Source organism: Chitinophaga sp. 05T412, assembly GCF_056396465.1.
On record NZ_JBFTLN010000002.1, the window covers coordinates 749,729 to 807,399 of the forward strand.

The 57,671-nt window shown below is 46.8% G+C and carries 39 protein-coding genes (2 of these 39 running past the window's edge); 12 read left to right on the forward strand and 27 right to left on the reverse strand.

The window, feature by feature from the left end; genetic code table 11:
• From AC1DFM_RS06745 to AC1DFM_RS06760, 4 genes are all read right to left on the reverse strand, one after another.
• Window positions 1-790 carry the 5' portion of a sulfatase family protein gene (locus tag AC1DFM_RS06745; RefSeq protein WP_477075933.1) on the reverse strand. It extends 668 nt beyond the left edge of the window, so 790 of the gene's 1,458 nt are visible here — the first part of the coding sequence; its start codon is at window positions 788-790; its stop codon lies off the left edge, out of view.
• A 207-nt stretch (window positions 791-997) separates the two neighbouring features.
• Entirely contained in the window at window positions 998-2,341 is a 1,344-nt protein-coding gene (locus AC1DFM_RS06750) for an alpha-L-fucosidase (RefSeq protein ID WP_477075934.1), read from the reverse strand.
• Between the two features lie 36 nt (window positions 2,342-2,377).
• Complete coding sequence (locus AC1DFM_RS06755) at window positions 2,378-4,537, reverse strand: alpha-galactosidase (RefSeq protein ID WP_477075935.1); 2,160 nt, start codon at window positions 4,535-4,537, stop codon at window positions 2,378-2,380.
• Between the two features lie 21 nt (window positions 4,538-4,558).
• Window positions 4,559-6,352 (reverse strand): alpha-L-fucosidase, encoded by a 1,794-nt coding sequence (locus AC1DFM_RS06760; RefSeq protein ID WP_477075936.1) that lies wholly within the window; start codon window positions 6,350-6,352, stop codon window positions 4,559-4,561.
• A gap of 696 nt (window positions 6,353-7,048) precedes the next feature.
• Between AC1DFM_RS06760 and AC1DFM_RS06765 the strand changes: the two genes are divergently transcribed.
• The 7 genes from AC1DFM_RS06765 to AC1DFM_RS06795 all read left to right on the forward strand — a co-directional run bounded on the left by AC1DFM_RS06765 (window position 7,049) and on the right by AC1DFM_RS06795 (window position 16,156).
• Complete coding sequence (locus tag AC1DFM_RS06765) at window positions 7,049-7,621, forward strand: TetR/AcrR family transcriptional regulator (RefSeq protein ID WP_477075937.1); 573 nt, start codon at window positions 7,049-7,051, stop codon at window positions 7,619-7,621.
• A gap of 40 nt (window positions 7,622-7,661) precedes the next feature.
• Window positions 7,662-8,099, forward strand: coding sequence for a universal stress protein (locus AC1DFM_RS06770; RefSeq protein ID WP_477075938.1), 438 nt, complete (start codon window positions 7,662-7,664; stop codon window positions 8,097-8,099).
• A gap of 243 nt (window positions 8,100-8,342) precedes the next feature.
• On the forward strand, window positions 8,343-10,019 hold the full coding sequence (locus AC1DFM_RS06775) for a hypothetical protein (RefSeq protein WP_477075939.1): 1,677 nt from the start codon (window positions 8,343-8,345) through the stop codon (window positions 10,017-10,019).
• A gap of 32 nt (window positions 10,020-10,051) precedes the next feature.
• Window positions 10,052-10,987, forward strand: a complete 936-nt coding sequence (locus AC1DFM_RS06780) for a hypothetical protein (RefSeq protein ID WP_477075940.1) — start codon at window positions 10,052-10,054, stop codon at window positions 10,985-10,987.
• 79 nt (window positions 10,988-11,066) lie between these two features.
• The gene (locus AC1DFM_RS06785) at window positions 11,067-12,638 is read left to right on the forward strand and encodes a T9SS type A sorting domain-containing protein (RefSeq protein WP_477075941.1); all 1,572 of its coding nucleotides are present in this window, start codon (window positions 11,067-11,069) and stop codon (window positions 12,636-12,638) included.
• 120 nt (window positions 12,639-12,758) lie between these two features.
• Complete coding sequence (locus AC1DFM_RS06790; RefSeq protein WP_477075942.1) at window positions 12,759-15,338, forward strand: phosphatidylglycerol lysyltransferase domain-containing protein; 2,580 nt, start codon at window positions 12,759-12,761, stop codon at window positions 15,336-15,338.
• 122 nt (window positions 15,339-15,460) lie between these two features.
• Window positions 15,461-16,156, forward strand: a complete 696-nt coding sequence (locus tag AC1DFM_RS06795; RefSeq protein WP_477075943.1) for an AcvB/VirJ family lysyl-phosphatidylglycerol hydrolase — start codon at window positions 15,461-15,463, stop codon at window positions 16,154-16,156.
• 9 nt (window positions 16,157-16,165) lie between these two features.
• Here the strand turns inward: AC1DFM_RS06795 and AC1DFM_RS06800 are convergent, their stop codons facing one another.
• The 5 genes from AC1DFM_RS06800 to AC1DFM_RS06820 all read right to left on the reverse strand — a co-directional run bounded on the left by AC1DFM_RS06800 (window position 16,166) and on the right by AC1DFM_RS06820 (window position 24,361).
• Window positions 16,166-16,855: a LytR/AlgR family response regulator transcription factor gene (locus tag AC1DFM_RS06800; RefSeq protein ID WP_477075944.1), complete on the reverse strand. Its 690-nt coding sequence runs from the start codon at window positions 16,853-16,855 to the stop codon at window positions 16,166-16,168.
• A 451-nt stretch (window positions 16,856-17,306) separates the two neighbouring features.
• Window positions 17,307-17,582: a hypothetical protein gene (locus tag AC1DFM_RS06805; protein WP_477075945.1), complete on the reverse strand. Its 276-nt coding sequence runs from the start codon at window positions 17,580-17,582 to the stop codon at window positions 17,307-17,309.
• A gap of 222 nt (window positions 17,583-17,804) precedes the next feature.
• Complete coding sequence (locus AC1DFM_RS06810; RefSeq protein WP_477075946.1) at window positions 17,805-19,172, reverse strand: peroxiredoxin family protein; 1,368 nt, start codon at window positions 19,170-19,172, stop codon at window positions 17,805-17,807.
• A gap of 195 nt (window positions 19,173-19,367) precedes the next feature.
• On the reverse strand, window positions 19,368-21,551 hold the full coding sequence (locus AC1DFM_RS06815; RefSeq protein ID WP_477075947.1) for a DUF5916 domain-containing protein: 2,184 nt from the start codon (window positions 21,549-21,551) through the stop codon (window positions 19,368-19,370).
• A 191-nt stretch (window positions 21,552-21,742) separates the two neighbouring features.
• Window positions 21,743-24,361, reverse strand: coding sequence for a family 20 glycosylhydrolase (locus tag AC1DFM_RS06820; protein ID WP_477075948.1), 2,619 nt, complete (start codon window positions 24,359-24,361; stop codon window positions 21,743-21,745).
• A gap of 249 nt (window positions 24,362-24,610) precedes the next feature.
• Between AC1DFM_RS06820 and AC1DFM_RS06825 the strand changes: the two genes are divergently transcribed.
• Window positions 24,611-26,191: an FMN-binding glutamate synthase family protein gene (locus tag AC1DFM_RS06825; RefSeq protein WP_477075949.1), complete on the forward strand. Its 1,581-nt coding sequence runs from the start codon at window positions 24,611-24,613 to the stop codon at window positions 26,189-26,191.
• 89 nt (window positions 26,192-26,280) lie between these two features.
• Here AC1DFM_RS06825 and AC1DFM_RS06830 read toward each other — a convergent pair whose 3' ends face one another.
• The 6 genes from AC1DFM_RS06830 to AC1DFM_RS06855 form a co-directional block, all read right to left on the reverse strand.
• On the reverse strand, window positions 26,281-27,039 hold the full coding sequence (locus AC1DFM_RS06830) for an amidohydrolase family protein (protein ID WP_477075950.1): 759 nt from the start codon (window positions 27,037-27,039) through the stop codon (window positions 26,281-26,283).
• Window positions 27,040-27,223: 184 nt separating this feature from the next.
• Window positions 27,224-27,949, reverse strand: coding sequence for a 6-phosphogluconolactonase (pgl, locus tag AC1DFM_RS06835; protein WP_477075951.1), 726 nt, complete (start codon window positions 27,947-27,949; stop codon window positions 27,224-27,226).
• A 123-nt stretch (window positions 27,950-28,072) separates the two neighbouring features.
• The gene (gene zwf, locus AC1DFM_RS06840; RefSeq protein WP_477075952.1) at window positions 28,073-29,578 is read right to left on the reverse strand and encodes a glucose-6-phosphate dehydrogenase; all 1,506 of its coding nucleotides are present in this window, start codon (window positions 29,576-29,578) and stop codon (window positions 28,073-28,075) included.
• Between the two features lie 25 nt (window positions 29,579-29,603).
• Complete coding sequence (gene gndA / locus AC1DFM_RS06845) at window positions 29,604-31,022, reverse strand: NADP-dependent phosphogluconate dehydrogenase (RefSeq protein ID WP_477075953.1); 1,419 nt, start codon at window positions 31,020-31,022, stop codon at window positions 29,604-29,606.
• Between the two features lie 178 nt (window positions 31,023-31,200).
• Window positions 31,201-33,780 (reverse strand): phosphoenolpyruvate carboxylase, encoded by a 2,580-nt coding sequence (locus AC1DFM_RS06850; RefSeq protein ID WP_477075954.1) that lies wholly within the window; start codon window positions 33,778-33,780, stop codon window positions 31,201-31,203.
• Between the two features lie 285 nt (window positions 33,781-34,065).
• Complete coding sequence (locus AC1DFM_RS06855) at window positions 34,066-34,905, reverse strand: energy transducer TonB (protein WP_477075955.1); 840 nt, start codon at window positions 34,903-34,905, stop codon at window positions 34,066-34,068.
• Between the two features lie 1,056 nt (window positions 34,906-35,961).
• On the opposite strand from AC1DFM_RS06855, the gene AC1DFM_RS06860 reads away from it, so the two are divergent.
• Window positions 35,962-36,792, forward strand: coding sequence for a YitT family protein (locus AC1DFM_RS06860; RefSeq protein WP_477075956.1), 831 nt, complete (start codon window positions 35,962-35,964; stop codon window positions 36,790-36,792).
• A 45-nt stretch (window positions 36,793-36,837) separates the two neighbouring features.
• On the opposite strand, the gene AC1DFM_RS06865 is transcribed toward AC1DFM_RS06860, so the two are convergent.
• Window positions 36,838-37,890: a cellulase family glycosylhydrolase gene (locus tag AC1DFM_RS06865; RefSeq protein ID WP_477075957.1), complete on the reverse strand. Its 1,053-nt coding sequence runs from the start codon at window positions 37,888-37,890 to the stop codon at window positions 36,838-36,840.
• A gap of 184 nt (window positions 37,891-38,074) precedes the next feature.
• On the opposite strand from AC1DFM_RS06865, the gene AC1DFM_RS06870 reads away from it, so the two are divergent.
• Window positions 38,075-39,196 carry an acyltransferase family protein gene (locus AC1DFM_RS06870; protein ID WP_477075958.1) on the forward strand — a complete coding sequence of 374 codons (1,122 nt, stop codon included), beginning with the start codon at window positions 38,075-38,077 and terminating at the stop codon, window positions 39,194-39,196.
• Between the two features lie 155 nt (window positions 39,197-39,351).
• Complete coding sequence (locus AC1DFM_RS06875) at window positions 39,352-40,137, forward strand: SDR family oxidoreductase (protein WP_477075959.1); 786 nt, start codon at window positions 39,352-39,354, stop codon at window positions 40,135-40,137.
• Between the two features lie 77 nt (window positions 40,138-40,214).
• Here AC1DFM_RS06875 and AC1DFM_RS06880 read toward each other — a convergent pair whose 3' ends face one another.
• The 7 genes from AC1DFM_RS06880 to AC1DFM_RS06910 all read right to left on the reverse strand — a co-directional run bounded on the left by AC1DFM_RS06880 (window position 40,215) and on the right by AC1DFM_RS06910 (window position 50,169).
• Complete coding sequence (locus AC1DFM_RS06880; RefSeq protein ID WP_477075960.1) at window positions 40,215-41,339, reverse strand: redoxin domain-containing protein; 1,125 nt, start codon at window positions 41,337-41,339, stop codon at window positions 40,215-40,217.
• 3 nt (window positions 41,340-41,342) lie between these two features.
• The gene (locus AC1DFM_RS06885; protein WP_477075961.1) at window positions 41,343-42,482 is read right to left on the reverse strand and encodes a redoxin family protein; all 1,140 of its coding nucleotides are present in this window, start codon (window positions 42,480-42,482) and stop codon (window positions 41,343-41,345) included.
• A gap of 18 nt (window positions 42,483-42,500) precedes the next feature.
• Window positions 42,501-43,952: a RagB/SusD family nutrient uptake outer membrane protein gene (locus AC1DFM_RS06890; RefSeq protein ID WP_477075962.1), complete on the reverse strand. Its 1,452-nt coding sequence runs from the start codon at window positions 43,950-43,952 to the stop codon at window positions 42,501-42,503.
• A gap of 18 nt (window positions 43,953-43,970) precedes the next feature.
• On the reverse strand, window positions 43,971-47,543 hold the full coding sequence (locus AC1DFM_RS06895) for a SusC/RagA family TonB-linked outer membrane protein (RefSeq protein WP_477075963.1): 3,573 nt from the start codon (window positions 47,541-47,543) through the stop codon (window positions 43,971-43,973).
• A 143-nt stretch (window positions 47,544-47,686) separates the two neighbouring features.
• Entirely contained in the window at window positions 47,687-48,727 is a 1,041-nt protein-coding gene (locus AC1DFM_RS06900) for a FecR family protein (RefSeq protein ID WP_477075964.1), read from the reverse strand.
• Between the two features lie 70 nt (window positions 48,728-48,797).
• Window positions 48,798-49,421, reverse strand: a complete 624-nt coding sequence (locus tag AC1DFM_RS06905; protein WP_477075965.1) for an RNA polymerase sigma factor — start codon at window positions 49,419-49,421, stop codon at window positions 48,798-48,800.
• Between the two features lie 121 nt (window positions 49,422-49,542).
• Window positions 49,543-50,169 (reverse strand): hypothetical protein, encoded by a 627-nt coding sequence (locus AC1DFM_RS06910; protein ID WP_477075966.1) that lies wholly within the window; start codon window positions 50,167-50,169, stop codon window positions 49,543-49,545.
• Window positions 50,170-50,349: 180 nt separating this feature from the next.
• Here AC1DFM_RS06910 and AC1DFM_RS06915 point away from each other — a divergent pair, with 180 nt between their 5' ends.
• The gene (locus AC1DFM_RS06915) at window positions 50,350-51,582 is read left to right on the forward strand and encodes a glycoside hydrolase family 88/105 protein (RefSeq protein WP_477075967.1); all 1,233 of its coding nucleotides are present in this window, start codon (window positions 50,350-50,352) and stop codon (window positions 51,580-51,582) included.
• Between the two features lie 111 nt (window positions 51,583-51,693).
• Here AC1DFM_RS06915 and AC1DFM_RS06920 read toward each other — a convergent pair whose 3' ends face one another.
• The 4 genes from AC1DFM_RS06920 to AC1DFM_RS06935 form a co-directional block, all read right to left on the reverse strand.
• Entirely contained in the window at window positions 51,694-53,130 is a 1,437-nt protein-coding gene (locus AC1DFM_RS06920; RefSeq protein WP_477075968.1) for a SusD/RagB family nutrient-binding outer membrane lipoprotein, read from the reverse strand.
• A gap of 13 nt (window positions 53,131-53,143) precedes the next feature.
• Entirely contained in the window at window positions 53,144-56,329 is a 3,186-nt protein-coding gene (locus AC1DFM_RS06925; RefSeq protein WP_477075969.1) for a SusC/RagA family TonB-linked outer membrane protein, read from the reverse strand.
• A gap of 326 nt (window positions 56,330-56,655) precedes the next feature.
• A complete protein-coding gene (locus AC1DFM_RS06930; RefSeq protein WP_477075970.1) occupies window positions 56,656-57,042 on the reverse strand; it encodes a hypothetical protein in 387 nt (128 codons plus the stop codon).
• A gap of 179 nt (window positions 57,043-57,221) precedes the next feature.
• A protein-coding gene (locus tag AC1DFM_RS06935) for an N-acetylmuramoyl-L-alanine amidase (protein WP_477075971.1) crosses the window boundary here: on the reverse strand, window positions 57,222-57,671 show its 3' portion. The gene runs 384 nt beyond the window's last position; only the last 450 of its 834 coding nucleotides appear in the window; the start codon falls outside the window, past its right edge; the stop codon is at window positions 57,222-57,224.

Below are 57,671 nucleotides of genomic sequence, written 5' to 3' on the forward strand. Positions count from 1 at the left end.
GCCCTACCGACCAGTCAATTTCTTCTATCACATCTCCAAATAATCCGTCTTTGCTTTTTCCTTTATGCTTATCCGATACGGCAATAGGCACATGTGGCATACTGTGCGCCAGGTAAAGAAAAAACGGCTGCTGCTTATGCTGTCTGATAAACCGGCAAGCCCGGTCCGTATAGAGTGTAGTGAGTTGCGCCTGATCGTCCAGCGTTCTGATATATTTCACCGGCTTATTCCCCTCTATCAGCGGCAAAGGAGGATATTTCCGGCGGGGGTTCGTGGAAGTATCCGCATAGGGCTTACCATCATAATGCACCGGCCACATATCATTGGAGTACGGTAATCCCAGGTACTCATCAAATCCATGCTGTAAAGGCAACCACGGTTCTTTAGATCCCAGGTGCCACTTACCCACCATGCCGGTACTGTATCCCTGCTTCTTTAACACGGTGGCAATGGTTTGTTCCGCCGTATCCAACGCAATCGGCGCCGTAGGCCACAACGCCCCGTTAATGCCTACACGGTTGGGATAACAACCCGTGAGCAAACCCGCCCGCGAAGCAGAACAGACTGCCTGCGCAGCATAAAAATAAGTGAATCGCATCCCCTGCGCCGCCAGACGGTTTAAGTTGGGCGTGTGCCAGGGCGTGCCAGCAAAGCACTCCAGGTCACCATACCCCATATCATCCATAAAGATGATCACCACATTAGGGGGCTTAACTTCCGGCAAAGGCTTGATAAAACTGAATGATATGGCCGCCAGACACATAGTCAGGCTAAAATAAACTCTCTTCATCCGGGATGTTTGACAATAAAAAATGGTACCCATAAAATTATACATCTTCCTGACATTTTTTTAAAAAAATGCCAAAAGCAAAAAGCAGAACGCAAAAAGCCATTGAGGCGAATGATTAAAGCGATATTAAATTCGCTCTGATCATTCGCCTCAATGGCTTTTTACTTTCTGCTTTCTTTACAGATGCTTCAGCATTTCTGCTTTTGGTTACTCCAGCACCAGCTCAATCACCGGAATCTCTACGTCCGGTTTACGCACCGGCAGGTCCAGCGCCAGGTCACCTTTATCGGTACCATGCATTTTTATTTCAGAACCATCATTCAGTAACTGGGCATACTTCACTTTACCTTTCATACCAGGCAACTCAAAACGTTGCAGCGGGTAGTCCAGTAAGTGTACATATAAACGTTTGGTAGTTGGATTGTAAGTCAGCAGGCTGTTTTCCGGACGTTTAAACTCCGCCGGCGCTTCGGTACAACCATAAATAGAACGACCATTTACTTCCATCCAGGCGCCCATACCTTTCAGTCTGTCCTGTGCACGGCTATCGATAGTACCACGGGAAGTAGGTCCTACGTTCAGTAACAGGTTACCACCTTTGCTCACGGATTCTATCAATAATACCAGTAATTGTTTGTTGTCTTTCCAGGAGGTTTCATCTCTGTAATAGCCCCAGGAGCCGGAGAAAGTCTGGCAGGTTTCCCAGTGAATACGCTTACCATTACGGGTAGGCCACTCTGATACTTTGTATTGCTCAGGTGTTGCAAAATCGCCCCCATCTTCATATTCACCCAAATCCAGGCGATCATTTACAATAATGCCGGGCTGTAATTTGCGGATCATTTTAATCAGGTCCAGCGAATTCCAGTCGTTATGATCTTTACCATGTTCTCCCGGGAAAGAAAAGTCGGTCCACAGGATATCGATTTTACCATAATTGGTCATCAATTCCTTCAACTGATTTTTCAGGTAAGCACGATACTTTTCCATATCCCGGCCTTTGTTCAGCTGCTCGTAATCCTTGGGATCATTGGGCCGCTGCGGGTGTACGCGATCAATGGTATAATCAGGATGATGCCAGTCGATCAGGGAGTAATAGAATCCCACTTTCAATCCTTCTGCACGGAAAGCGTCCACCCATTCTTTGATCAGGTCTTTCTTCGCTGCCGTGTTAGTGGCTTTATAATCGGTATACTTTGAATCAAACAAACAAAAACCTTCGTGGTGTTTGGTGGTGATTACGGCATACTTCATCCCTGCCGCTTTGGCCTGACGCGCCCACTCTTTGGGATTGTACAGGTCAGGGTTGTACAGGTCGAAGTATTTCTGATAGTCAGCATTGGTAAGATGCTCATTACTTTTTACCCATTCGTGGCGGGAAGGCATAGAGTAAAGGCCCCAGTGAATAAACATACCAAAACGGTCATTTACCCACCACGCCAATCGTTGCTCTTTTTGCTCAGGCGTTTCATTGAAAATTTTCTTGTCCTGTGCATGTATCTGCAACAGGAACAGGAGAAAAGCAACGGCACAGAGTGATAATTTTTTCATAACTGATAAATTATGCTGATTTGGTTTAATACTTATTTATTCCGCCACCAGCCAGGTATAGCCGGCTGCCGGGATGGTTACTTTTACATGCGCCTGATAGTTACGGTCAAGGGTATACGCTTTTGCAACACCTTCTTTTTCCCGTACACGGATACTTTGTGTGGCACCGGTATAATACATTGGTAACACAAATTCTTTGGTGATAGGTTGTGTCGTTGGATTGTACAGCATCACCAGCGCTTTTTGCGGCAACGTTGGACTAACGTGCATTACGCCATCCCAATCACGGCCATCGGCGCGGCGCAGATGTATCATATCGGCATTCAGAATCTGGCGGTATTTTTTATACCAACTGATCATGTTAGTCACTACAGCTTTGGTGGCATCAGTATCGTATAAACGAGGACCACGGTAGCAGGCCTGTATACCGGCGCCATAGTATTGCGCCATCAGCTGATCATAGGAATCGAGATGGTCTTTCAGCGGCTCCAGTGTGGCCGCAGCGCCACCACCCTGGTATTCGCTGAGCGGCACAAAGCCCCAGCCCATGGGAGGCGTTTTCTCCCAGGTGCCGTCAAAAATATTTTGTCTGTTCAGGATCAGTTGTTCTGCTCTTGGCAATGAGAAATTCACTTCGCGGTAGCCCAATGCTATTTTATTGGTACCATCCAGGAAATACCAGTCGGGCGCATTTACATACACCCCTCTTTCATTACACCAGTGATACAGGTCTTTCTGCAGCTGCATCTGCTTCCACTGGGAATCATCTACCCCAGTATGTCCGGGATGCGTGGTGGAAGCGCATACATCGCCAGGATAAGGACCATCATTTTCGAAAATATCGAAGCCGGTAGCCGCAATAAAATGTTTTATCTTTTGCAGATAACCCAATCCCCATTTGCTACCCAGGCAGGGAGCATTGCCGAAGAAAGCATTGCCTGTTTTGCCGGTAACAGGACTGATCACATCATCTTCCTCACTGATACGCCTGCTCGAAAACAGGGAGTAGCCACCGAGCAATATCTTTTTGCTGTGGGCATAATCCGTCAGCGCTTTAAATTTGGCGATATTGGTGACGCTGGTATCTTCCATATTCAAACCACTACCAAAACTCAGGATCACACCTTCATAGCCGGTAGCCGCACATTGGTCGATGATGGCTTTTACCTTTTCCGGATCTGTGCTCACCAGGTGCATGAAAATAGGATTCTCTGTAGTCCACGGTGCAATGGTGCGATAGAATTTTCGTTTAGCCAGGCCGTTACGCTCCCGGTCATAACTATCAAACAGCAGTTCGTAGGTGCGGATAGATTCAAAATGTTCCCCGGCAGCCATGGTAATACCTACGGGCACTTTAGGATGTACTTCCAGCAGACAGGGCGTTTGAAAGTCGTAGTTCACCTGTGAAGTATAAGTGCTGTCGGTTTTCCAGTGAGTAGTTTGATCACTGAGATTGGCTTTCATGGCGTTGTTGAAAGCATAGTTACTTTCTATGTAGATGCCATGGGGCACCTGCATTTTATCCACGGCACCTACTACGGCAGATTCTTCCTCGGGAGTAGCGAGTATTTCATTCACTACCTGGTTCAGTTTCACGGGTTGCCCGGTTTGGTTGGTAATTTCCAGCCATTTGGATAACAACGGAATACCGTCAAATATTTCGTAATGTACTTTTATCTGCAATCCTTTCAGCTCCGGCGCCTGTGCTTCGTAGGAGAAAACAAGCGCTTTCCCGGTGGCTTGTTTAGGGTTGCTGCACCAGCCATGGGCGGTCCATTTCAGGTAAGGTTGTATAGCGGTTACCTGGTGACCTTTATACATAAAATCCGATTTGCCTGCCTGCAGCTGATCCAGCCAGGCGGGTAACAGATAGGCTTGCTGTGTTTGTCCTTTGGCGCCGCCAATCATGTAATCGTGACCGTTGACGATGATCCGGGCTTCCGGTTTTACGGCACGCAGCAGTTGTTCACCGCTTACCAGGTTACGGTAGTCGGTACATATCACGTTGGGGGTTACACGAAAACTCCGGCTCAATAAGCCATTACTCAATGTGATGTCTTTGCCTTTTTCTGTGATAGTGGCCGTATACGACTGTGGTTGAATTAACCAGTCGTTAGCGGGCAACTTCACCTGCGCTGACGAGGTACCGGCATACAAACAAGCCAGCATTCCTGCCAGGAGATTCGTTTTTTTCATGTTCTTACTTTTCTGATACAATTATTTCACGGGCTGCAGGATCACCTTACGCAACCAACATAGCTCATTTTTATTACCGGATACCGGTTTAACAGTCAGGTTTTGTTTACCTGCTTTATCAATATGTACAATACCCACAGCATGTTGAATAAACTGCATCGGCAGATGGCTGCTATAGGTACCTGTAGTTAGTGTAAGGAAAGGCAGCTGCTGTCCGCCAACGGTGACGAGCCCCTGCTGGGAAGCGCTGGCCGGCTCGCAGGCATAGTCGAGTATTACTTTATAATCACCTGCATCCTGTATGTCCAGCGGGAAGATGATGACATCATCCGGTTGCACCATGCCGGTGATGCAGTTGTCGTGTTTCCAGTCGCCGAAATAATGCGAGTAGGTAAACAGTTTACTTTTCGCATTACCATTAAACACCGCCCAAACGGCAGGTATTTCTGCCTGTGGATATTCGCTGCTCACCGTTTGTGTGCGCAGCTGCGACAAGTCCGGCTGCTGACCGCTATACTCCATCACCAACACCGTATTTCGTGTATCCGGCAGCGTTACCGGCAGCTGGATAATGGCTTCTTCCGGTAGTTGTTTAAAGGTAAGGGAAGATGAACTACCGAGTATTTTAACTGATTTAATTTTTGCTGTTACACCGGGTACGCGCAATTGTCTGTTGGCCGGCATTCTCCATACATGCAGGAATAGTTTTCCTGGTTTGCTGGTAGTAACGCCCCAGGGCTGCGCGGGGATAAGGCCCCAGGTGGTACCATAAATACTTTCACCGTAGGTACGCAGCCATTTTCCGGTAGCTTTCAGATAGGCGATGGAATAAGCGGGCCATTGGCCATTTCCATCGGGGCCTACGTTCAACATCAGGTTACCGCCCTTGGAAGCCACGTTGGACAAGAGGTGAATAATTTCTTCCGGTGATTTAAAATTAAGATCGTGTTGGATATATCCCCAGGAGTCGTTGTGTGTATAAATAGATTCCCAGGCGCCGGCGATGGGCACTGGTGGCACTTCAGAGTCGCCAAAGTCGCGGTAATCACCGAGGTCATGCCCTACCCTGCTGCTGAACAAACAGCCGGGTTGCAGCAGCCGCAGGCTATCGATCATAGCTTTTGTCTGGGGTACTGTTAATCCGCCCGGCATGTCAAACCACACGATGCCTAAAGGACCGTAGTTGGTCATTAGTTCTTTTAATTGCGGGATGGATTTAGTGCGATAATATTGCTGGTAGTCTTTCTCTTTATCGTTGAAATCCCAGTTGTTACCGCCTCCGTTGGATTCGTGCCAGTCAAGGAACTGGGAGTAATAAAACCCGAAAGGAATGCCCTGTGTTTTACAGGCGGCAGCCAGGGCTTTCATGGGATCTTTTTTATACGGGGAAGCATCTACGATATCGAAGTCCGTTACTTTAGAATCGAACATGCTGAAGCCTTCGTGATGTTTGGCGGTAATAACGAGGTATTTAATGCCGGCTTCTTTGGCGGTGGCGGCCCATTCATTGGCATCGAAGCCAACGGGATTAAAGGTTTGGGCAACTTTGGCGTACTCGGCGGCTGGTGCTTGAGCGCGTTGCATGATCCACTCCCCGCTGCCGTAGTAGGCGCTATCGTGCCAGCGGCCGGCCAGTTTGGAATATAGTCCCCAGTGTATGAACAGTCCAAATTTCGCTTGCTGGAACCATTTCAGGCCAGGATGTACGGTATTGCCGCTGGCTCCTTTGTTCCACATATCAGGCATTTCCTGTGCGGTGATTTTAGTGTGCAGGAGCAGACATAGCAATAATAAACATGGAATCCTGTGGAACATAGCGCTGAGAAATTTAGTAAACCAACGGTAAAAATTATACATAACCGCTGGTATATGCAAATGCATGGAAAATGGTATCAGGGAAAGGGAAAATGATACAATTAAACGTGCTTTCGCGCCATTAACTAACGGTTAACGAATTTTCCCGGAGGTAATAACTAATTTCGCTTGCAGAATAAGTTATATCTGTCTCTGTATATATATAACTTCACCCGTTTGTTATCAACTTATTTAGCTCATTAACAGGCTATAATGTGTTATAAGCATCTGGTGCAATACCAAGGTGCCATGTGAATGTTTTAAAAGCCTCTGCTGCAGTCATCAGCAGAGGTTTATTTTTTAGGTCCTCTCCGTTTTACTGCTCGTTATTTCAATTCTTGTTTGGGTTCAATTAACGCTCTTTGCCGGGCATACTTTTAATATTGTGCTATCGCTTCATCATCGTTGGGTTTGAAGTGCCACAGTTGTAGATAACTGAAAATGCATACAACTAACAAATATCTGAGCTGTACCTGTTGGCTTCTCCAGGCCGACGGGGTTATTTTTCGATGAATGGGAACCCATAGGTCTAACGGCCCATGGGTTTTTGATTTAATCATCATCTAGCGATAGCGCCTTTGCAGTTTCCACTGCGAAGGTTTTTTTTTAGCTGCCGGGCAATGCTAAAATGAATATTTATTCGCTTATATTTGTATAGTGAAACTCAAAGACGATAAAAAAGTAACCCAGATTTTCCAGGCAGCGCTCAAGCTGGTAGCGAGGAAGGGCMTTGCCGGCGTCACCATGGGCGACATCTCCAAAGAAGCCGGGATTGCCACCGGCACCTTATACGTCTATTTCAAAAGTAAAGATGAGCTGATCAACGCCCTGTTTGCCGCCTGCCGGGAAAATTCGGTACAGGTATCTTTCAAAGGATATCAACCGAGCACACCCTTCAAATTAGGATTCCGGCGAATCTGGCTCAACATCCTACGGTATAAGCTTCAGAATTTTGAAGAAACCATTTTTCAGGAACAATGTTACCACTCTCCTTTTATCACCGCAGATACCCGGGAAAAGGCGCAACAACTGGCCGCTCCCTTCTATGAACTGATGAAAAGAGGACAACAGGAACAACTGATCAAATCTGTGGATACCGGTTTATTAATCACTTGCCTGATCGGCACTATGAATGAACTAATAAAACAAACGCATTACAGTGGCATTCCTCTCAGCAGAAGCCGGATTAATACCGCTTTTGACCTTTGCTGGGATGCGCTGAAAGCATAAATGAAAATGAATAATTATTCACAAATAAATATCACTGCATATGTCAGACATCATGATCGCAGTAGACCTGAGTAGCTTTTCAGAACACCTGATCAGCACAGGCGTAGAACTGGCCAATAAGATGAATGCGTCCGTTACGCTCTTCTCTGTAGTGGAAATCGGAATCGGCTTAGGTTTACCGGAAGGAGGCCCCGTATTTACCGACATCCCGGCACAGATAAAGGAAGTAGAAGAAAGACTGGAAGTTTACAAACAAAATTACCCGAACAACGATCGTATTCAGATACTGGTCGCTGCAGGGAATCCCAAAAATGAAACACTGGAACAGGCACATGCAGGCAACACATCTATGCTGGTGGTAGGCACTCATGGCAGAACCGGACTGGATCATATGCTGTTGGGCAGCAACGCCGAATACATTATCCGGCATTCCAGAATACCCGTACTGGTAGTGCCTTATAACCGGGCCGAACATTAACGGCATACCGATTAACACTCAACAGTTATACAACACAACAGCAACGGCCTTGCCTGTTGCAAGATCCCGGCGAAAACGCCGGGATTTTTTTATGGCTCTGCCGTCTTATTAACGCATGATAAACCTTATATTTATGATGAATAATTAAAGTACGTCTACAGCTTTGTTGCCCCTTTTTCCAGCCCCCAAACTGGTTTCGGAGTTTTACTGCACCTCTCTTCCCTACATTTTTAAAACATTGTTATGAAAAAACACTACTCCTCAAAAGGCCTGCTGCTGGTATTATTGCTGCTGCTGTCTGCTCCTGCAGTTTTTGCACAGTTAAAAATCGGCGACAATCCGGCTACTATCAACAAAGCCTCCATCCTCGAACTGGAAAGCTTACGCCAGGGTTTATTACTGCCCCGCATTGTGGACACTACGCTGGCGCCACTCAACACCGCCCCTGACGGGATGATCATTTATCACACCCAAAGCCAGGCCTTAATGGTAAGACGCGGCGGACACTGGTCAAAACTGGTCGACAGCTTAGACGCTTCCGCTGGTACCTGGTTGCTGAAAGGCAACGCCAACACCAACCCGGCTAACAACTACCTGGGTACATCCGACAACCAGGCACTCTCCATCCGGACCAATGCGACAGAAGCCATTAACATCAGTCCCACTCAAACAGTGGCCCTGAAACAAGTACCCGCCAGCGCTACGCTCATCAGTGTGCTGATGATAGATCCCGCTACTGGTACCATCAACCAACGGAATCTTTCAGCAGCTGCCTTTACAGATGCGATCCACACCCTGAATGGTGTAGCGAAACAGGGCTTTACCATTCGGGCTGATACCCTGAATGCCAACTTCGGTGTTACCACCACCCCCGCAGATAGTACTATTTCCCTCAATATACCCATTGTAGGCACTGCAAGCGCCAGAACGGGTTTACTCACTTATGCCGATTGGCTTTCCTTCAGCACCAAACAAAAAGCCATCACCGTTGGCGCCTTCATTCTTACACCAGGTAGTCCGAATGGTCTCGTATTAGACAGCGCTGCCGGCACCTTATCGTTGGTAGCTGCCACCGCCACCACTCCCGGTGGCGTATCCGCAGTAGCCCAAACTTTCGGCGGCGCCAAAACATTTAATGATAGCGTGAGCGTCGTTACCGGCCTGGGCGTAACCGGACAAGCCACCATTGGTAGTGGCATCAAAGTCACTAACGGCGGCGCCAACATCACCGGCAATGTTACCCTGAATACTGCACCGGCTAACGTAAGCACTGCTACCACTACCGTGCTGTTCAGGAACCCCGTAACCGGCGCCCTTGAAAAAAGAGATGTGGATTCTGCAGCGTTCTCTGTTGGCATCCGTAAAATCAATGGACTCACCGGACCAAATATTTCCATCAAAACCGGCACCACCGGCACCGATGTGGCACTCGACAGTACCAGCGTGGCGAACACCCTCACGCTGAATATTCCCGATGCAAGCGCTACGGCCCGTGGTGTGGTAAATGGTAACACGCAGACTTTCGCTGGTTTCAAAACCATCCGGGACACATTGGCGGTAGCTAAAAATGCTATAGTGGGTGCGAGCACCAACCCCAACTCTACCCTGCAGGTAAGCGGTTCCATGGCGTTGAATATCCGGACCACCAGCAATGCCACCGATGCACTGGCAGAAACAGATAATACCTTGCTGGTAAACGCCACCGGTGCTAATACCACGATTACGTTACCACCAGTCAGCAATATTATAGGCAGGATATATACCATCAAAAAAATATCCGGCACCATTGATAATGCGGTAACCCTGCAGCCCTCCGGCGGCGCGCAGATAGAAGGCGCCAGCTCTTATGTGATCTATAACAATTACACGTATGTAACAATTCAAACAGATGGTACTAACTGGTATGTGATCAGAAAGTAAACCCATTTATTGTTACCTATAAATTGTTATTCATGCTGAAAGCAAGCGTTAAAAGCAGCATATGGCTATGCGTGCTACTGTTGCTGTGTATATTCGTACATGCGCAACAGCTCAAGCTGGGGGACCCTACGTCTTCTGCCATTAAAGCCGCATTGCTGGAACTGAATACCACCAACCAGGGACTCTTACTACCCCGGATTACTGATACCACTGTGTCCCCGCTACCTGCTTCCCCGGATGGCATGATCATTTACTTTAAACCGGCCAGCAGCCTGCTGATCCGGAGAAATGGCGCCTGGTCGAGGTTGGCAGATAGCACTGCCGTGAGTAACAACCAATGGCTGTTAACCGGTAATGCGCTGACAGACAGTACCACCAAATTCATTGGTAGCACCAATGCATTTGCATTGAATATCCGCACCAATAATGTTGCACGGCTCACGGTTTCTTCTACCGGTAATGTAGGCATCGGGAATACTGCGCCTACGTCTTTGCTACAGGTAAAAACAGGCGTGGCCAATACTTCCGGCGTACGACTGGAAAATCTGACCAACACGGCCACCATCACGGTAGGCGCCGGCGCATTGGGAGTAGATGGCAGTGGTAATGTGGTGCGATCGGCTACCGCACCGGTATTTTATAATTCCGGAGGTGTGGTATCACAGAATATAAAAATCTGGGCAGACTCCGTAAGTCAACCCGCCACACCGCTCGCTACCGGACAACTGGCTGTAGATATTTCCAGTGCAGGGTTTACAAAAATTATGTCCATCACCGCTACGGCCAAAGGAGGAACAGACGTGACCAATGCGCCCCTCGTTTCCATACTGGGATATAGCTTAACGAAAATAAATTTCATACTAGTGGAAAGTAAACTCACAKGGGTATTGATTGGAGGCAATGTAGAAGGATTGGAACCCAGCATCTCCAATACCACCAAGATATTTGTCACGGTGGTAGGATACTGATTTTATTTTTCATATAACCGTTACCGTTATAAAACATCGTTACTTCATATTAATACTATTCTTCACCCTGATCGTCCAAATGACAGTCAGCGGGCAATCATCGGCATGGCTGCACCCCAACAGCAAAATGAGCATATTCAGCAGTGATACGGTGGCGGTGTTTGGGGATATGGTCAATGAAGGAAGTATCCTTGCGGTTACCGGCTCTGTTGTTAACTTCTACGGATTACGCTGGCGTAACGGCAGCAATGCCAGTATCCTGGATGAAAGCAGCGATGGCTTTAGCGCTGGCGGAGGACTGTTTCGCTTTATGCAAACAAAGCCGGCGCTGTATCAATACATCAGTGGAGGCTTCAGTGCCGCCACCGGCCAGGGTCCCAGCTTTCCCAATATCAGCGTAGAAAATTCACCGGGTGTTTTCCTGGATGATCTCAGCGACCTCAAGGTGGTGAATGGACTGGATCTGCAAAGAGGTTCCCTTTTCCTCAATGGTTGGAACCTGGTGATGGGGCATCATAATCCCGGCAACATTATGCATTATTCGGCCGAACATTTTATTGTTACCGGCAGCCCTTTTGGCGGCGGCGCAGTGTACCGCAGCCAGGTTTCGGCTACAGATAAAAATGTAGTGTTTCCTATCGGCACCATTCCAGCCAGTTATACGCCGGTAGTACTCGATAATCCGGGTACTACCACCACTATTCGTGCAACCGTATCCGATAGTGTCAGGAAGAATCTGACCACAGGCGATAACCTCGTACTCACCAGTGTGAATAAAACCTGGGAAGTGACACCCACCGCCACAGACGCAGCACTTAATCTGCACCTCGTTTTTGATAAATCAGACGAGGGGCCCGTTTACGAAGCCAATCAAAATACCGCGTACCTGGCCCGGTTTGCGGATACCGGCTGGGATGTAGCCAGTGTAAGGGCGGCGCCAGTCAGACCAGGCCCTTATACTACCGGACCTCCGGACCCGCAAAAAGTGGCCGTGTCCCGCTTGTTTCAACACCTGCGTGGCAGCAACTACTTTACCAGCCTCGTAGCAGAAACGGTGAACAGTCCTAACCGCACCACGCTCGATTTCTTCACCGCCAATCGCAGTAATACGGATGCAGACAGTGTACTGCTTCACTGGATTACCGGCAGAGAATATTTATGCAGCGGCTTCGCTATTGAACGAAAATTTGCACTCAATCAAAACTTCGACTCCATTTCATTTGTTTCCAGCAAATCACCGGGTGGCATCAGCTTCTACCCGGTGGGATACGATGCTACAGATGCACCACATAATGATGGCTTCATCTTTTACCGGCTTAAAGTCATCATGACCGATGGCACCTTCTTCTATGGACCAGTGCGTTTGGTAAAAGGCAAAAATATCAGGGGAGATATTGTGGTATGGCCTAACCCTGTGCAAGGCAGCACGATACATATCTACTATGGCTCCAGTCAACATATAAAGGCCTTATCGCTGATAGATGTGCCAGGGCACCGTTTAATTTATCAGAAATTCCAGCAACCATTGCAACAGCGTAATTATTATGAACTAACGGTACCTGCTAATCTCGCCAGAGGTACTTACTTCCTGCAATTTATCGGGGAAAAAGATGAACTGTTACATACAGAAAAAGTCATCCTGATGGAATAGCATTCCTATCCATCAGTTATTAAAATCCGCTTAAACTCTGCACGGTTACGGGACTGATACGAAAGTTGCCCTAACTTTGCTGTTCATTGCGAACAACGATTTCACGAAACCTACAAACCTTTGGGAAAGAAATTTTTTACTGCAGCATTTCTGCGTAAGCTCCATTTAAAAGAGCTGCTGGCAGTGTTATTTATATTGCTGGCCATCTACTTTTTCCGTTCACAACGTCATGAATTATATGCTTTAGTACCTGCCATCAAACGGGCAGACATCAATTGGGTGATTGCGGGTGTAATCATTACCGTAGCATATATTTTATTGCAGGCGGCCATGTATGTATTCAGCTTCCGCGCAGTGGGAGCGCGACTGGATATCGTAAAAAGCACTGAACTTTTTTTGAAGCGCAACCTGTTATCGGTATTCCTGCCCGCAGGTGGTATTAGTTCCCTGGCTTACCTGCCACAGAGCCTGCGTCGTACCGGTTTGCATAAACAACAAATACATCAGGCTTCCGGTATTTACGGTTTTGTAGGTATCCTGTCTGTTTTCCTGGTGGGTATTCCTGTGGTGGCTTACTCCATGTTTCATGCAGGCTCCATGCGGGACGCCATATGGGGCCTGGTGGCTATTTGTGCGTTGTTACTCGGCGTGGTGCTACTGGTGCGCTCTATGCAAACCAAAGGCAAAGCCTATCAGTTATTAGTGAAATATTTTMCGGGTGCAGCACAACAGGTAGATGAAATTTTTACTTTTCATTTATCGGTGCCTGCGTTTATGAATACGGTATTAGCGTCTGTGTTGATTGAAGTGGCCGGTGTGGCGCATTTATACCTGAGTATGCTGGCGGTAGGCGTTACCCCGTCGCTGGAAGCGGCTTGTGTAGGCTATATTGTGGCTACCATCTTCCTGATTATTTCCCCCTTTTTACGTGGGCTGGGTGCTATTGAATTATCACTGGCATACCTGCTTAGCAACTATGGATTCACCACTTTACAAGCGTTGGAAATCACGCTGTTGTTCCGTTTATTTGAATTCTGGCTACCGCTGATAGCTGGTATGCTTGCCTTTGCATTAAAGGGCAAAGAGTTGGTGCTTCGGTTATTACCACCCATCCTGATTTTCCTGTTGGGCATGGTCAATATCTTTTCTGTGCTCACGCCGCCGCTGGCGAATCGGATGCATTTACTGCGTGCTTATATTCCCGGCACGTCCATACATGCTACTAACTTATTGGTGGTATTCCTTGGGCTGGTATTGCTGGTAACCGCCACTTTCCTGTTCCGCGGTTTACGCAGTGCATGGATTGTAGCACTGGCAGTGTCTATGTTATCGGTGTTTGGGCATATCGGGAAAGCGCTGGATTACGAAGAAGCTTCGCTGGCGCTGATTACCAGCGTTATATTGTTGATCACCTCAAGGCATTACCGGGTAAAAAGTAATCCACAACTGGTGAATATCGGAGTGGTAACGGCTTTGGCCACGTTCCTCCTGGTGCTGGTTTTTGGTACTATTGGATTTTATTTCCTGAATGTGCGTCATTTTGGTATTGACTTTACCTGGCAACAATCTATCCGTCATGCTTTTCACTGTTTTATGTTGTTGGAAGATGATGGATTAAACCCGGTGACCCGCTTTGGGAAAGAGTTCATGTCGGCAATTCGCGTATTGGGTGTGAGCGCCTGGGCATTCCTCTTTTATACCATTATCCGTCCTTACTTGCATGTCACCCAGCAAACCAATACCAGTCTTGAAAAAGCACGGTTTTACCTGAGTCAGTATGGGGATTCTCCGATGGATTACTTTAAGGTAGGACAGGATAAGTTGCTGTTTGTATCTGATCAATACGAAGGATTTATTGCGTACCGGGTGGCTGGCAGTTTTGCCATTGTATTGGAAGAACCGGTATGTAGTGAAAGTAATAAGCTGAATCTATTACTGGAATTTGAACAACAGTGTAAGAAGATGGGATTGCGTCCTGCGTTTTATCGTGTAGATGAGGACAGTACCTATTATTTCAGTCATCTTAAAAAGAAGAAGATGCTGATAGGACAGGAAGCGATCATGGATATACGCAATTTCACCCTGAGTGGGAAAGACAAAAAATCGCTCCGCAACGCGTTGAATAGTTTAGCTAACAAAGGCTATGTGACTACCTTTCATGTAGCGCCGCAAACGCCAGCCATGCTGGAAACGTTGAAGTCCGTGAGTGATGAATGGCTGCAACAATACGAGGTGAAGGAGCTTACTTTTTCACAGGGTCTTTTTGATGCAGATAGCATCCTTGAACAGGATGTAATTACCGTAACAGATAGCGAAGGGCAGGTAGTGGCTTTCCTGAATATGATCCCTGACTACGCGCCGGGAGAGTGTACGTATGATCTGATCCGCAAACGTTCAGATGCCCCGGGAGGTGTGATGGATGCCCTGATCATTGCTTTAATCCAGGATGCACAGCAAAAAGAATTGCAGTTCCTGAACCTGGGTATGGTGCCGATGTCGGGCATTATTCAACCGGAGAATACGGCAGAAAAAATGGTGAAGTATGCCTATGAAAAATTGCGTTTCTTCCGTCATTACCAGGGATTACGGGAATTCAAAGAAAAATATGCCACTGAGTGGACCAACAAATACCTGGTATACGAACATGATTTTGACCTGATACAGCTGCCTTCTGCGTTGAGTAAAGTAATGCAACCATAGCCATTTGCGAACGAACAATTGCAGGATTGATATTGTTTCATCCGCAAGCGTTAATTTAGCAGTAGGGTTTTTCCGGCCCTCATTTACCATCGCAAGCAGAAGGCCATATGATATTATCAGGAATGTTATCAAAGACAGCGAAGCTATTCATCGGGATCGGGGTATTATTATTGGCTACAGCGCAGGCGCCCGCACAAAACATCGGTAATCTGCCGGTGGTGACCAAGCCCCCTGCAGCAGGTACCACGGCTCCGCTGATCCTTTATATTACCGGCGATGGTGGTATGAAGAAGTTTTCCGCCAATGTGATAGAGTCTTTCCATCAGAAAAATTATCCGGTAGTTGCGTTAAATGCCCTGAAGTATTTCTGGAATAAGAAAACGCCTCAGCAGGCTGCCAGAGATGTGGCGGCGTTGATTAAAAATTACCAGTCGCAATGGTCCAGTAACAATGGAGTAGTGTTGATTGGTTATTCGTTGGGCGCAGATGTAATGCCTTTTATCTACACCAGTTTACCGGGGGAAGTGGCTGCTGAGGTAAAACACGTCGTATTGCTTTCTCCGTCTTTAACCACCGATTTGGAAGTGCATGTATCTGATATGCTGGGGAAATCCAACAATAAGGGCATGAGTGTGACTGCGGAAATGAACAAAATTTCCGGAAAACCTTTGTTATTAGTTTTTGGGGCAGAAGAAAAGGAGTTTAATTTTTCTGCGCTGAGTATTCCTTATCAGAAGCTGATACTTCCGGGCGGACATGCTTATGATGAAGATGCTAATGGCGTGGCTGGTAAGATACTGGCCGCTTTACATCCCTGATCGTTCACCTTACATGGGCAATTTATACCGCTTTTCCAGTTCATTCCGCATGCTGGTGGTCAGCGAAATTCTCGCGGCGCCTACCATTACGTGGTCCTGATTTAGTTCGGTAATATGCCGGAGGCTTATTACAAACCAGCGATGTACCCGCATAAATACATTGGCGGGTAGCTGGGAGATGATCCAATCCAGTGTTTCTGTAGTCACCAGCTTTTGATCTTCCAGGTGCAGGGTGATATTGTCATCCATGACTTCTATGTACTGCAGGTCTTTGTAAAACACTTTTTCGAGGCGGTGTGCTGTTTTCAGTACAAAATACTCGGCAGCATACTTTGAGGGGCGGGTTATTCCTTCCATATCTATGAGGTTATATATTTTGGTGAATACGTCGGTCAATGCTGTTTGAGTAAAGGGCAAATGCAAGAGTCCTACTGGCAGGTAATCGAAGCTACCAGGGGGATCGGAGTAGGTCATCACCATTACTGGTAATACATCCTGTGGGCCGGGCGGAGGCGGGAGTGGATCGGCGTAGCATCCAACCAGCAGTACGTCTATGACCTGGGCATCCAGCCATATCCTTGCATCATTCATCGTCTGATAGCGTCCTACTAAATAAACGTATGGGATTGCTGACAGAAAAGACTCCAGTTCCCCGAATCCTTCCGGGTCATTCCCTAAAATAATACAGTTTAGTACCATAGCGCTGATTTTGGTTCGTTACGGCTACGAAAAATCTCTCCAGTCAGTTGCCCGCGGGCACAGAAGATTAAAGTTAAAGCAGGTGACTGAACAGAGACCCGCGTATTATCTAAAATCTAATCTAAACCGCGATATGAAAAAAGAAATATGGTTCGCATAATACTTTATGAAAAGCTGACAATACTTTTGGATAAAATTGGATTTATTTTAGAGGGGAACCGTTAATCCAATGTTAAGTATTATGGAAAAAGAAGGTGGACAGTTAAAGTGATCGTCCCTAAGGGGGCAATAACTTTCCTGTCTACCACTTCAGGGAGGCTTACAGAAAAGATCTTTTCTCAGCTGAATAAACAGCTGTCTGAACAGATCTAAGGCCCAAAAGCGGGCGTGTCGTGGGCGCAGGGGGAGCTAACGGGAAGGCCGGTTAACTGGGCCGGTGCGCGGACCATGTTTACCAGATGTGCAGGAGTAAAAGCAACATTGTACTCACGGTGATCAGATTTTTCGAGAACCTGACATTAAATCCACCTTTTTCAGAGTAGTAGTAACTTTCTTTGTACCGGTCGTACTCAATGGGAGCACCTAACTCCTTCATCATTTTGAGGAATTCATATAGTGTTCTTTCGGAAATACGAAGCCGCTTGGCTAACTGAGCGGGTTTACCGGTCCCTTTGATCCTGATGAGGTAATCAATGGTCTGTAGTCTGTCAAAATAACGCTTTGGCATGTGGCATAGAGGGGTCTTAACGGTTATTTACTGAATTTACGGAATGTGTCTTGATTAAACCAGCATTCTCATATATATATTTAAATGTAAATATTAACAATCTGGTTTAAACGGGTTTTTCAAAATTTAGCTGCAAGGCAATGGCGCTGATGCGATCTATCTGCGGACATTTATTAAACGTTCGGGACATCTTTTTATTGGCATAAAACCMGAAAAAAACACTCACTGCAATAATGCTTCATAGATAATATTGGTTAACGCTGTTCCATAGTCCATAGCGGGATCCGGTGGCCTGGTAGCATATATTTTTCCATTCTTTCCTACCACAATTAATGCAGGATACCTACTAATATTATACTGCGTTAACACCTCGGAATGCTGAGTATCCATCGACAACAACCATCCTGGCAACTCCTTTGCTGTGGCCCCATTGCAGCAGATATTCACAAATGACACAGTGCCTTCTTTGAAGCAGTTTTGTATCTCTGAGAGTATCCTTCCCAATGAATCACTACCATTATAAAAGTGCAGCAGCACTACCTTTCCGCTGAATTGCTGCAGGCTTACCTGCTTGCCTTGCTGGTCCGGAAAGCTAAAGGGAGGGGCCATGTTACCCTTGCTGATTCCTTTCCTGGAGCGGCCATAAAGCTTTCCGACAGCCTGCTTGCAGGCTTCATCCTGCGCCATAGACAGATAGTCCTTTACACACCATTCCTGCTCTTCCTGTTGATTACCCGCTGCAAAACCGAGGGTGAGTGCATGGGCCAGCAGCTTATCCCGAAACCGGCCACTGTAATGCGTTTTAATCCATTCATATATAGCCCGGTTGTTACATTCGTACCGGTGTTGTATAAAGTAATCTGCTTCTGCTTTTTGCAGCAAATAACCTAAATAACGTATAGACATGGCCGTTGTATCCGAYATTGTAATCGATGGCAATGCGGGTAGAATGTACTGTTGATAAAACTGTACCTGCCGTTCTTCCAACGTGCTATCAGGCGCTGGTGGCAGCTTCCATAAAGTGCTTAGCAGCTTGCCGGCTACTTCTCCCTGTACATGCGCCTGCACCAGCAACCAGGTAGCAGCCGGCATACTATCCCGATAAGCGGCCAATACACGGTTACCAGCCTGCAACTGCTGCCGGTACACACTTGCCAGCGCCGTTGCGGTAGCCTGTACTGGCAGCGGGATCTGTGCCTGTTCCCGTCTTGCTTTATACAATCCCCGGTTAACCACCGCTCCCCTGCCGGTAAATACCATACTATCGCCCTGCATCGTGATATGAACACTATCGCCTTCCCGGATCAGGCCATAGAACTGATATCCGCTACCGGCATCTGCATAAAAAAATACCTGCCTGCCAACCGGCAGCGGCAAACGGAAATAAAAGGAATCTTTTTTTAATAAGGTATCCTGCGTAAATGCAGCCGAAACACCCGGGTCGTACCAATAGGCTAACGACACATTGCGTACCGGCTGGTCAGTTACCTTACCGGCAATCACAGTTGGCGACTGTGCGGCTGCAGATCCTGCCAGCCCTAAAAATACGCAGCATATACGCAGTAGCTGCCCTGGTATAAAAGGATGCATAAAAAGGATTTTAAAATGGTAAAATCCCCATGGTAAACACCATAGGGAGATATGATTCACAACGATAGTAAATGAAAACATGATGTATATACCAACGGGTATAGTCGTATCATACACCAACTCAGTGCAGCAATGTTAAGCGGAATAAAAGATTGAAGTGTTAATAGATTCTTAACAGTTAATACGGACCCCGTATTAAATGTTAAACCAATACACCAGTTTAAGCACCAGGGCCCTGTTTTTCACATAAAAGGGTTCGGGAAGGTAATTGTCCGTATACACGATAAAGAGGTCAGAAGCGGGCCTGTAACGCCATTGAAAGCGGGTATTCAGGTTCATGTTCTTCTGCTGGCCATTGTACTGCATAAACCCGGTAAAAAACAGGGTATTGGTCATGGTAACATCCAGGCGTGGCCCCACCAGCCAAAACGAATTAGTGCCCCATGGTTTTGGCAGGTTGATGTAGTTGTAATTAGCACTCAGGGCGATGCTCACAAAAGGCTGGAAACGATATCCCAGCTCTGTATTCGTCATCAGCCGGGTACCATCCGCGTAATAACCACCATAACGGGCCGATAACGCGTAGGTAAACAACGACTGTGGCTTGGATACATAATCCGCCCCCACGGTATTCCAGTTGTGCCGGGAGCCGGCGAGCAGGCTATCTTTACGGGTATTGGTAGGATCAAAAGGCTGTAGTAACTGAATGTAAGTATTAGAAGCCCATACATTCAGGGTATTCCGCTTGCGGAACACAATGCCATAGTTCAGGATCGTTTCATTGTCGGTACGATGCAGGTCCTTCTCCTCAAAAAACCAGGTACTGGTTACCTGCGGTCCATGACTCAGCACCTTACCGGATAAAGGGAAAAACAGGCGGGTAATCTGCGGCACCATCTTCACATACCCCTGTCTGGGTACATATCCTACTTCCGCATTATAGTTCTTTCCTACATACTCGTGCTGCCAGCTAATATTCCATTCTTTGCTGGTGTATTGCAGGTTGGCCGCATGGGCCATGTCATGCCCGCTCTTATTCGGACTATACGATTTCAGGAACATGGCCTTGCCCGTCCAGAAGTTATTGGAAGAAGCCAGGTTATACTCCAGCCCCATATTCCGGTTATACTTGTTGTATATCGGCTGATCGGTCACTTTCGACGGATCATAATTCACCGATTCTTTATTGATAAAAATAAATCCAAGGTTGGAACGGGAAAACACCCGACGCTGCAAAGCCGCTACCGTAAAGTTCTGCGCCGGTAGCCCGGTTTCTTCCTGCTTGCCAGTTTGCATATTCATCACGCCCAAACGCCAGTCCTTATTGATTTTGCCACTCAGTCTGGCCCCAAAACGAATAGGCACCCCTCCCAAACCAATGCGGCGGGAGAAGAAAGGACGAATGGTGGAATAACCGAAATTCGACATCTGGTCGCCGTTCTCCAGAAAGAACTGCCGCTTCTCCGGGTAAAACAATTCAAACCGGTCCAGGTTTGTTACCTGCTTATCCACATCTACCTGCGAGAAATCGGGGTTCACTGTTAAGTCCAGATTCAGGGACGAAGTCACTGCCACCTTCGCATCCAGCCCCGCATCGCGGCGCCATTTTTCAGATGTGCCCTTCTCGTAATCTTTGGAAATACCTCCCAGTAAATAAGGGATCAACGACACATTCGCACCTGCTTCCGGCGGCGCGGCATCCCATACCAGGCTGCCGGTGTAGGCCAGCGAGGCAGTGGCAAACTGTCGCGGTACCGGCGCCCAGGCCGATTTCTCGGTTGTTTTCAAATCGTTGCGGCTAAAGTTAATCCCCCATTTGGTGATCCCTTTTTTATATCGAATAGTTTTGAAAGGAATCGCGGCTTCAAACACCCATTTATCCGGATAGTTCTTCACTACAGAGGTCCACTTATTATCCCAGCTCAGGTCCACTTTTCCGCCATCATACATCAACCCATCCCACTGGGCGCCGGCGGCGTTGGCGCCAAACGTGAAACCATTAGTCTGGTCATCGAATGGGTCCATGAACAAGAGGAAGTTGTCATTCTTCAAAAAGGAGAAATCCCTGCGCAATGACTCTACCATATAAGGCCCATCTCCCACGGTATAGTTCTCTACCAACAGGTAAATATTTTTATCATCGTAAGTCATCCGCACCTCTGTACGTAATCGCGCCAAACTGGTATCCATAGGCAACACCATATGAAATTGCGTGGTGACATCTGCCTGTTGCCAGGCAGCCTCATCGATCACACCATCTATCTTTACCGGCGAATTCGCTTTACGCATCTGCAATTGATAGGAGTCGTTTTTCTTTTGTGCTACTACGGAAATACCTAACAAGCTACAACAAAGTATCAGTGGAATAGTACGAAACATCAGGTTGTTATGGGTTTAGCGAACAAAATACAAAAAGGCGAAAAGGGAGAAAGGAAAAAAGGATGAGCGGGAGCATAAAGTAAAAAGCATAAAGCATAAAGCTATTGTAGCGGATGATCATTGCGAATTATACACGCTTTGATCATCCGCTACAATAGCTTTATGCTTTATGCTTTTTGCTTTACGCCTCTTTACAATTTATTATTCTTCATTTGTGTATCCGCTACCGGCACCTTTACTGTAGTGCTTCTGCTGCTGCGTCCGCGGGGACTGAATACTTTCAGCTTCACCACTTTTCCACCGGCGCTTACCGGCGTAGTGTATAACGGACTTTTCAGCGTAGGCTCTTCACCGTTAGTAGTGTAACGGATCTGTAAACCGGGCATCTGTACATTGGCGCTAAATACACCGTTCTCCACAGTTACGCCAGCAGTTGGAATACGCCAGTTAAAGCCACCTCCGTAATAATCCAGGCGAGGCATTTCGCGTTTACCCATTACATTGCTGAATACGCTCCAGGCATGTGCATACATTGCTTCTGCTTTAGCCGGATCTTTCTCCGTAGCCCATGCCGGGTCTTGCGCCCATGCACGTTCTGACAGCCCCAGTAATTTAGGCAACATCATATATTCCATGCGGTCAGAGCTGGTTACTGTTTCGCTCCACAGCAAACCTTGTATACCAGGAATGTTGGAAGCACCGAAACCAGTGAGACGATCTTTTCCTACAAACATATCCTGCGTTACCGGATTGCCTTTACCATCTACTTTTTGATTTTTGTAGTAGTCGAAAGGAATGAAATAAAACGGTTTATCCACATCTACGAAACCGCCCCAGTAGTAGCCTGGCTCATCAAATGACTTCATATAAGCCATGTCGAAATAGAAGTTGCTCACACCAGACAACACCACTTTATAACCAGCATTGGCCAGGCGATAAGATAAATCTTCCTGTCCGCCGCCGATCACGTTATTCCATACATTCAGCTGGAAATTATCGTTCACGAAATCTGGATTCGGAATGCTCTGCGCTTCGCCTGCCAGGGAAGTTTTACGCATCCCTGCTTCTTCCCAGCCTGCTACGGTGAGGCCGCGGGCTTTCAGCAAGTCATTTACTTTGCGGTAGTAGTAGTACCACAAATCATTTACACCCGTGATGGATTTATCTTGTTGCATCAGTGCAATACAAGCGGGTGATTTTTCAAATACGCCCCCTGGCACTTCGTCGCCGCCCATATGTACTTGTGTCAGCGGTGCACCGGCTTCTTTATACATGGCCTGTAATTCTTCCAGTACTTTATCGAGGAAACGATAAGTAGAAGGTAAAGCCACGTTCATCACGTTATCACTCCAGGCTTGCACAGATTGATATTCAGATTTATCCTGCAAATCGGTCAGTAAATATTCGCTGGCTTCCTGTTCTTTACCGGCTGCTTTCAGGCGATAGTAGCGGGATTCCATTGATTTCACGGCAGCACGTGCGTGACCTGGACTTTCTATTTCAGGTAATACACGTATATGCCTTGCCGTTGCATAGCGTAATATTTCAACAAAATCATTGCGGGAGAAATGACCGGTACCAGCAGCATTGGTGGTATCCGGGCCGGAGCCATAAGAAGGCGGTAACATATCTCTCCAGGTGGTGCTATGTCCACGTTTGGCGCCTACCTGTGTTAACTCAGGCAGGGAAGGTATTTCCACGCGCCAGCCTTCATCATCGCTGAAGTGGAAGTGTAATATATTCAGCTTATACAGCGCCATCAAATCGAGAATACGCAACATGTCCCGTTTGTTGTGGAAGTTGCGGGCTACGTCGATCATGAAAGCACGATATCCAAAGCGAGGTTCATCGGTTACTTCTACGCCGGGGATAGTAACAGATTTTTGCACCGCAGACCAGGCAGTTGGTGCAATCAATGTTTTCAGAGATTGAATAGCATAGAATGCGCCGGCTTCAGATCCAGCTTTAATAGCAATGCCCTGTGGACTTACTTTTAAGCTGTATCCTTCGTTGTTTTTACCTGCTATCGCTGCATCATAGGTCAATGTAGCGGAAACAGTGCCGGGCGTGGTGCGCTTACCCAACAACGTCTGCAACTCCTCTTTCAGCACATCTGCGCTGGCAGACAGCTGCGGATCGGCTGTGATGACAGGTAGGGTGTTCAGCACCAGGTCATTGCCGGTAGCATTATACGTTACTGGTGTAGGAAATACCAGCGGCAGTTGCGAAGCGGGGATATCTTTTACCGCAGCATTCTGTTTAAATATATCCGTTGGCGTTACTACGGCTGTTTTATCGCCGGGATAGCGCATCAGTTGTTTAGCGGTGGTAGAAGGACGGATACTATAATCTTTAATCAACAGGCCTTTTTCCGGTTGATTTTCCCAAACAATATATAAGCCGGTGGGGGCATCGGTAAAGTTAACGGCCCAGGCATCACCGGCGATAGCCAGTTTCAGCGAGTCACCGGGAGCAATACCGTTGAAACCTTCGGCTGGTACAAAACGGTACAGGTCACCATTGATGTGTTCTACTTTCACGTGGCCGGGTAACTCAGTGGAGGCGACAGTTCTGATAAAATTGAAATACAGTTGCCACCCTTTTGCCGGAAATGGTTTGCTGGCGGTATTCACCAAGGTAAAGGCCGACAGGAAGTTGTCTTTTCCCTGGTAGTGGTTTTCTACCACTTCCCAGCTGGTTTTCAGCCGGGCAACGTCGTAAGGAGTTTGTTGTGCCTGCACACCTGCTACGGTACTGAATAACAGCAAACCGGTTGCTACCAACTTACCAAGATAGTTGTATCTTTTCATGTTGTGGATTAATTAAAAAATTGGCTTAGGTTGAAAGATAATAAATTAATTTAAAAACTGATAGCTGATTCATTTTATATGTTGGATTTTGGGATGAACGGAGAGATGGAAAATGTTTGGGGCAGATATATTTAACAAATTTATCTGGCGTGCGTTAAGTAGATTTATGGGAATGAAGAAAAACAGATAAGGAAGTATTCAACTATCTCCCTAAACAGGAGCATCAAAAAATTACAAAAATCAAAGTCCATGGTTAAAGCATTTATCGGATTTTCATGTGTGAGCTTAGCAGTGATCATTTTACTCGGCGTATTTTTCCCCTGGGTATTCTGGCTGCTGATCCTGGTAGTACCTATTGTTATCATGGGTATACTGGATATGTTACAAACCAAACATGCCATTATCCGCAACTATCCTGTTGTAGGCCGTGCGCGTTACTGGATGGAAGCATTGCGCCCCAAGATTTACCAGTATTTTGTAGAGAGTGATATAGATGGCAGCCCGATTAACCGGGTAGACCGGTCCACTATTTACCAGCGGGCTAAGCGGGAACTGGATTCCCAGCCTTTTGGTACCCAGTTTAACGTGTATGCAGAAGGCTATGAATGGATGGCACATTCTATTCAGCCGCAGAATTTTGATAACCTGGAGAAAGATCCCCGGGTAGTATTTGGTGGGAAAGACTGTAAACAGCCTTATTCCGCCAGCATCCTCAATGTAAGCGCCATGAGTTATGGCTCGCTGAGTTCCAACGCTGTACAGGCGTTGAATGGCGGTGCCAAAATCGGGAACTTTGCCCATAATACCGGCGAAGGCGGTATCAGTGATTTTCACCTGGTACAAGGCGGCGATATTATCTGGCAAATTGGTACCGGCTATTTTGGCTGCCGTACTGACGATGGCAATTTCTCTGATAGTCTTTTCGCGGAAAAAACGGCTCTCCCACAGATTAAAATGATAGAGCTAAAAATATCCCAGGGAGCTAAACCCGGCCATGGTGGCATATTACCTGCGGCTAAAAATACACCGGAAATTGCAGCGATCCGTCATGTGAAACCACATACCACCGTGTTTTCCCCTCCCTATCACAAAGCATTTGGCAGTCCACGGGAAATGATGCTGTTTATCCAGCGGTTGCGGGATCTCAGCCAGGGCAAACCGGTAGGTTTTAAGCTATGTATAGGCCAGCCACGGGAATTTTATGCTATCTGTAAGGCGATGGTAGAAACAAATATCTTCCCTGACTTTATTACGGTAGATGGTGGAGAAGGCGGCACAGGTGCGGCACCACCGGAGTTCTCCAACTCTGTAGGAATGCCGCTCATGGATGGACTTTCCTTCGTGCATGATACTCTCACCGGTTTCAATATCCGTCATCATATGAAGCTCATTGCGTCCGGTAAAATACTCACCGGCTATCATATGCTCCGCGCCATGGCACTGGGAGCTGATACCTGCAATAGTGCACGCGCCATGATGATGGCATTGGGTTGTATACAGGCATTGGTATGTAATACCAACAAATGCCCCACGGGCGTTGCTACACAGGACAAATGGCTGTCTGCCGGTCTGGTGGTAGATGATAAAAAACATCGCGTAGCCAACTATCACCGCGACACGATAGAAAGCGCCATAGAACTGGCTGGCGCCGCAGGTTTGCAGAAACCACATGACATTACACGCCGGCATATTTTCCGCCGGGTATTTATGAATACCGTAAAAACTTTTGAAGACATTTACCCGAGTTCCGCACCCGGCGCTTTGCTCAATGGCCAGATGCCTGAGCACCTGAAAAAGGAAATGGATGGAGTGGGGATAGACAATTGGTGAGACCATAAAGCATAAAGCTATTGAAGCGATTGAACTTTGCGAATATATACGCATTGATCAATCGCTTCAATAGCTTTTTGCTTTACGCTTTATGCTTTCGGCTTATACAGCGCCAATGCATTTTCCCTGCATATCTTCGCGGCCAGATCAGCCGGAAAATTATCCAGGATCAGCTGCAGGTCAGAAGCTGCAAATGGACGCGGTGCACGGGTGGATGGCAAGTCAGTACCAAATAATAAAGCGCCGGCGTTAATAGCGCTAATTTGCCGCATAGCGGTGAGTACATCAAAGTCGCAGCGACTGAAACCCGTTGCTTTTACACGGGCGCCCTTTTCCACCAGCGGCAATAAATATTTGAATCCTGCTTTCGATAGTCCGAGGTGATCGATGACTACGGCAGGTAGTTTATGCAAAGTGGTGGAGATTCCTGGCAGTTGCCGGGAATCCACATATAATTCCACATGCCATTTCACGAGGTCGTATACACGTAAACCTAGTGTTTCCAGGTGCTTTACGCTTTCAGAGCCACCACGCTGTACATTAAAGCGCACAGCGCGTACGCCGGCCTCGTGGAGGGCAATAATTTCTTCATCTGTTGTACTGGCAGGAATCTGCGTAACACCCACATAAGCGGGGCCTAATTGTTTCAGTGCTTCCAGTAAATACAACTGATCAAATCCCTGGAAGGAACCGGATACCACTGCGCCGCCTTGTACATTCAGTGTATTCACCTGTTGCTGGTAATCTGCTACAGAAAAGTCGGCCGGTAAAAATCCCTCATTAGGTTGCATGGGGAACCGGTGATCAATAATATGTAGGTGTGCATCAAATACGGGCTTATCAAACATAATCTCATCGTTGTTGGTACAGTTCACAAGCTACTGAAAATAGCTGAAAAAGGAGAGCAGAAAGCATAAAGCCGAAAGCAAAAAGCTATTGTAGCGGAGACCAGAGCGATAAAATTTAACTTTATCTGCTTTTATCTCCGCTACAATAGCTTTTTGCTTTCGGCTTTTTGCTTTCGGCTAATAATTATATTTCCATCGCGCCGGCTGCAGCTTCATCCACAAACCAGTGTAATTCACCATCTTCTGGTCTGATCAGCTGGGAAGGGAATTGTTCGGCGTCAAAGGTGCCTTCAATAACGTTTTTCAGCGTGATAGCTTTGTTAGCGCCGGTGGTGAGAAATAATACACAGGCAGCCTTGTTGACTACTGGAGCTGTTAAAGTAATGCGATACATATTCTGGGCTTCCAGGAAGAATGCCTTTACCCAGGCCTTTTGCTCGTGTACTACGGCCGTACCGGGAAACAGGGACAGGGTATGTCCATCATCTCCCATACCTAATAATACAAGATCAAAGGTGGTTTCTTCTTTCCCAAAATATGATTTCAGTATTTTTTCATATTCGGCAGCGGATGCTTCAGGACCGATATCGGTGCGCATTACGTGGATATTTTCCGGATTTACCCCTACTTTATCCAGTAATTCGAGATAAGCCATGCGGGCATTGTTCCGTTCATCTTCAAACGGTACATCTCTTTCATCTCCCCAGAAAAAATGAATTTTCTCCCATGGAATCACCATGTTATAGGGTGCTTTTGCCAGCAGGCTATATAATTGTTTGGGCGTATTGCCTCCGGATAATACGAAAGTAAAACGCTCCTGTGTTTGTAATACTTCGAGGATGTAGTTGCTGATCCATGCAGCTACGTTTTCACTCAGTTGTGCAGGATCTTTGGCGATATGTAGTTCCATAAGAAGAATGGAATTACGAATTACAAATTACGAATGACGGATTTGTGGGTAGATAGTAAACGCGAATATTATTGCTACAATCTCCACACAAATCCGTCATTCGTAATTCGTAATTCGTAATTTTTATTTAGTCGGTAAATTAATCCAGGTATGACCATCACGGGCTACGAGTGCATCTGCATCATCGGGGCCCCATGAATCCGGTGCATAGTTCGGGAAGTCCTGCGGTGTGCGGTTTTCCCATGTTTCCAGGATAGGCATGATTACTTTCCAGGCGGCATCTACCTGGTCGCCACGCATAAACAGGGTAGCATCACCTTCCATTACATCCAGCAGCAATGTTTCATATGCTTCCGGTGCATGTTCGCCGTTGGCTGCGTCGTAGTTGAAGGTCATATCTACCGGGTCCAGTGTCATGGTTTGACCGGGGCGTTTAGCCTGGAAGCGAATCCTGATATCCATTTCCGGCTGAATGCTGATGGTGAGCCTGTTGGGGCGCCATGTTTGTGCAGCTTCCATCGGGAAGGAATAAGGAGGTGCCTCCTTGAAGGTGATAATGATATTCGTTGCTTTCTGGTGCAGGTATTTTCCGGTACGTACGTAGATCGGAACACCTTGCCAGCGCCAGTTATCGATATAAAATTTCACAGCTGCATAGGTATCGATATTGGATTTGGGATCTACTCCCTTTTCCTGGCGATAACCTACTACCTGGGCGCCTTTCATCCAGCCGGCGGAGTACTGGCCACGTACCGCGTGTTCATGCACCTTGTCAGGTGTAATGCGACGGATAGCGTTCAATACATCCACTTTTTTGTTACGCACTTCGTTGGCATCGAAAGATACGGGAGCTTCCATGGCGAGGATGCACATGATCTGCAGGATATGGTTCTGCACCATATCACGCAGGGCGCCTGCTCTTTCATAATAGCCGCCACGACCTTCCAGTCCCACGCTTTCCGCAGCAGTAATCTGGATGTTATCGATGTAGTTTCGGTTCCAAACTGGTTCAAATAATGCGTTGGCAAAACGGAATGCCAAAATATTCTGAATAGTTTCTTTACCGAGATAGTGATCGATACGATAAATCTGTTCTTCCGTAAATTTCTTCGCCAGCAGTTCATTCAGTTCATGTGCGCTTTGCAGGTCATGACCAAATGGTTTTTCCACCACAATACGGGTACAATGTTTATCGGAGCAGAGGTTCAGCTCACCCAAACGGGTAGCGATATTAGGAACCAGCTGCGGTGCAACTGCCAGGTAAAAAATAACGGTAGGATGAACGCCCCACTCTGCTTCTTTCTGTGTTACAAAATCAGTGATTTTGCTATAAGCAGCCGGATCTTCGGCATCCATCTGCAGGTAAGAAACATGGTCGCTGAAATCTTTCCAGTGGCCATTCTGCTCACCCTTCCGACGGGAAAACTTACTGATCCCTTCCAACAGGTGTTTGTTATAATCTTCGTTGGTGTAAGGGCTGCGGCCCAGGCCTGCAATCGCAAACTGCTCGGGCATCCAGTCATCTAAAAACAGGTTATATAACGCAGGCGTTAGCTTCCGGTAGTTTAAATCGCCACTGCCTCCGAAAATAAAGAGGATGGAAGCAGGTGGGCGTTTATGGATCTGCATAATTTTAATTGAAGATGAACATTTTTTAGTGTTGCTGCCACTCTGTGTGAAAAGTGCCAGGCATGTCAATGCGCTGATAAGTATGCGCACCAAAATAATCGCGTTGTGCCTGTATCAGGTTAGTTGGCATGCGACCGGTACGGAATGCATCGAAATAAGACAATGCAGACATAAAGCCAGCAACAGGTACACCAGCAGCAGCAGCTTGTGCTACTACAGCGCGGGTGTTACTTTCTACTGACTGTACCAGGTAAGCTACGCCTTCATCCAGCAGGATATTGCCCAGGTCAGCGTTTTTCTGATAAGCTTGTGTAAATACTTCCAGGAGGGTGGAACGGATAATACATCCGCCTCTCCATACTTTCACTACTTCTGGTAATGGAATTTCCATTTTCAGATCCGCAGATGCTTCACGCAACATGGCCAATCCTTGTGCATAGCTCAGGATGGTAGCGAAATACAAGGCATCATGCACTTGTTTGATCCACATGTCAGCAGGTACGTGCAGGGTATTTTCCGGTGCTTTGTACAGTGCTTCCGCCTGCAAACGTTGCTCTTTATAAGCAGAGAGCGTGCGCATGGCAACTGCGGTATCAATTACAGGTACTGCCACAGGGAGTTCCATCGCATCCTGTGAAGTCCATTTGCCGGTACCTTTAGAACCTGCTTTATCGGAAATCACATCTATGAGACGTTGGTCAGTTTTATCATCGTTCTGCAGGAAAATATCTGCTGTTATTTCTACGAGGAAAGACTGTAATGCGCCCTGGTTCCAGCTTTTGAACACTTCGTGTAACTGATCATTGTTCAGTCCTGCGCCCTTTTGCAGTAACGCATAACTTTCACTGATCAATTGCATGATGGCATATTCAATACCATTGTGTACCATTTTTACGTAGTGGCCGGCGCCTTCTTTACCGAGATAAGCTACGCAAGGCACTTCCTTTACTTTGGCCGCAATGGCTTCCAGCATAGGTTTTACCTTGGCATATGCATCCAGGTCGCCTCCGGGCATGATGCTGGGGCCTGTACGGGCGCCCTGCTCACCACCGGAAACGCCCATACCCATAAAATGGATACCTTTCGGACGAAGTTCCTGCACGCGGCGTAAAGTGTCGGTATAGTGGGAGTTACCACCATCTATTACTACATCGCCCTGCTCCAGCAGCGGCAACAGAGAAGCAATCACGTCATCTACCGGTTGACCCGCCGGTACCAGCATCATCAGTTTGCGTGGACGTTCCAGCAACTGTACCATCGTAGCCAGTTCTGCTACGCCTTTAACAGTTGTACCGGGCGTAGCGGCTGATTCCAGTGCGCTGTTCTTGGCAGCGTCTTTATCAAAGCCGATAACGGAAAAGCCATGATCAGCCATATTCAGCAACAGGTTTCTACCCATTACGCCGAGGCCAATCATTCCAAAGTCATATAAGCTGTTTGCCATATATAGAGAAGTTACTTAAGGAGGTGTAAAAGTAGGGAAGAATTACGAAATATTGCAGTCAGCCTATTTTTTGTGACGATTGTATCACAGAGCAATTGCTCATATAAAATGCGTGAGCCTTTGGATATCTCCAAAGGCTCACTGTTTATTTTTATCTCCATGATGTCTATGTAACGCATTATGCAGAGTTTCTGCCCGCGTTGATAATACCGAACGAACAACGCATAATCAGCTTTTCGTAGGTTTCCCTGCCATGCCCGTTGTCCGGATGTGAATCCAGTTCCCGGATACGGGTCAGTGCATATTGTTGCGTAGTCAGCAACGGCAGCACAATCCGCTCCCGCATCTGTATCGACAACAGGTCTATCGGACTACCACCCATCAGTTCTGCTTCGTTGGTCAGCAGCAACAGGTATTTACGGGTAAGTTCAAATTCGTTGTAGATCATCTGCCATACTTCCCCATACTGCGGATGTTTGGCCAGATAGGCGGTCAACGGGAAATAGCTTTTCTTCATCGCCATTTCACAGTTATCCAGCAGCGTGCGGAAAAACAGCGAATGTTTATACAAAGCCGCTACTTCTTCCCATTTACCTTGTTTATCCAGTTGCTGCAACGCACTGCCCACGCCATAATATCCGGGTACGTTCTGTTTCAGCTGGCTCCAGGCACCTACGTATGGCACTGCTCTCAGGTCGTTGAGATTGAGTTTAGCAGAGGCATTACGTTTACTGGGGCGGCTGCCGATATTTGCTTCCGCATAGTAGCGCAGCGGGCTGGCATGATCCAGGTAGGCCAGGAAATGCGGATGTGTTTTTAATTTTTTGTAAGATTGATATCCTCCATCAGCCAGCAGCTGCAATAAATCTTCTTCTGATTTAGTCAGCGTTACATCGCGGGAAGAAAATAATTCATTGCTGATACCTGCGTGAATCAGTTGCTCCATGTTGAACTGCGCGGCATCAATGGTACCAAAGTTAGAGCTGATCGTTTGCCCCTGAATGGTTTGCTGAATTTCCTGATTGGCAATATTTCTACCCATGGAAGCGTAGAACTGGTGCGTTTTTCCGCCACCACGTGCCGGAGGACCTCCCCTGCCATCAAAAAACACCACGCTGATGCCGTACTCTTTGGATATTTTGGTCAGCTCTTCTTTAGCTTTATAGATGCTCCAGTTGGCCATCAGGTAACCACCATCTTTAGTGCCATCGGAGAAACCAAGCATAATGGTTTGTTTACACTGGCGACGACGCAGGTGTTCGCGGTAGTCTTTATTTTCATATAGCAACTTCATCACCTGGCCTGCATGACGCAAGTCTTCGATGGTTTCGAAGAGCGGCACAATATCTACTGTCATTTCTTCCTTCTGCCATCCACTCAGCAGGAACATACCATATACTTCCATCACATTCAGCACGCTGGTGCTGTGACTGATAATATAACGGTTACATCCTTCTTCTCCGTTGGCGGCTTGTATTTGTTTGATGCCGGCAATGGTTTGCAGGGTGTCCTGGTGCAGGGAGTTTTCCAGCGATGCAGGATCTATTGCCGCGGAGATATTGAGTAACGCCGCAATTTTCTCCTCATCGTTCAGGGAAGTATAGTTGTCTGGTAATGCCTTGGTTTGTGCAGCCACAGCCTCCAGTACCGCTTCGTGTATAGAGCTGTCCTGGCGGATATCGAGGGAGGCAAAGAATAATCCGAAGATTTCTACTTTGCTGATCAGGTTGTCTACCAGGTGAACGAACAGGCCGTTATGTTCGGCGAGGATCGTACTACGTATATCCGACAACGTGTCCAGGATTTCTTTGCGGCTGATATCTGCTTTATGGCCGGGGATAAAAAGATTGCGGGATAGTTTTTGTTCCAGTGCAGCCACTACGTTTTCTACGCCTTTGAAGGTGAGGCGGCGGCGCAGGTTCCGTACTTCCCGGAAGTAACATTTCATTATAGAAGAACGCAGGGCTGCGGCCACTTCCAGGGTAGTAGGCGCATTTACGAAAGGGTTGCCGTCCCGGTCGCCGCCAGGCCAGAAGCCCATGCGGATAAGGGAATTATCGCTGCTGATAGCGCCGGGGAACTGCGCCCGGATGGACGACAGGATGCGGCCGGCGGATTGATAGAATATATTTTCCAGGAACCACACCAGGCTGATGGCTTCATCATACGGGGTGGGTTTCTCTTTTTTGAAGAAAGGTGTTTTACCCAGCTGTTGCAGGTACATATTTACCTGGCTGGTATTTTCATCGATCAGCGCTTTAGACAGGTCATTAATAATACCTAATACTTCGCCGGGATAGAACTGGGTGGGGTGTGCGGTGARTACCAGCCGTACGGAAAAGTCTTTCAGTTTTTCCTTCAGCTGTTCCTGCGCCTGCTCCTGGATTACTTCCGATTGCAGGTGGCGGAGGGTGCCGGCACCTTGCAGGTCGCGGATATTGCGGAAGGCGGCATCTTCGAGGGCATCAAATAATACTACTTGTCTTTCTGCATATTGCACAAATCGGAATAGCAGGTCCGTTCGCTGTTTCTCCTCTGTATAAGTGGTATACTGTTTAAAAAAGGAGTCCATGATTTCCTGCGGGCTGTTGCCTTTGGCATAACCTTCCTCACAATGCAGCAGGAAAAGCGACAGGAACACGCCTGTTTTTTCCACGCGATGGAAAGGTAATGAGGTGAAGAGGCTATTATACAGCTGGAACTTGGTACCAACGAGGTTCTTAAACTGTTGCAGCGAGTTATTTACCGGCGCTTCCATACTAATTATCCGTTTATAGTGCTAAAGAAGAAGACTAAGCGGCCGTTAAATTAATAATTATTGCGGTAATTTTTAAATTTTTTGATTTTTGTTTGACATATATACAGAAAGTTTGAATATTATCAAATAAAACCACTTAAAAAAGGCAATCCCGGCCACCTTATGTGGGCCGGGACTGGTATCAGGATTAGAATGCGCAGGTTAAATGGTCGGTTAAATGGATGTAGGCCGGATAAACAGGACAGACGAATTTGATGGGTGAAACAATTAATGATGCTGATCTAACTATTGTCCCAGTACGAACCGGATAGGGAGATTAAAGAATACGGCCACGTTTTGTCCGTTCTGACGGCCAGGCCTCCACTTAGGCATGTTGCTCACCACACGTTTAGCTTCTTCTTCGAGGCCACCACCTTTTGCCGCGCCTACAGTTTTTACATCTGTAATACTACCATCACGGTTCACTACAAACTGAATGAAAACGGTGCCTTGTATTTCGTTCTCCTGAGCCATATGCGGGTATCTCACATTTTTATTGAGATACTTTCCGAGGGCAGGTTCGCCACCAGGAAATTCCGGCATAATTTCAACGAAAGCAACCGGACCATTYGCGTCAGGGGCAGCCGCAGCGGATACTACAACTCCGCCTCCACCTAACTCACCAGGTCCCAGATCTACATCCGAGCCACCTTCTACTCCAACTGTTGTTTTAATGCCGATCACTTTATCCACCATGTCAGCATTTCTTGGAGGCGCTTCATCTGGCGGCACATCTCTATCCACTATTATAGGTGTTGTTGCTCTAATACCTGCAGCCAGTGGCGGAGGAGCACTTTGCGCAGCCGGTGGTGGCGTGATAATCTTTTTTTCTTCCGGAATATCAATTGTTTGTATCACCGCTGGTTTCGCTACAAACGCAGGCCGATGCGCATTTTCAGCAGCCATTAATGTGTTGTTCAACACATAACCGCCAATCATTACCAACACAATAGAAGCAGTACCTACTATGGCGTTACGAACACGTTTATCGTAGCGGCTGCGGAGCTCATACGCTCCATAATCTTTATTCCTTCCATCGAAGAGAATGTCGAGGAATTCATTCCCCGGGATTTTAGTTGCGTCCATGGTAATTTGTTTTTTAATTAGATGTGCAGCTGAAATATTTTCCATACGGATATTGAAAATATTTTTTTGGGGAGATGGGAAACGCCGTGTGGGTATATGATGGCGCGATGGTGGGTGCGGGTATATAATAATGACCGTACCCTTTATATAAAATAGAAGTCCCGACGGTTGTCGGGACTTGCTGGCACTGGGGACCTTACCTGGAAACAAGTGGCTCCTTTTATTCAATCAGGCTTTCCGAAAAATGTATAGTCGTACACGTTATATGTATGTCACCACTTCCGGATAATGTTTTATGTAATGGTTGGCAAGTGGCGATGAATGTGTTTGAATGCTTCAGTTGTTCGGGGCAGTCACCAACAAATCCCACCAGAATTGTTTGAGGCAACGCCCCTTTGAACTGAAGTCGATCGTTTAATTTCATTGGATAGTAACAACAATTGTTTCGTTGCGCATACTTTAAAAACGTGTATACGTAACCATTATATTATATATTGTAATGGTTGGTAAAAGTTAATAGCATTGTTTTCATATTATCATTGAGTAAGGTAACGATGAAGATGTTGGTTATAAATGCCAGGAGGATGCGGGTAAGTATGTTGCGGATAATTTACCACCAATAAATTTTTGCAATATACCGTCCCCGCACGCCACACCAGGCACTCTATTTACAGCTTACAGAACGCAAGATTTTTTCATCAACAGCTACAACACGCAGCCGTTTGGATGTAACGGGAACAGGTGATATTCTCCACGAATTGATGCGTGTGGGAACGCATTCCACTAGTTAGCATGTGCCGGGTCATAGTGTATTTTAATTTACACGTTTTCAATAATGATGGCTGCAACACATTGCTGGTGGATCAAAGGATGCCGGAAGCGTTTTGCCGATTGCTTCCCCCTTATCGTGGCAGACAATAATAGTCTACTGAATTGGTAGACAAATATACCATGGGGTTTTATTAATTCCAAATTATTGAAAGACTTTTTTGTTATTTTTCTTTCACCGTAGGGTTAGCTGTGATGGGGACTAAGACAAAAGCGTATTTTTGCGCCATGAAAGAGCTTGTGAAAAATATATTACTCATCATAGCGGGTGCGTTCATCTTCGCGGTGGGCATCAACTATCTGGCTATCCCCAACAAATTATCCGAAGGGGGCGTCATTGGTATTACCATTGTAACCTATTACTACTGGGGCTGGTCGCCAGGTATCACCAACCTGATTATTAATGCCATCCTTATTATCGCCGGTTATAAGTTGCTGGATAAACGTTCTATGTTATACACCTTCCCAGGTATTTTCTTCTGTTCCCTGTTTCTCTACCTGACGGAAAAACCGATTATACCAGTTACCGACAACCCCTTGCTGGCAGCTATCTTTGCAGGGTTATTGGTAGGTATAGGCATCGGACTGGTGTTCCTCTCCGGTGGCACCACCGGCGGTTCTGCCATTATAGCCCGCCTGTTCAATAAGTACCTTGGCTGGAGTCTGGGCAAGGCGATGCTCATTTTAGATATCGTAGTCATACTGGCATCTTCCTTTATCATTGGTGTAGAAAAAACCATGTATACCTTTATTGCGGTATACATTGGCGCCAGAACAGTAGATTATATAGTAGACGGTTTGAATACCAAACGTGCCGTCACCATCATCACCAATCATACCGAAGCCATTGCACAAAAAATTACCGGCGACATGAACCGCGGCGCCACCATACTGCATGGACACGGCGCTTATACGAAATCTCCCAAGGAAGTACTATATGTCATCATCGGCAAACAAGAGCTGATGCGCCTGAAATCATTGGTACAGGAAACCGATCCCGAAGCATTTTTCGTGATACACGAAGTACATGAAGTTTTTGGCCGGGGCTTCTCCAAATAAAATTTTATCGCTTTCGGACCGCGATAGCCGCGGTCCGAAAGCGGATTACTCCGTTAACGCCCGTATTAGTTTTATCTCCGCCACATTATAAGGCGTTCCATCTTTCCGGAAAATATCATGGTACCAAAGCGCGGGCTCACTTCCATCCTGCACCGGCATCCCCTGTGCATACATGGTATTGGTTTTACCCGCCACCAGTCCCCAGCTATAGGCGCCAATATTCTCCTGCTTCAGCAAAGGCATTATATTATCGAAACGGCTTCCCAACGTACGAGCCATGTATTCCGTGCAAAGCAACGGGCGATTGAATGGGCGCAACTGTTGAATATCCTGCTGGTGCATATCAGGCGGCAGATAGTTGTGATAGGTAATGATGTCGGAATGCGCTTCCTCATATTCACTCAGCTCCTTTAAATCCGGGTTCCAGATGCCCACGGTTAAAGGTTGTGAAGGCTTTACCGCCCGGCTCCAGCGAAACACGTCCTCCAGCAGGGACATACTCCTGTTGCCGGCTCCAAAGCTGCCAGGCTCATTGTAGAGGTCCCAAAACAATACCCGTGGATCTTTACCAAAGGTTTGGAGTATGTCTTTTACATATCTCTCTAAAGTATCCTTCAACATAGGATGATCAAAGATGGCGATACCAGGGTCCTGCACCCAGCGCGAGTTATGTACGCCCGGGATAGGCGGTGGTTGCGGACCACCTGCATATACATTGTTCCAGCAGTCGTCAAAAAACACGAACGCCGTAGAGAGGTGGTGGCGGGTCGCAATCGCCAGATAAGTAGCCATACGCTGCTTAAAACCCGGCGCATCTTCCACCCAGGGGACGTGATGCAGGTATACCCGCATGGAATTGAGGCCAATGCCTTCGGCATATCCCAGCTCGCGGTCGATAGTAGTGGAATCAAAAGTGGCGGCCTGCCACATTTCCAGCTGGTTCACCGCGGTGCTGGGAATAAAATTACAGCCACGAAGCCACCCTTTGGCGGCATACCAACGCTGTGCTTTTTCGATGGGCCAGGTATCTGAAGGGGCTTGTTTACAGGCAGTTATCAGGAGGGCTATCCCGCATACTGCCATTAATTTGTTGAGCATAGGGGCAAGGATTAAGGGGTATCTAAAAATAATCAATTTTAAGATCTCTTGCCGGGATTTGTGCGCCCTCATACATCTTTCTTCGATATTTCATATTTGGATTTTGATTTTTAGATGTATATATTGTAGTCGCACAACGCACTTTTCATTCCTTACCATCTTATCAACCAATAATTAAAGGGAAATGACACAAAGCTCTCAACGCTTTTTACCGCTGGACGTATTCCGCGGCATGACCGTTTGTTTCATGATCATAGTGAACACAGGCGGTACAGGTGGAACATATTGGCCACTCGATCATGCCGCCTGGCATGGATGGACGCCCACCGACCTTGTATTTCCTTCGTTTCTTTTTGCTGTAGGCAACGCCATGAGCTTCAGCATGAGAAAATATGAACAACTGGGAAATTCAGCGGTGCTCGGAAAGATTTTCAAGCGCACCCTGATTATTTTCCTATTGGGCTACCTGATGTACTGGTTCCCGTTTTTTGAACAAACCGACCACGGTTGGTCCTTCAAACCATTTAGCGAAACCCGCGTACTGGGCGTATTACAACGTATCGCCCTCTGTTATGGCATTGCTTCCCTGTTAATTCATTACTGCTCTAAAAAAGTGGTATGGGGTGTTAGTGCCCTGTTTTTGCTGGGCTACTGGGCTATCTTATGGTATTGCGGCACTCCTGGTGATCAATATAGCATGACCGGCAACGCCGGCATCTTCCTCGATAAACTGGTGCTGGGTGAAGGTCATATGTACCACGGCGAAGGCATTGCATTTGATCCGGAAGGCATACTGAGTACCATTCCCGCAGTAGTAAATGTAGTAGCCGGTTACTATACCGGTTTGTTTATACAGCAACAAGGCAGAACCAAACAAGGCCTGATGCGCATGGTCATGATAGGTATTGTACTGTTTGCATTGGCCTATGCCTGGAATACCCTATTCCCTATCAACAAAAAACTGTGGACCAGCTCTTATGTACTGCTCACCATCAGTATAGACCTGTTCCTTTTATCACTGCTTATATTCATCATTGATATCGCTGGCTTTACCAAAGGCACCGGATTTTTCACGGTATTCGGAAAGAACCCGTTGTTCCTTTACCTGCTGTCGGAAATCCTCGCCATCATATTCTGGACGGCACATGTAGGCGGCGACAGCTTGTACAAGTGGATCAACGATACTATTTTCCAACCGATGTCTCCTGGCAAATTTGGATCGCTGCTATTTTCACTGGCCTTCATGCTCACCTGCTGGCTGGTAGGATACATTTTAGATAAACGTAAAATTTACGTGCGGGTGTAAGAAAGAGCGGAAAGCTAAAAGCAAAAAGCTATTAAAGCGGATGACCAAAGCGAGTATTTAAATTACTTCTCCGCTTTGGTCATCCGCTTTAATAGCTTTTTGCTTTCTGCTTTTAGCTTTCTGCTTTTGCCTATATTGTAACCAAAACAAATCCAATGGACCTCTCACTGAATGGAAAAACAGCCCTGGTATGTGGCAGCTCACAGGGAATAGGATTAGCTACAGCAGAAGAACTGGCATTATTGGGCGCCACCTGCATTTTACTGGCCAGGAATGAAGACCGCCTGAAAAGCGTGCTCCCCACGCTGAGTACCAGCCAGGGACAGCAACACCGGTATATAGTGGCCGACTTTTCAGAAGTAGCGCAAGTCACTGCAGTAGCAGCAGCTATAGCAGCGCAGGGTCCCGTACATATCCTGATCAACAATACCGGCGGCCCCGCCTCCGGTCCTATTTTATCTGCAGATGCTACTGCCTTCACCGATGCTTTTTCGCAACACCTGCTTTGCAATCAGGCGCTGGCACAAGCCCTGGTACCGGGTATGATCGCCGCAGGCTTTGGACGCATTATCAATATCATTTCTACTTCTGTAAAAACGCCACTCAAAAATCTCGGCGTATCTAATACTACCCGCTGGGCCGTTGCGGCCTGGTCTAAAACCCTGGCTACGGAGCTGGCGCCACATGGCATTACGGTAAATAATGTATTGCCTGGATCTACCAGTACCGCGCGACTGGAAGGCTTATTCCGCAGCAGTGCAGCCGCCAGAAACGTATCGCCGGAAGTAGTGGCTGCTGAGTGGCTGAAAGAAATTCCGATGCAACGCTTCGGAGAAGCCCGTGAAATAGCCGCGCTGGCCGCATTCCTGGCCTCGCCTGCCGCCGCCTATATTACGGGCACCAGCACCGCGGTAGATGGCGGGAAAACACCTGTGATGTAATGTCTTCGCATAAAAAAAGTGGGTAGTACCTGGAGGTACTACCCACTTTTTTTATTCTTCATTTTTTACTTCAGCATTTACTTCAACACTTCTGCCAGCTTCGCCGCTAATTTATCGCCACGCAGATTTTTTGCGATAATCACCCCATTAGGGTCCAATAAAAAATTCTGTGGTACCGCTGTGATGCCGTAAGCTTTTGCTACTTCATTACTCCAGCCTTTCAGGTCACTCACGTGCAACCATGGTAACTGATCATCATTAATAGCTTTGATCCAGGGCGCTTTTTTATCATCGAGTGAAATGGCGATAATCTCAAAATTCTTGTTATGATATTGTGCGTAGGCATCGCGTACATGAGGATTTTCTGCTCTGCAGGGACCGCACCAGCTAGCCCAGAAATCTACCAGTACATACTTACCTTTCAATGATGCTAATGAAATAGCCTGTCCGGTGGTATCCATTTGTGTAAATGGCAACGCGGATTGTCCGATAGCCGTTCTTTTAGCAATATCCAGTTTTGCGGCTAACTCCTTTCCTTTCGCTGAATTGCGAAAGCGCTGATCCAGACCATTAAAGAGCGGTTCAAACGTGGCAGGATTGATAATGCTACTACGCTCTTTCACCATATGCCAGGATACAAAAGATGCCGGATGGTCTTTGATAAATGCCAGCTCAATGTCGTCGCTTTTTTCTGCCAGCGGTTGTGCTATTTTTCGGAGAGAATCTACTACCTTATTGTTTTTCGCCAGAAATGCCTTCGTCATTATTTCTGTTAACGGCGTCATCTGATCAGTGAATGGTTTTTGTTGCTGCTTTAACAGCAAGTAATCCGTTTGCGCCGCACCACCGCTAATCAGGGCTGTTTTCATACGACCGTTACCGTTAACTGTAACAGTGCCTTTCTCCAGGAAAAAATCCTGCTTATCTGCCGCTATCATTTTCTCAATGGTAAAAATACCATCATCATCCAGTGCCTTCAGTTTCAGTGTGGCATTGACCGGTTCTGCAACGGTGCCTTTTATTTCAAAAGCGCCATTTTTTGTAATCGCAGAATCTTCTGTGATTACTTTACCAATGCGATAGCTGAGCATCACTTTGGTTTCTTTTTCAAGTCCGCTGATTTTACCTTTAATAGTATACTTTCCCTGTGCGATAGCGCCCGTAGTCGTGAGCAGCGCGGCAATTGCAATAATATATCTCATCTGTTAGTTTTTGAAAATTCCTGTTAATTTTTCGGTTAATCCTTCTGCTTCCTGGCCTACATATCTCCCTATAATTTTACCTTCTTTATCCAAAAGTATTTTGGTAGGAAAGGCAGTAATACCATAGGCTTTTACCGCATCAAACTGATCGATGCCATGATTATTAAGCACCTGAATCCAGGGGAGCCCATCTTCTTCAATCGCTTTTTTCCATACTGCATCAGCGTCGTTGCCTTGTTCCTGTGCAATGCCGACAATCTCAAATCCGGCACCCTTGTATTTGCTATACAATTCTTTCAGGTGAGGATGGCTCTTGCGACAAGGGCCGCACCAGCTGCCCCAGAAATCGAGTAGTACATATTTTCCCTGTAATGCCTTCAGGTTTACCGGCTGGCCATTGATATCTGTTTTATTCAAGGCGATGGCCTGTTTACCGATGCTGGTCGCTTTGCTGGCGGTTAATTTCTGTTCAATCCTTTTTGCATACTCCGATGTTTTATACGTACCAGCTAAACGATGATAGGTAGCTTCGAGTGTAGCCAGATCCATGCTGTTCACCATATTCGCCAGAAAATACATACTTACCAGTGAGCCGGGATGCGATTGAATAAAAGCGGTTTGCAGTTTCTCCTGTTGTGTACCAAGCTGCTCCCGTTGTTCACGCGCTTTTGCGGCCAGAGAGGTGTCTTTGTTAGACTGTTGTACCCATTGCCAGTTCTTCTCCGTAATAGCGGCTTCTTTCCCTTTAATACTGCCCCACTCTTCATTTTCTTTTCCGCCCTTTACGGTAGCCTTGTAAATGGCATTGGCATCACCGGTAATGCTGATGGTGTTGTTAGACAGAAAAAACTCCAACCCCGGAGAAGGAATATATCCACGATCTGTTTTAATATTTAATGCCGGGTTACGGGTGATGAAATGACATAACACTGGCTGGCTTACCTTCCCTTTAAAAATCAGCGTATTATTCTCCGTGGTGTAATTGCTGTCAATTACAAAGTCTTTACCATCCATGTATGCGATGATAAACTTTGAATCGCCGCTATTCTTCAATGTGGCCTTGACAGTATATCCCTGCTGGGCACTGGCGTATAAAGAGCCAGCTATGAGCAACCCTATACCGGCTATTTTTTTAACATTCATATATGGTCATTTTATTGATTAAGGATTGTCTTCCATACCTGGATTCAGCATTAAAATCTTAGGCGGAATTTTAAGTGTCAGACGTTTTTTAGGCAGGGTAAAAGTGGCTGAACCCAATTGGTGGGTGTAGGTTACATTTTTGAATAGCGGGTCGTTAGACAGGCGGCGCATATCAAACCAACGCATACCTGTACACGCATATTCCCGGAGTCTTTCATCTACTGCAAATCGGATAAGGCCTTCCTGTGTAGTGGCGTCTACACCAGCTTTGGCAGCGGGCAAACGATTACTGCGAAGGGTGATCAGGTCTGCTGTTGCGCCAGCCAGATCGCCAGTGCGGGCCTTGCATTCTGCCAGCATCAGGTACAGGCCGGGAAGAGAGGGACCGAAGTTAATCGCGAGCGGCGAGTTATGCAGCAAGTAAGGGAGTTGAATACTACCCGTGAAATAATCGGTTCCGTAAAAAAACTTGAGCCGCAGGTCAGCAGGATCATATTTTGCCAGTACGGCAGGACTTAACATCGCTACATTGGCAAATGAAAAAGTGAGCAGAATAACCTGTTTCAGGTAAATATTTTCCTGGTTATCGAATGCCTGAGGCATATTGAAAGCGCCATAGCTGGGCATAAACGGCGATGTCCAGGTAGGCATCACTTTATTATAATCGTAGAATTGTAAAGGCACCGCTGTATTGCTCAGGGATGTTTTACATTGCTGCAGGGCAGCCAGCGCCAGGTCATATTTCCCCATTGTAAAATATACCTGTCCCAATATGTAATATCCGGCGGACTTGCCCATGCGCAAGCGCATAGGCGTTACCTCCGGCAGGTCTGGAATGGCGGATACCAGTTCATTAATGATATAGTCATATACTTCCTGTACACGGGCTCTCTTAAATCCGGAAGCCACCGCATTGGCAGTAGTTACCAATGGTACACCCGGATCTGTGGCCGCTGTAGCGGGATCATAAGGCTTTGCAAAATAGTTTAACAGCATAAAGTGCATCAGGGCGCGACCTGTTCTGGCCTCCGCCAATAATGCCTTTTTCTTTGGCAGGTTATCATCCACAACAGACATCACGTTATTCGCCACTACGTTGTAGGTGTAGTTCTGGCCGTAGAAAGTACCCCATTCTACCGCATCGGCATCGGGCAAATACAAATTATCTTTCCAGGCATAGCCATTCTGATAGGAAAGATCCATCAGGGAGAGATAGGCAGAATCTGTAATCACGTCGTCACCCATCATCACACACATATCCGCGCCACCTTTTGAACTGGTGCTGCCATCCGCATTTTGCAACACATCGCCGTAATTCATCAGGTTAGTGCTGTTGAACAGGCCATTGTACTGATCCAGTGTACGTGGCGTGTCTTTTCCTTTGGGTGTTATATCCAGGAATTTGGTACAGGAAGCGCTCATCAGCAGCCCTACTGTTACCCCAATATATATTAGTTGTTTGTTGATCATGTTACCAGTTTTAATAGATTATTTAAACCTAACGTTCACGCCTACTGTAAAGAATGGTTTCATAGCGGGTGCTCTTACGCCGTACATCAGCCTGAAATATTCCGGATCTATCCCGTCTTTATTGGCTTTCCACAGCATCACATTATTCATTTGTGTGTAGATACGGCAGCTTTCCATCCAGGCATGATTGATCACACTAACCGGCAAATTCCAACCCACCGTCAGATCACGAAGTTTGATGTACGATGCGGAAACAATATTGATATCCGCCTGTTGATACAACTCCGTGGAGCGACGCGCAATGTTCTGGGCATTCAATGGTACATAAGAAGGGACATTGGTGTGCGCTTCATCACCCGGTTGCTTCCAGCGGTCTTCAAAAGAAGCCGGGAGATTAGCGGTTAACCTGCCGGAATAAAAAGTATTCACATCTCTCCTCATCTGATATCCCAGGTTATAGACTACCAGGAACGACAGATCAAAACTGCCGTAACGGAAACTGTTGGTCACGCCACCATACCAGGCGGGTTGCGACACCCCGGCATAATGCAGGTCGTCGGCTACAACGCCGGAAGAGTTTTTCACGGTTTTACCCCCGGCAGTAGTTACCTGTGGATCGCCCAAAGCGTCCAGTCCTGCCCATTTATACGCGAAGAAACCGTAAGCAGGATAACCTTCCACAAAGCCTACATTCGCTTTGTTCGAAGGGGTGAGCGGTGTGTTGCGGTTTAATTTCAACACCTTGTTTTTATTGTAGCCAAGGGTAAACAACGTACTCCAGGAGAAACGCCCCCTTACTATGTTTCGGCTGTTGAGCTGCAGGTCGATTCCCTTATTCAGCATATCACCAAGGTTAGCATACCCAAAATACCAGCCCGCTGTTCTGTCTAATGGCTGAGAGCCCAGCAGGTCGATGGTTTTCTTGCGGTATACGTCTATAGCGCCACTCAGGCGACTATCGAACAAATCGAAATCAACTCCGATATTCATCATCTTCGTACGTTCCCAGGTCAGCATTTTATTACCGGGCATCAATGGGCGGTAACCAATGCCTACGCTGTTAAACAGCGGACTGCTTTCTGCTAGTACAATATCTACAGAACTACCAGATCCGGGCAATGGTGCATTGCCTCCCAATCCGTACGTGGCACGGATATTCAGGCGGTTCACAGATTTAATAGCAAAGAAAGATTCATTGCTGATGATCCAGCCCGCACCGGCAGACCAGATCGGTTTGTACTGCTGACTTTTCTCTGTACCAAACAGGTTCGATTGGTCCATACGCACGCTACCATTCAGATTATACCGTTGTTTATAGGTATAAGCACCGTTCGCATACAAAGAAAAAAAGCGGGTTTCTATTTCTCCTACTGCAATGGGGTTTCCTGATAAAGTACTCCTGGTAGCCGTATTGTTGCCAATTACCGGATTGGTTACCCCTGTGGTTTGCAGCGTTTTTTCATCAAACACATTATAAGTTTGTGTCTGGTAGTTAAATCCTCTGCGGGTAGAAGAGAAAGAACGGGTTCTATCGCCACGCACTTCCGTACCAGCCAGGAAAGTAAGTTGGTGTGCCTTGAAGCTGTTATCGTACATCAGCTGATTACGGGCTGTCCAGGAAACATTCTGTGCGGTATAGGTTTGATATTGCCCGCCTGATTCCGGCAGGAAGTATACTGGGCGCGCACCGGGTGTAGGAGCGGCCTGTGTAAAATGCACCAGTTCATAACGTGTTTTATACGACTGTTGATCGTAGAATGTTTGCATGTTGGTATTCACCTGCTGGTATTGGAATCTTCCATCGTAGGTGAGCCCTTTCCATAATTTTATATTCAGCCCGGCATTAGCACGCACCGCGCCGGTAGTACTATCGTTGTTGGTGGTATAACCGGATTCTTTCAGAGGAATATAGTTCAGGTTCAATCCACTTTTATTCTCTGCATTTTGCCGGTATGGCTGATACATCTGCAGGTAAGCCTGTGACAATGGATTACCGGCTGCATCCGCTAGCATGGCGTAAGGGAGGTAAGTATTGAGATCAGGGAGAGATGGGATCAGGAAACGAGTCGATTTCTGCTGCGATAAATTCACGGTCACATCTGCCTTCACACTTTTGCTGAATATAAAGTCCTGGCGCAGGTTCAGCTGATAACGATTCATAGCCGCCTTATTGGTTTGCTCCTGATTGGTGTATGACACAGAACCATAATAAGAATGGAACTGGCTACCACCGGTAAATGAGAGGCTATGATTGGTGAGCAGTGCAGGTTGTTGCAGGTATTTATCTATCTGACTACGATTATTTAATCCGGCCAGTGAATCGAGTCGCGCATTCGCTACATCTGATGTAATCAAGCCGTTGGCCTGATCGTATAATATTTGCTCATGCGGATATACAATCGGATCTGAATTACCTACGCCCGGAGCAGTGACAGTTTTCCAGGGGTACGACGACGGATTAAATACTTCCTTAGCGGCATTGACAAACTGGCGACCGTTCATTTTATGTTGATAACTATAGTCTGGTAATCCTCTAAAAGACACGAAACCATCATAGTTCATTTTGATGCGGCGCTGCTGATCTTTTCCTTTACGGGTAGTGATCACCACCACACCGTTAGCTGCATTAGCGCCCCAGATAGAAGCTGCGGTAGCGTCTTTCAGGAAAGTAATGCTTTCCACATCATTGGGGTTGATGAAGTCGGTGATGTAGTCATTAGACATGGGTACATTGTCTACCACAAATAATGGCCGTCTGCTGGCGTTTACACTGGATACCCCTCTTATCAGAAATTTATCTGCACCGGCGCTGTTATTCACGGCAAACCCAGGCACCAATCCTTCCAAACGATCCACCACACTCATGCTGCCGGACTTTTGCTGCAACTGAGTACCCTCTACTTTTGTAAATGAACCGGCGCTTCTTTCTTTTGAAATGGTTTGATAACCGGTTACCACCACCTGCTGCAACAGGGAAATATTTGGAGAAAGGATAATTTCCAGGTAGGACTTCTCTCCCACTTCCACTGTTTTAGACATAAACCCCATACTGGTAATTACCAGTACAGGATTGCTTTCTGAAACGGCAATAGCGAATTCACCTTTCGCATTGGTATTATTTCCGGCCTGCATATTTTTCAGCATCACCGTTACACCGGGTAATGGATTGTGGGCTTCATCCAGTACTTTTCCTTTGATAATGCGCTCCTGTTTTGCGGGCGCTGGTTGCTGACTAATCACTACCAGGTTAGTTTCGGTGCTGGAGAATCCAAGTCCGGTGCCCTGCAATACTTCTTTCAGTATATCCGTTAGCGTTACATTATCCACATCAATGGATATCAGCTTGTCGGCAGGAATAATATTGTTTCCATACACAAAGCGCAATCCTGACTTTTGTTCAATAGCGCTAAAAACCTTTGTCAGCGGTACTTTCTTCAGGTGCAGGGATAATCGGATGTTTTGTTGAAGCCTGGCGGCGAACGTGTGGATACTGCAGAGTAGCAGTAATAGCATGGTCATTCCCGTAACACGACAAAGAATGCTCCTGCCGGCATGCACGATAAGTGCAGTCCGTAGACTAAATTTTTTCATACATTTAGTTGGTTAATGTCCATAATGGGAAACAGACGCCCGGCAAAAGCCCTGTTTCCGTAACTTAACTGGAGGGAGCGCTTAGGCGTTCCCTTTTTTAGTGGTTAGAAAATGGTTGGTCTAGATAAGTATTCATTTTCTTTTTATTGGCTGATAAATATTTCGTTGTTCACAATATTGTAGTGAAAAGGAACAGAGGCTTGCATGGCCTTCAGTGCCTGTTCTACGGTTTCTTTCTCGAAAGTGGCAGTATACCGGTATTTGTTGGCAATGGCACTATCCACAGTAATTTTCACACCATACCACCGGCTCATTTCTGTGGCGGCTGCGCCCAGCGGCATGTCTGTCATCACCAGGCGGTTGCGGGTCCAGGAGGTTTCTACAGCTGCGCTATCTCTTGGATTGAGCGCCACCTTTGCAATGGGCACTACCTGTGCCCGTGCTGAGTGGCTTTCCACTATTGGTACGGTAATTTTTTGCGCGGCCTGCAAAATCACTTTTCTATTGCGCTCTCCACGAATGGTGACTTCCACCTTTCCTTTTATCAGCGCAGCAGCTACTACATTGTCTTCCGGATAGGCGCGTACATTAAAGGAGGTACCTAACACGCGTATATCCATTTTGCTGGTGTGTACAATAAAAGGTTTGTTGGCCACCGTGGATACGTCAAAGAAGGCTTCTCCTATGAGTGTTACTTCACGGGTATCTTTATTAAACTGGCTAGCCATGGTGATATGGCTATTGGCATTGAGCATAACGCTGGTACCATCCGGCAGCTGGAATGATTTCCTTTCGCCCGCTACGCTGCTGTAGTTACGGTGACGTTGCTGTTTTTTATACTGGTATACGGCAAATCCCGCGATATTGATGAGTAAAGCGATAACAGCGGCGCGGGCCAATATTCTCCATACCGGTGATATGGTTTTTACCGGCGGCGCCTGTAAATGTTGCTGGAAGGCTTGTTCAAAGCGACGACGCTCTTTTGCAAAAGTGGATGCCGTAATATTTCCATTCAGCACATAATACAATTCCTTTGCTTCTTTTACAGCGGCAGCTTTCTCCGGATGCGCCCTGATCCAGTCATCCCAGAAACGCACCGCGCTGGCGTCTACACCCAAACAATACCGGCAGAAAGAAGGCTCCTGTAAAAAATCCTCACTATGATAATCCTGAAAATCAGACATAAAACATCCCTCCTTTTCCTATAGAGAACACGACTTCTACTTTTTACTACCCAAAAAAAATATATTTTTTTTACGAGAGGGTTAACATGACCAATACCAATAGAGGAATACTGTATAAATGCGTATCATCACTGCCATCCCGGCTGAGTTCTGCCCTTAAAATTTTAATAGCGTCGTGGATACTGTTGTAGGCGGTCCTTTTGGTTACATTACAAATAACTGCTATTTCATCATAGTCCCGGTCTTCGAAATAGCGGAGGCGCAGCAGTTCCAGCTGCCGCGGCGCCAGTTTGGCCAAAGCCTTTTCCAGTCGTTGTTTGAGTGTTTTATCAGATTGTGCGGAGATCAGCAGTTGTTCATAAGCCATTTCGGTTTGTTCGCGGCCGGCTTCGAAGGCGTGGTGGCGTTGTTCCCGGCGACGGTCCGCTTTTACTTCTGCCATGAGCTTATGACGGATACAGGTGAGCAGGTAGGCCCGTACATTTTCCACTTCCGGCAGGGTATGGCGTTTGTCCCACAGGTCCAGCAGTACCTGGGTAATACATTCTGAAGCGCGTTCCCGGTTGCCGGTTAACTTCATCCCATAATTAAACATGCCTATATAATGCGCATCATATAACGCCAGCATGGCGGCCTCCTGGCCGTTTAGCAGCATTCTCCAACCATCCTCCATATATGTTTCTTCCGACAGCATGATCGTCAAAAATAAGGAAAGCAATCACCATTTGCTCACCTGCAACAAAATATCGGGAGAAGTACTAAAGGATAGGTAAGCCGTAGGCGCCAGGAGTTTAAGTTATACCCTCTTGTAATCCTCAGCAGGGATTAAAATTCACTGCGCGTACCAGTTTTCCGTTTTCGAAGTATAACTGTACACTGCTGTCGCTATCCATACTATAGGAGTCCCGGAGGGTGATCATATCTGTTTTCCCTTCATTTTCTGCCTGCAACACTGCGTTAGGGAAAAGCCTTCTAACGTCTTCCCAGCTGGTATTGCGGGTCAGGGTTATTTTGCCCAGTTTCAATTCATGAGCCGGCGAGAATACAAATTCTTCGCAGGCAAGAGAGTCTTTGCATAGTTCAAACGTAGAGCCATCCAGATAGAAGTAGCTAAAGTCTTCATCAAACTGTGATCCGCAGATGTCTTCGTTGGCAGTAGAAACGATGCTATCTGCCGGGGCGATGCTGCTTTCGAGGCGCTGCCGGTTAGTGAACAACGGTACTTTGCCATTGATCAGTGCCTTCGAAAATTCGAAGACTTCCACCTTATCCCAGGAAATATTGTGGCGGCGATGTGGTTCCAGCATGGAGTCGTCTGCAGCGGTGAGTGCCTGAATGGTGGTAGCGGGTGCGGCTACCGCCAGCGTGTCTGGTTCTTCCGGTTTGGACTGATGACAAGCGGCCAGCATGGTTACTGTGAGCAATAAAACTATTCTATTCATGATCGTAACTTCTTCGTAGGGCCGATAACGTTAGCGGTTCATAGGCCTGTTAATCCAAAACTAATCATTCTMAAACACATAATTAAAATAAATTATATTAATAGCCAAGTTATTTTTATGCAATCGTTTGCATTAATCAGTAAAGCGCATTATATTGTTAGTATAAACCACGTACTATATATGAAAAAGCTAAAATTCCTGTTATACCTGGGACTGGCCATGCCCCTCACCGCCCGTACCCAGGACAATTCCGCTGATCTGGCGGTAGTAAAAAGAGTAGCCGACTATGCCATTGCACATGCCGCCTTTCAATTCAAAGGCGATAACCAGCAAACCTGGAATACCAGCAAAGAAATTCCTGCCGGCACCAACGCCCTCATCTCCGACCACCTGAGCGAATGGCATTATCCAAACGGGGTACTCAACATTGCTATGGTGGACCTGGGCAACTATCTCAAAGACGATAAATACAACGCCTTCGCCCAAAAGCATGTGGCATTTGCTTTCGATAACTACGCGTACTTTGAAGCCCTCAGCAAAAAAGGCGTAAAGTATAAGAACTTCCCGTTTAATCAACTCATCAACACCCGGGTACTGGATGATTGCGGCGCCATGGGCGCCAGCCTGCTGGATGTATACCATACCGTAAAAAGAAGCGATTACAAGGCCTACATCGACAAAGCGGCACATCATATCAGCAAAGTGCAGGAACGGCTGCCAGACGGCACCTTATGCCGCCCTAATCCATATAAATGGACCTTATGGGGAGATGATCTTTACATGAGCGTTCCTTTCCTCGCCCGTATGGGACAGCTCACCAACGATAACAGCTACTTCGATGACGCCGTAGCACAGGTACAACATTTCACGCATTACCTCTGGGATGCCCGCACAGAACTATATGTACATTATTATTATCAAGACCTGCAAAGACAGGGCGTAGCCCACTGGGGACGCGCTAACGGCTGGATCATGCTGGCCAAAGTACAGCTGTTGAACTACCTGCCGGCCAACCATCCCGGCAGACAAAAAGTAATCGATGACCTCACGCAACAAATTCTCGGCGTAGCAAAATACCAGGGCGCCAATGGCTTATTCCACCAGGTATTGGACCGCACAGATTCTTACACAGAAACTTCCTGCACCGCCATGTTTGTTTATTCCATCGCCAGAGCCGTTAATGAAGGCTGGCTCGACAAACGCTATATCACCATTGCAGAACGTGGATGGGAAGGATTGGTAAAGGAAAAAATACAGGAAGATGGACAACTGAAAGATGTATGCATTGGCACCAATACTTCTGCCGATCTTTCTTTCTATTATAATCGCCCTACGGAGTTAAACGACTTCCATGGCATAGGCCCCGTGATTGAAGCTGGCGTGGAGATTATGCGGTATAGAGCGAAAAAGTAATCGGTAAAGCAAAAAGCTATTGAAGCGATTGATAAGAGCAAATGAGTAATTCAATACCCACTCTTATCAATCGCTTCAATAGCTTTATGCTTTGCGCTTTATGCTTTCTGCTTAATACAGATCAAACCATACTTTAGTAGTCAATAAATCCGCTCCCTGACGGGCAACCGCAGCTTTATAGTTTTTGCCGTTCAATGCCTGCTCGCTCGATGGATAGGTTAAACGCAATGGCATTTTTCCCTGCAAAGCACCGGTATAAGCTGGTGTGAGTTGTGGATAATCCAGTCTTCTCCATTCAGCAAAAGCTTCCAGGCCTTCGCTGAACAATGCCAGCCACTTTTGTTCTCCGATGGATTTCTTATAATTATTGGCATCATAGGTAACTGTTGGTTGCGCCAGATAATCATCTACTGGTTTGCCGGTGATACCATACTGTTTGAAAGAAGCCCGGATAGCCTGTTGATAGAGATCTGCCGCATTACCGCTGATCAGGTTACGCTGCGCCGCTTCTGCCAGGATAAACAATTGCTCTGCATAAGTAAATATCCATGCCGGCGCCTGAGTAGCCGTAAATACCGCACCCACATCGGATGTTTTGCTGAAACCCAGCCGGGATGCAGAGTCTGCAGACAAACCATTTGTAACTCCTACATAGTCAGTGGAACCCGGTTCTTTAGGCAACGCTGCGTATATGCTTAACCGTGGGTCTTTCAGTGCTTTTAACCGATCTATCACTGTTTTACTGATGCGATAGTCGTTCCTGGTTTCCCGGTTTCTTCCTACCGGATTCTGGTTAGGCGAGGTAAGATAAATCAGTCTTGCTTCCCGATCGGACGGCCCCAGCAGGAAGTTGCCTTCTGCAGCCAGTTCTGCGAATACTGCTTTGGCTGCTTCTGGATCACGGTCTGCAATGCGCAGGGCAATACGACTGCGTAATCCGTTGGCGAATCGTTTCCAGCCATTCATATCGCCGGCAAATAAAGAGTCGCCCTGAATAGGATTGGCGCTGGGCGTAATGATTTGAGTAGCGCCTTTTAATTCTGCTAACAAGCCTCTGTATACCGCCTTCTGGCTATCGTATACGGGCGTCAGGTATTTTTCAATGTTGGCAGACTGAGAATAAGGAATATCTCCGTACAGGTCTGTTAACAGTTGAAAAATCCAACTGCGCATAATAATTCCTGCTGCCTTATAGTTTGGGTTGTGCAGGCTATCACCCAGCTGCGCCAGTGTGGTAAAATCCTGTATCCCCTGTGCATAGAAATTATTCCAAACAGTTTGGATATTGGTAGATGCCGGAATATAGCGGTCCGGATCAGGGTATTGAATTTTTGACCAGTACTGGATATACAACAGTGAAGTTTCCATGGCGGCATCCGGTCCCCAGTAGGTATCTACGTTAGACTTAATACCATTGCTCAACAGGTAATCCGGCTCCACGGTGGTGGGCTCGTTTGGATTGATGTTGGTACGCTCCAGGTCCTTCTGGCAACTAGCCAGTAAGGTGGCGGCAAATATGATATAGAAAGGTATCAGCAACTTTTTCATGATCGGTCAATAGTTAAAATGAAACATTCAGGTTAATGCCAAAGCTGCGCGTAGTAGGTATTTGCAGTGTTTCCAATCCCTGGCCGTTGCCGGTGTTGAAGGCGGTTTCCGGATCAATGTTAGGTGTATGCTTGCTCAGGTATCCGAGGTTTCTGGCTACCAGCGCCACATTCACGGCCTGCAGTCCCCATCTGCCTACGATAGATGCCGGCAAAGTATAACCCAGTTTGATTTCACGCAGTTTAACAAAGGAGGCATCGTATATCGCACTTTCATTGAGGTTGCTGCTATACACTGCTTTGTAATAAGTTTGAGCAGCAAGAATGGCAGTATTCTTTTTTCCATCTGCTGTATAACCATCAAATATAATCCCGTCGTGTTTTACGGTGGCGCCACCTGGTGCAGTAGCATTATGATCCGGCAACTGGATATTTTGTCCGGTGGCATTTGTGTAATAAGGCAACCCACCGTTTTCCTGATCGCGGCCTGGCATGGTAGCTGCCAGTACACCGGTTCCCATACCGGTAGAGTTAGTACCCGACCAGATAGAACCACCTTGTTTGGTATCAATCAGCACACTCAGGTTAAAGCCTTTGAAGCTGAAATTATTATTCACGCTACCCGTCCATTTCGGGGTATAGTAGCCCAATATTTTTTTATTAGGATCTACGGATGGCGTACCATCTGCATTTACCAGTATCCTGTTTTCGCTGTCTCTTTTGTAAGCGGTTCCATAGAGTGCACCATAGCGCTCGCCAGTAGTAGCTAATACCTGGATATTGCCGGAGCTGCCTAATACATAGTTCTGTAAAAATCCATCCGCATCGAGCGCCAGTACTTTACTTACGTTACGTGCATAGTTCACGTTAAGGTCCCAACGAAATCCGGAGCGGGTAGATATCGGCGTTAATCCCAGCATCACTTCAACGCCCTGGTTGCTGATTTCTCCGGTGTTCAGTAATTTTTTCAGATAACCGGTAGTAGAACTCACATCCGCCAGCAGTATCTGGTTGCGGCTATGCGAATTGTAATAAGTCAGATCCAACCGGATGCGGTTATCCACAAATCCTGCTTCCACACCAAATTCCGTGGAGGTAGTAATTTCCGGTTTGAGGTTTTTATTCAAAAATTTGTCGGATACCGTTTGCAGTGGGAAAGAACCAAAGGGTTGACTGAAAGGATACGTATTGATCAACTGATAAGGATCGGTATCCTTTCCTACCTGTGCCCAACCACCACGCACTTTCAACAGCGACAAGGTGTTGCTTTGTATATGCAGTGCTTCTGATAATACCACGCTGGCGTTGGCAGAAGGATAGAAGTAAGAATTGCTTCCTGACGGCAACGTGGAAGACCAGTCGTTACGGGCTGTTAAGTTCAGAAACGCATAATTGCGGAAACCTATTTGTGCAGAGGCAAAACCGCTGTATACTTTTTGCCGGTTGAGCAAGCTGTTGGAGATAAAAGGATCGCGGGAGTTATTGAGTGTATATACTCCTTTCACGGCCAGTTTAGGCGCTTGTTGGTAATTTTGTTCCAGCTGATTGGTGCGCAGGTTGGCGCCAGCTAATACATCGAAATCAAAGTCGCTGCCCACTTTTTTCTTTGCATTCAGGGTGAATTCACCGTTGGTTTCACTCACCGTATAGGCGTCTTCGGTATAAGACCCAAATGGAGTACCGTTAGTATAATAAGCTATTTTATACTTGCGTCTGTCGGTATAATAATCGGTACCCAGGCGGAAGTTGGCAGTGAGCCAGTCGCGCACCTGATACGACAACCGGGCATTTCCAAGGAAACGGTTGCGCAGCAGTCCTACGGTATTTTCATTCTGAATCCAGTAAGGGTTGCTATAGTAACTATGGTTCCAGTTGTAGTCCGTACCATCTGCATTCTTATAATCTTTCAGTCTGCTTACGTCTACCTGACGGCCAAACCAGATGAATTGCAGGGTAACGCTGTTACCACGTCTGCCATCTACACCCGGCAGGTTATCAGCGGCGCTGCGTATATAGTCCGCATACGTGCTGAGCGTGAGTTTGGGCGTAATACGAAAGGTATTGCTGGCGGTAAAGGTATTCCGGGTAATACCGGTGTTAGGCAAAATTCCTTCCTGCTTGGTATTATTATAAGAGAAGCGATAATCCATTTTTTCGTTTGTACCACCAACGGATAAGCCGTTGTTCAGCGTATAGCCGGTCACGTAGAAATCTTTTACGTTGTTAGGATGCGCTACAAAAGGCACCGCTTCTCCGTTGGAAAAGAACTGTGGAATGAGGCGACCATCCATTTTAGGTCCCCAGCTTTCATCTACGCCATCGTTGATACCGCCGCCTTTACCATCTTTATATGAGAATTGGCCGCCGGTACCTTGTCCGTAGCTGTTCTGAAAGTCAGGCAGAATCAGCACTTTATCCAGTGTAACGCCGGAATTCACGGTGATGCCGAGGCCTCCTTTGGTATCTTTACCAGTTTTTGTTTTGATCACAATTACGCCACTGGAGGCGCGGGAGCCGTACAACGCTGCGGCGTTGGGGCCTTTCAGTACGCTGATGGAAGCGATATCGTCCGGGTTTACATCGGAGATGGCGTTAGCAAAGTCGCGACCAGTACCAATTCCCAACTGGCTGTTATCTACCGGCACACCATCGAGTACAAACAGGGGTTGGTTATTACCGGCAATAGACGTTTCGCCGCGGATCACAATGCGGGAAGAGCCAAGGTTTCCCTGGCTGTTCGTTACCTGTACGCCTGCTATCTTTCCGGATAACGCGTTCACCAGGTTCGTTTCTTTGGCTTCGGAAATATCTTTGGATTTTAGTTCCTGTACCGCATATCCGAGCGATTTCTTTTCGCGGGAAATACCGAGTGCAGTTACCACTACCTCTTCCAGTTTCCGGTTGTTGTTTTCCAGGGAGATATTAATCACCTTGTTGCTACCAACCACCTCAAACGTAGTCTGGAAACCAAGGGAGGAAATTTGTAGTGTGTCATTTACGTTTGCGCTGATGGTATATTTTCCGTCGACATCCGTTTGTGTGCCATGACTTTTTCCTTTCAACTGTATGATAGCGCCGGGTATGCGTTGCGCATCGGAACGGGAGGTAACTACCCCACTCACCCTGACTTCCTGGGCAATACTCTGCTGCAGCCACAGTAACCCTGGCAGCAGGCATAACAGCCTTTTTACGTAATTCATGCTTAGTACTTAGTTTATGAGTTGACTTAGATCTTTGCGGAGCATGGTTGTCCCGTTACACCGTTCTGATTTTGGTATTTACTTGTTGGCGTATGATGGTTTGGTATGATATCGGGGTCAAAATTAATGCACAAATATTAATCTACAAAATTTATAGACTAAATAGATTTACAAAAGCGGATTTTGTCTGGAGCAGGATTAAACTGATTTTATTTTTGATTTAGGGAGATAAGAAAGAATTTATCTCTTTCTTATCTCCGCTTTGTTCATCTTACAAAATCAAAAAAACAAAATCAGTTTAGTCCTGCCGGAGACAAAAAATCAAGCTATAGATTCAGCAACTTCTTCAGCTCTGTTTTACAGTCTTCGATGTTTTGCCAGATTTGTCTGTCCTGGCATACAGTGCCTTTATACTTAATAGACACTTTGGTTTTGCGCAAAACTACCTGGTAGTATTCCGGGGCATCGGGAGAATTCTCCCAGGTAATTTTTCCACCTTCTTCAATGCCACCGGCGAGTTTGTCTTCGATAATGGCATTTACTTTTTTGCGCATGTTCTCCGCAAAGTCGTAGCTGACCTCCGTTTTTACGAGGCAGGAAGAATCTTTCCTGCTGGGTGTTTGATGGGAGGCGCTGGCGGGTTGACGGGAAACACACAGCAAAAGGGCGCTGGCTGCGAGCAGCAATAACGGGAACTTAATAGTAGGTTTCATAACAAGTATAGATTAAGGGAAAGTTGGAGAATAGGTATATAACAAGTCCGGAAGATGCTTTCTTAGATTTTGGTTGCTGGTGCTAACTCATTATTAAAATAACATATTTATCTCACTCCACAAAATAAATGCGGGGGGATCGTAGGGGTAAAAGAGAGCTGGGGTGTCTTCCTAACAGGTCATTGATATTGCTGCTGCAGATTGAGCAGAATTTTTCTCCCTGCATCGTTCAGGCCCGTCAGGCTGTCCGCTGGCATAAAATGGCGTTTAAAGGCCATGATGGCGGCGGAAGAATCTTTTACATCATAACCTATAATGCGAAGGGCCAACAAAGGGTTAAAAGATGCCGGCACTACGGTGGTGCTGGTATCTTTATACCAGAGGCCGAAGCCTTTTTCAGACAATTGTTGCCAGGGGAAGAACGCGCTTGGATCTACTTTTCTGCCAGGAGCAATATCACCATGGCCTACGAAGTTGGCGGCGGGAATATTATAGCGATGCTGCAGCGTATCCAGTAATACGAGCAGGCTGCTAATCTGCGCGGAATCAAAGGGTTCGTGTCCGTTATTGTCTAGTTCAATACCGATGGAAGAAGAGTTGATGTCGGTCAGGTTGCCCCATTTGGCAAT

What these genes read in the sequence shown, in the direction of transcription:
- AC1DFM_RS06750 (WP_477075934.1), bottom strand. Translation starts at nt 2,341, where the DNA reads ATGAAAAAATTATCACTCTGTGCCGTTGCTTTTCTCCTGTTCCTGTTG.
- AC1DFM_RS06755 (WP_477075935.1), bottom strand. Translation starts at nt 4,537, where the DNA reads ATGAAAAAAACGAATCTCCTGGCAGGAATGCTGGCTTGTTTGTATGCC.
- AC1DFM_RS06760 (WP_477075936.1), bottom strand. Translation starts at nt 6,352, where the DNA reads ATGTTCCACAGGATTCCATGTTTATTATTGCTATGTCTGCTCCTGCAC.
- AC1DFM_RS06770 (WP_477075938.1), top strand. Translation starts at nt 7,662, where the DNA reads ATGTCAGACATCATGATCGCAGTAGACCTGAGTAGCTTTTCAGAACAC.
- AC1DFM_RS06775 (WP_477075939.1), top strand. Translation starts at nt 8,343, where the DNA reads ATGAAAAAACACTACTCCTCAAAAGGCCTGCTGCTGGTATTATTGCTG.
- AC1DFM_RS06785 (WP_477075941.1), top strand. Translation starts at nt 11,067, where the DNA reads ATGACAGTCAGCGGGCAATCATCGGCATGGCTGCACCCCAACAGCAAA.
- AC1DFM_RS06795 (WP_477075943.1), top strand. Translation starts at nt 15,461, where the DNA reads ATGTTATCAAAGACAGCGAAGCTATTCATCGGGATCGGGGTATTATTA.
- AC1DFM_RS06800 (WP_477075944.1), bottom strand. Translation starts at nt 16,855, where the DNA reads ATGGTACTAAACTGTATTATTTTAGGGAATGACCCGGAAGGATTCGGG.
- AC1DFM_RS06805 (WP_477075945.1), bottom strand. Translation starts at nt 17,582, where the DNA reads ATGCCAAAGCGTTATTTTGACAGACTACAGACCATTGATTACCTCATC.
- AC1DFM_RS06815 (WP_477075947.1), bottom strand. Translation starts at nt 21,551, where the DNA reads ATGTTTCGTACTATTCCACTGATACTTTGTTGTAGCTTGTTAGGTATT.
- AC1DFM_RS06820 (WP_477075948.1), bottom strand. Translation starts at nt 24,361, where the DNA reads ATGAAAAGATACAACTATCTTGGTAAGTTGGTAGCAACCGGTTTGCTG.
- AC1DFM_RS06825 (WP_477075949.1), top strand. Translation starts at nt 24,611, where the DNA reads ATGGTTAAAGCATTTATCGGATTTTCATGTGTGAGCTTAGCAGTGATC.
- AC1DFM_RS06830 (WP_477075950.1), bottom strand. Translation starts at nt 27,039, where the DNA reads ATGTTTGATAAGCCCGTATTTGATGCACACCTACATATTATTGATCAC.
- pgl (WP_477075951.1), bottom strand. Translation starts at nt 27,949, where the DNA reads ATGGAACTACATATCGCCAAAGATCCTGCACAACTGAGTGAAAACGTA.
- zwf (WP_477075952.1), bottom strand. Translation starts at nt 29,578, where the DNA reads ATGCAGATCCATAAACGCCCACCTGCTTCCATCCTCTTTATTTTCGGA.
- gndA (WP_477075953.1), bottom strand. Translation starts at nt 31,022, where the DNA reads ATGGCAAACAGCTTATATGACTTTGGAATGATTGGCCTCGGCGTAATG.
- AC1DFM_RS06860 (WP_477075956.1), top strand. Translation starts at nt 35,962, where the DNA reads ATGAAAGAGCTTGTGAAAAATATATTACTCATCATAGCGGGTGCGTTC.
- AC1DFM_RS06865 (WP_477075957.1), bottom strand. Translation starts at nt 37,890, where the DNA reads ATGCTCAACAAATTAATGGCAGTATGCGGGATAGCCCTCCTGATAACT.
- AC1DFM_RS06870 (WP_477075958.1), top strand. Translation starts at nt 38,075, where the DNA reads ATGACACAAAGCTCTCAACGCTTTTTACCGCTGGACGTATTCCGCGGC.
- AC1DFM_RS06875 (WP_477075959.1), top strand. Translation starts at nt 39,352, where the DNA reads ATGGACCTCTCACTGAATGGAAAAACAGCCCTGGTATGTGGCAGCTCA.
- AC1DFM_RS06880 (WP_477075960.1), bottom strand. Translation starts at nt 41,339, where the DNA reads ATGAGATATATTATTGCAATTGCCGCGCTGCTCACGACTACGGGCGCT.
- AC1DFM_RS06885 (WP_477075961.1), bottom strand. Translation starts at nt 42,482, where the DNA reads ATGAATGTTAAAAAAATAGCCGGTATAGGGTTGCTCATAGCTGGCTCT.
- AC1DFM_RS06890 (WP_477075962.1), bottom strand. Translation starts at nt 43,952, where the DNA reads ATGATCAACAAACAACTAATATATATTGGGGTAACAGTAGGGCTGCTG.
- AC1DFM_RS06895 (WP_477075963.1), bottom strand. Translation starts at nt 47,543, where the DNA reads ATGAAAAAATTTAGTCTACGGACTGCACTTATCGTGCATGCCGGCAGG.
- AC1DFM_RS06900 (WP_477075964.1), bottom strand. Translation starts at nt 48,727, where the DNA reads ATGTCTGATTTTCAGGATTATCATAGTGAGGATTTTTTACAGGAGCCT.
- AC1DFM_RS06905 (WP_477075965.1), bottom strand. Translation starts at nt 49,421, where the DNA reads ATGCTGTCGGAAGAAACATATATGGAGGATGGTTGGAGAATGCTGCTA.
- AC1DFM_RS06910 (WP_477075966.1), bottom strand. Translation starts at nt 50,169, where the DNA reads ATGAATAGAATAGTTTTATTGCTCACAGTAACCATGCTGGCCGCTTGT.
- AC1DFM_RS06915 (WP_477075967.1), top strand. Translation starts at nt 50,350, where the DNA reads ATGAAAAAGCTAAAATTCCTGTTATACCTGGGACTGGCCATGCCCCTC.
- AC1DFM_RS06920 (WP_477075968.1), bottom strand. Translation starts at nt 53,130, where the DNA reads ATGAAAAAGTTGCTGATACCTTTCTATATCATATTTGCCGCCACCTTA.
- AC1DFM_RS06925 (WP_477075969.1), bottom strand. Translation starts at nt 56,329, where the DNA reads ATGAATTACGTAAAAAGGCTGTTATGCCTGCTGCCAGGGTTACTGTGG.
- AC1DFM_RS06930 (WP_477075970.1), bottom strand. Translation starts at nt 57,042, where the DNA reads ATGAAACCTACTATTAAGTTCCCGTTATTGCTGCTCGCAGCCAGCGCC.